47 protein-coding genes, 1 tRNA gene, 1 rRNA gene and 1 pseudogene are annotated in these 57,671 nt (G+C 66.9%); 9 read left to right on the forward strand and 41 right to left on the reverse strand.

Annotation, left to right across the window (positions count from 1 at the left end; translation table 11 throughout):
• The 25 genes and pseudogenes from ACLQ3I_RS11310 to rpmE form a co-directional block, all read right to left on the reverse strand.
• Positions 1-248: ribosomal RNA gene (locus tag ACLQ3I_RS11310) — 16S ribosomal RNA — on the reverse strand; the annotation flags it as partial.
• Positions 249-1,546: 1,298 nt separating this feature from the next.
• Positions 1,547-1,849, reverse strand: a pseudogene (locus ACLQ3I_RS11315) (LuxR C-terminal-related transcriptional regulator); the annotation flags it as partial.
• Positions 1,850-1,964: 115 nt separating this feature from the next.
• Entirely contained in the window at positions 1,965-2,768 is an 804-nt protein-coding gene (locus ACLQ3I_RS11320; RefSeq protein WP_425801981.1) for an energy-coupling factor ABC transporter ATP-binding protein, read from the reverse strand.
• A 56-nt stretch (positions 2,769-2,824) separates the two neighbouring features.
• Positions 2,825-3,601, reverse strand: a complete 777-nt coding sequence (gene cbiQ, locus ACLQ3I_RS11325) for a cobalt ECF transporter T component CbiQ (RefSeq protein WP_425787905.1) — start codon at positions 3,599-3,601, stop codon at positions 2,825-2,827.
• Between the two features lie 5 nt (positions 3,602-3,606).
• A complete protein-coding gene (locus ACLQ3I_RS11330; RefSeq protein ID WP_425787907.1) occupies positions 3,607-4,005 on the reverse strand; it encodes a PDGLE domain-containing protein in 399 nt (132 codons plus the stop codon).
• Positions 4,002-4,736 (reverse strand): energy-coupling factor ABC transporter permease, encoded by a 735-nt coding sequence (locus tag ACLQ3I_RS11335; RefSeq protein ID WP_425801983.1) that lies wholly within the window; start codon positions 4,734-4,736, stop codon positions 4,002-4,004. The genes ACLQ3I_RS11330 and ACLQ3I_RS11335 overlap by 4 nt, the downstream gene beginning before the upstream one ends.
• A gap of 92 nt (positions 4,737-4,828) precedes the next feature.
• Positions 4,829-5,167, reverse strand: coding sequence for an ArsR/SmtB family transcription factor (locus ACLQ3I_RS11340; RefSeq protein ID WP_425790396.1), 339 nt, complete (start codon positions 5,165-5,167; stop codon positions 4,829-4,831).
• Between the two features lie 6 nt (positions 5,168-5,173).
• On the reverse strand, positions 5,174-6,430 hold the full coding sequence (gene murA, locus ACLQ3I_RS11345; RefSeq protein WP_425787911.1) for a UDP-N-acetylglucosamine 1-carboxyvinyltransferase: 1,257 nt from the start codon (positions 6,428-6,430) through the stop codon (positions 5,174-5,176).
• Positions 6,431-6,439: 9 nt separating this feature from the next.
• Positions 6,440-7,087, reverse strand: coding sequence for a cob(I)yrinic acid a,c-diamide adenosyltransferase (locus tag ACLQ3I_RS11350; protein ID WP_425787913.1), 648 nt, complete (start codon positions 7,085-7,087; stop codon positions 6,440-6,442).
• A gap of 52 nt (positions 7,088-7,139) precedes the next feature.
• The gene (locus ACLQ3I_RS11355) at positions 7,140-7,583 is read right to left on the reverse strand and encodes a DUF2550 domain-containing protein (RefSeq protein WP_425787915.1); all 444 of its coding nucleotides are present in this window, start codon (positions 7,581-7,583) and stop codon (positions 7,140-7,142) included.
• 256 nt (positions 7,584-7,839) lie between these two features.
• Positions 7,840-8,220, reverse strand: a complete 381-nt coding sequence (locus ACLQ3I_RS11360; RefSeq protein ID WP_425787917.1) for a F0F1 ATP synthase subunit epsilon — start codon at positions 8,218-8,220, stop codon at positions 7,840-7,842.
• A gap of 9 nt (positions 8,221-8,229) precedes the next feature.
• Positions 8,230-9,678 carry a F0F1 ATP synthase subunit beta gene (gene atpD / locus ACLQ3I_RS11365; RefSeq protein WP_425787919.1) on the reverse strand — a complete coding sequence of 483 codons (1,449 nt, stop codon included), beginning with the start codon at positions 9,676-9,678 and terminating at the stop codon, positions 8,230-8,232.
• A 48-nt stretch (positions 9,679-9,726) separates the two neighbouring features.
• Positions 9,727-10,659, reverse strand: coding sequence for a F0F1 ATP synthase subunit gamma (locus ACLQ3I_RS11370; protein WP_425787921.1), 933 nt, complete (start codon positions 10,657-10,659; stop codon positions 9,727-9,729).
• A gap of 42 nt (positions 10,660-10,701) precedes the next feature.
• Positions 10,702-12,333 (reverse strand): F0F1 ATP synthase subunit alpha, encoded by a 1,632-nt coding sequence (gene atpA / locus ACLQ3I_RS11375; RefSeq protein WP_425787923.1) that lies wholly within the window; start codon positions 12,331-12,333, stop codon positions 10,702-10,704.
• Positions 12,334-12,403: 70 nt separating this feature from the next.
• Positions 12,404-13,753, reverse strand: a complete 1,350-nt coding sequence (locus ACLQ3I_RS11380; RefSeq protein WP_425787925.1) for a F0F1 ATP synthase subunit B/delta — start codon at positions 13,751-13,753, stop codon at positions 12,404-12,406.
• Positions 13,754-14,227, reverse strand: coding sequence for a F0F1 ATP synthase subunit B (locus ACLQ3I_RS11385; RefSeq protein ID WP_425787927.1), 474 nt, complete (start codon positions 14,225-14,227; stop codon positions 13,754-13,756).
• A gap of 49 nt (positions 14,228-14,276) precedes the next feature.
• Positions 14,277-14,534: a F0F1 ATP synthase subunit C gene (locus ACLQ3I_RS11390; protein WP_161059527.1), complete on the reverse strand. Its 258-nt coding sequence runs from the start codon at positions 14,532-14,534 to the stop codon at positions 14,277-14,279.
• An 85-nt stretch (positions 14,535-14,619) separates the two neighbouring features.
• Positions 14,620-15,381, reverse strand: coding sequence for a F0F1 ATP synthase subunit A (gene atpB, locus ACLQ3I_RS11395; protein ID WP_425787929.1), 762 nt, complete (start codon positions 15,379-15,381; stop codon positions 14,620-14,622).
• Positions 15,378-15,791, reverse strand: a complete 414-nt coding sequence (locus ACLQ3I_RS11400) for an ATP synthase subunit I (protein WP_425787931.1) — start codon at positions 15,789-15,791, stop codon at positions 15,378-15,380. The genes atpB and ACLQ3I_RS11400 overlap by 4 nt, the downstream gene beginning before the upstream one ends.
• A gap of 305 nt (positions 15,792-16,096) precedes the next feature.
• Positions 16,097-17,344 (reverse strand): glycosyltransferase family 4 protein, encoded by a 1,248-nt coding sequence (locus ACLQ3I_RS11405; RefSeq protein WP_425790398.1) that lies wholly within the window; start codon positions 17,342-17,344, stop codon positions 16,097-16,099.
• Positions 17,345-17,402: 58 nt separating this feature from the next.
• On the reverse strand, positions 17,403-18,620 hold the full coding sequence (gene glyA, locus ACLQ3I_RS11410) for a serine hydroxymethyltransferase (RefSeq protein WP_425787933.1): 1,218 nt from the start codon (positions 18,618-18,620) through the stop codon (positions 17,403-17,405).
• A 2-nt stretch (positions 18,621-18,622) separates the two neighbouring features.
• Positions 18,623-19,279 carry an L-threonylcarbamoyladenylate synthase gene (locus tag ACLQ3I_RS11415; protein WP_425787935.1) on the reverse strand — a complete coding sequence of 219 codons (657 nt, stop codon included), beginning with the start codon at positions 19,277-19,279 and terminating at the stop codon, positions 18,623-18,625.
• A 47-nt stretch (positions 19,280-19,326) separates the two neighbouring features.
• The gene (prmC, locus tag ACLQ3I_RS11420) at positions 19,327-20,229 is read right to left on the reverse strand and encodes a peptide chain release factor N(5)-glutamine methyltransferase (protein WP_425787937.1); all 903 of its coding nucleotides are present in this window, start codon (positions 20,227-20,229) and stop codon (positions 19,327-19,329) included.
• Between the two features lie 4 nt (positions 20,230-20,233).
• A complete protein-coding gene (gene prfA / locus ACLQ3I_RS11425) occupies positions 20,234-21,310 on the reverse strand; it encodes a peptide chain release factor 1 (RefSeq protein WP_425787939.1) in 1,077 nt (358 codons plus the stop codon).
• Between the two features lie 124 nt (positions 21,311-21,434).
• Positions 21,435-21,662, reverse strand: coding sequence for a 50S ribosomal protein L31 (rpmE, locus tag ACLQ3I_RS11430; RefSeq protein WP_124707574.1), 228 nt, complete (start codon positions 21,660-21,662; stop codon positions 21,435-21,437).
• Between the two features lie 818 nt (positions 21,663-22,480).
• On the opposite strand from rpmE, the gene ACLQ3I_RS11435 reads away from it, so the two are divergent.
• Both ACLQ3I_RS11435 and ACLQ3I_RS11440 read left to right on the forward strand, forming a co-directional pair.
• A complete protein-coding gene (locus ACLQ3I_RS11435; protein ID WP_425802800.1) occupies positions 22,481-24,340 on the forward strand; it encodes a sulfite reductase subunit alpha in 1,860 nt (619 codons plus the stop codon).
• Positions 24,341-24,399: 59 nt separating this feature from the next.
• Positions 24,400-25,428 carry a heme transporter gene (locus ACLQ3I_RS11440; RefSeq protein ID WP_425801985.1) on the forward strand — a complete coding sequence of 343 codons (1,029 nt, stop codon included), beginning with the start codon at positions 24,400-24,402 and terminating at the stop codon, positions 25,426-25,428.
• Between the two features lie 17 nt (positions 25,429-25,445).
• Here ACLQ3I_RS11440 and ACLQ3I_RS11445 read toward each other — a convergent pair whose 3' ends face one another.
• Entirely contained in the window at positions 25,446-25,739 is a 294-nt protein-coding gene (locus tag ACLQ3I_RS11445; RefSeq protein ID WP_425787943.1) for a hypothetical protein, read from the reverse strand.
• Between the two features lie 27 nt (positions 25,740-25,766).
• On the opposite strand from ACLQ3I_RS11445, the gene ACLQ3I_RS11450 reads away from it, so the two are divergent.
• Positions 25,767-26,219 carry a class I SAM-dependent methyltransferase gene (locus ACLQ3I_RS11450; RefSeq protein WP_425787945.1) on the forward strand — a complete coding sequence of 151 codons (453 nt, stop codon included), beginning with the start codon at positions 25,767-25,769 and terminating at the stop codon, positions 26,217-26,219.
• 90 nt (positions 26,220-26,309) lie between these two features.
• On the opposite strand, the gene rho is transcribed toward ACLQ3I_RS11450, so the two are convergent.
• The 13 genes from rho to ACLQ3I_RS11515 all read right to left on the reverse strand — a co-directional run bounded on the left by rho (position 26,310) and on the right by ACLQ3I_RS11515 (position 43,368).
• Positions 26,310-28,388 (reverse strand): transcription termination factor Rho, encoded by a 2,079-nt coding sequence (rho, locus tag ACLQ3I_RS11455; protein ID WP_425801987.1) that lies wholly within the window; start codon positions 28,386-28,388, stop codon positions 26,310-26,312.
• A 356-nt stretch (positions 28,389-28,744) separates the two neighbouring features.
• Entirely contained in the window at positions 28,745-29,776 is a 1,032-nt protein-coding gene (gene thrB / locus ACLQ3I_RS11460) for a homoserine kinase (RefSeq protein ID WP_425801989.1), read from the reverse strand.
• A complete protein-coding gene (gene thrC / locus ACLQ3I_RS11465; RefSeq protein ID WP_425787951.1) occupies positions 29,757-30,836 on the reverse strand; it encodes a threonine synthase in 1,080 nt (359 codons plus the stop codon). The genes thrB and thrC overlap by 20 nt, the downstream gene beginning before the upstream one ends.
• Positions 30,829-32,163 carry a homoserine dehydrogenase gene (locus ACLQ3I_RS11470; protein ID WP_425787953.1) on the reverse strand — a complete coding sequence of 445 codons (1,335 nt, stop codon included), beginning with the start codon at positions 32,161-32,163 and terminating at the stop codon, positions 30,829-30,831. Before ACLQ3I_RS11470 ends, thrC begins: the two co-directional genes overlap by 8 nt.
• A complete protein-coding gene (gene lysA / locus ACLQ3I_RS11475; protein WP_425801991.1) occupies positions 32,160-33,581 on the reverse strand; it encodes a diaminopimelate decarboxylase in 1,422 nt (473 codons plus the stop codon). Before lysA ends, ACLQ3I_RS11470 begins: the two co-directional genes overlap by 4 nt.
• Positions 33,578-35,230 (reverse strand): arginine--tRNA ligase, encoded by a 1,653-nt coding sequence (argS, locus tag ACLQ3I_RS11480; RefSeq protein WP_425787957.1) that lies wholly within the window; start codon positions 35,228-35,230, stop codon positions 33,578-33,580. The genes lysA and argS overlap by 4 nt, the downstream gene beginning before the upstream one ends.
• Before the next feature lie 11 nt (positions 35,231-35,241).
• A complete protein-coding gene (locus tag ACLQ3I_RS11485) occupies positions 35,242-35,682 on the reverse strand; it encodes a hypothetical protein (RefSeq protein ID WP_425801993.1) in 441 nt (146 codons plus the stop codon).
• On the reverse strand, positions 35,667-36,245 hold the full coding sequence (locus ACLQ3I_RS11490; RefSeq protein WP_425801995.1) for a hypothetical protein: 579 nt from the start codon (positions 36,243-36,245) through the stop codon (positions 35,667-35,669). The genes ACLQ3I_RS11485 and ACLQ3I_RS11490 overlap by 16 nt, the downstream gene beginning before the upstream one ends.
• 553 nt (positions 36,246-36,798) lie before the next feature.
• Positions 36,799-36,871 (reverse strand) — tRNA-Arg (locus ACLQ3I_RS11495).
• 55 nt (positions 36,872-36,926) lie between these two features.
• The gene (locus tag ACLQ3I_RS11500; protein WP_425801997.1) at positions 36,927-39,896 is read right to left on the reverse strand and encodes an AAA family ATPase; all 2,970 of its coding nucleotides are present in this window, start codon (positions 39,894-39,896) and stop codon (positions 36,927-36,929) included.
• On the reverse strand, positions 39,893-41,092 hold the full coding sequence (locus ACLQ3I_RS11505; RefSeq protein ID WP_425801999.1) for an exonuclease SbcCD subunit D: 1,200 nt from the start codon (positions 41,090-41,092) through the stop codon (positions 39,893-39,895). The genes ACLQ3I_RS11500 and ACLQ3I_RS11505 overlap by 4 nt, the downstream gene beginning before the upstream one ends.
• Before the next feature lie 114 nt (positions 41,093-41,206).
• A complete protein-coding gene (locus ACLQ3I_RS11510) occupies positions 41,207-42,727 on the reverse strand; it encodes an MFS transporter (protein WP_425787967.1) in 1,521 nt (506 codons plus the stop codon).
• Positions 42,724-43,368: a PadR family transcriptional regulator gene (locus ACLQ3I_RS11515; RefSeq protein WP_425787969.1), complete on the reverse strand. Its 645-nt coding sequence runs from the start codon at positions 43,366-43,368 to the stop codon at positions 42,724-42,726. The genes ACLQ3I_RS11510 and ACLQ3I_RS11515 overlap by 4 nt, the downstream gene beginning before the upstream one ends.
• Positions 43,369-43,467: 99 nt before the next feature.
• Between ACLQ3I_RS11515 and ACLQ3I_RS11520 the strand changes: the two genes are divergently transcribed.
• From ACLQ3I_RS11520 to ACLQ3I_RS11535, 4 genes are all read left to right on the forward strand, one after another.
• On the forward strand, positions 43,468-44,514 hold the full coding sequence (locus ACLQ3I_RS11520; protein ID WP_425802002.1) for a glutathione S-transferase family protein: 1,047 nt from the start codon (positions 43,468-43,470) through the stop codon (positions 44,512-44,514).
• A complete protein-coding gene (locus ACLQ3I_RS11525) occupies positions 44,507-45,283 on the forward strand; it encodes a hypothetical protein (protein WP_425802004.1) in 777 nt (258 codons plus the stop codon). The genes ACLQ3I_RS11520 and ACLQ3I_RS11525 overlap by 8 nt, the downstream gene beginning before the upstream one ends.
• On the forward strand, positions 45,280-49,131 hold the full coding sequence (locus ACLQ3I_RS11530; protein WP_425802006.1) for an ABC transporter ATP-binding protein: 3,852 nt from the start codon (positions 45,280-45,282) through the stop codon (positions 49,129-49,131). Before ACLQ3I_RS11525 ends, ACLQ3I_RS11530 begins: the two co-directional genes overlap by 4 nt.
• A gap of 188 nt (positions 49,132-49,319) precedes the next feature.
• Complete coding sequence (locus tag ACLQ3I_RS11535) at positions 49,320-53,120, forward strand: multifunctional oxoglutarate decarboxylase/oxoglutarate dehydrogenase thiamine pyrophosphate-binding subunit/dihydrolipoyllysine-residue succinyltransferase subunit (RefSeq protein ID WP_425802803.1); 3,801 nt, start codon at positions 49,320-49,322, stop codon at positions 53,118-53,120.
• 199 nt (positions 53,121-53,319) lie between these two features.
• Here ACLQ3I_RS11535 and ACLQ3I_RS11540 read toward each other — a convergent pair whose 3' ends face one another.
• The gene (locus ACLQ3I_RS11540) at positions 53,320-54,213 is read right to left on the reverse strand and encodes an endonuclease domain-containing protein (protein WP_425802009.1); all 894 of its coding nucleotides are present in this window, start codon (positions 54,211-54,213) and stop codon (positions 53,320-53,322) included.
• Between the two features lie 299 nt (positions 54,214-54,512).
• A complete protein-coding gene (locus ACLQ3I_RS11545; protein WP_425802011.1) occupies positions 54,513-55,130 on the reverse strand; it encodes a TetR/AcrR family transcriptional regulator in 618 nt (205 codons plus the stop codon).
• A 113-nt stretch (positions 55,131-55,243) separates the two neighbouring features.
• Here ACLQ3I_RS11545 and ACLQ3I_RS11550 point away from each other — a divergent pair, with 113 nt between their 5' ends.
• A complete protein-coding gene (locus ACLQ3I_RS11550) occupies positions 55,244-56,779 on the forward strand; it encodes a flavin-containing monooxygenase (protein ID WP_425787983.1) in 1,536 nt (511 codons plus the stop codon).
• Positions 56,780-56,812: 33 nt separating this feature from the next.
• A complete protein-coding gene (locus ACLQ3I_RS11555) occupies positions 56,813-57,643 on the forward strand; it encodes an SDR family NAD(P)-dependent oxidoreductase (RefSeq protein ID WP_425787985.1) in 831 nt (276 codons plus the stop codon).
• Positions 57,644-57,671: the final 28 nt, after the last annotated feature.

The following is a 57,671-nucleotide window of genomic DNA, read 5'->3' on the forward strand; positions in this document are numbered from 1 at the left end:
CAACAAGCTGATAGGCCGCGGGCCCATCCCCAACCGCAAAAGCTTTCCACCACACCCCATGCGAAATGTGGTCATATCCGGTATTAGACCCAGTTTCCCAGGCTTATCCCAAAGTTGGGGGCAGATCACCCACGTGTTACTCACCCGTTCGCCACTCGAGTACCCCCGAAGGGGCCTTTCCGTTCGACTTGCATGTGTTAAGCACGCCGCCAGCGTTCGTCCTGAGCCAGGATCAAACTCTCCATGAAAATCATACAAAAAACACCAACACAAAGGCCAGCATCTTTCAACACAATCCCAGTCAGAGAGAAAAACAAACCTGACCAATACAAAAACTAGCAACACCCACCCACACAGGGCAGATGCCACAAAAACAATCCATCTCATATCCAAAATCCAAAGAACTTGGACACACGATGCCAAACAAATGGCATCAGACAATTCATCAACACACTATCGAGTTCTCAAAGAACACACACCCACCGGCACTACCCCCTTGCGGGGCGCTCACCTGCGAGCTTGACGTTCTGTTTGGAATTGTTGTCCGTCTCCGGCGCAACTCTTCCAGCCTACCAGACCCTCTCGGCGTCCCGCAACTCTTGGTCGAAGTTCGATCAGGAGTGTCTGGCAGTCCGATATTTCGTCCGGGGCGCACGAAGCTACCCTGTTCGATTTCTCGGGGCGGTCGGAGCAGAAACCGGTTTCCCTTCCCCGTATTTCCCCTCTCGGGGCTGTCCGGGGCGGCGCCGTGTCGCTCTGACTTGAAGAAAGTTACGCAACTGCGCGGCCAGGGTCAAATCGCCTGCTCAGCTGTTTGCCGTCACGGAATATCCGCTGGTAGCGGCACTTTCGACTGGGACGATTCCACGCCGATCGCCGGTTTGGGACGTTCGTACCCAAGTGTGATCTGCGCCATCGTGCCGTCCGTCGGACAGTCGTTGATCCCTGTTGGTCAGTTCTGGCGGCGGCAAGAGGTTCGCAGCGTCGTGAGGTGTGACCATCTGCGGCATCAACGCACCGATCGCCCGCCGGCCGTTCACCGCACGACCGCCACCGAGGCACGGGCCTGGGGCGCGCTCCCTTGTCGCCGGCGACAAGGGGTCTCGAGGTCGACACAGTCGGGCTGCTCACTCACCATGGCGGCCCGGCGCCGTCGCACACTGTGCTCGGCGCCACGGTGGGCGCTGCCACCGTCTCGCCTTCGACGACTCGTCGGTCGGCGCGATCACCCTCATCCACCTGCTCGAACACCTCGGCGAATCTGCCGTAGTGGCCGCTCTGTCCGAGGCGTTGAGAGTCGCCCGGCGTCGGGTCATGGTCGCGGTCCCGTACGAGGACAGTCCCCGGCGAACATTTCGGACACCTCGTTCGGCTCACCGAGCTCGACCTGCGGCTATGCGACGTTTGGGCCGGATCGTGCCAGCGCACGGCACTCCGAGGACAACGGCGGCTCGCCGACTCTCACACCGCGGTGGACTCTGGCCCGACATCGACGAAAGATTCTGTGTTCGAAGGCTTTTCGCCACAGCTCCGGGTCCCGCTCACCTCAGATCAATCCGCGCTTGGAGACACTGAGCTTCCGGATGAGGTTGCGGATATGGAACTTCACGGTCGATTCGGAGGTGTAGCGCATATGCCCCATGCGCTTGTTCGACAGGCCGTCGGCGAGCAGCCGCAGCACCTCGCGTTCCCTTTCCGCGAGGGCCTCCGGTATCCCGCCGTCGCCTGACACGGTTCGCAGCACGATGGGAGCACGCCTTGGGGCGAATGCGCTGCCGCCACCGGAGACGGCCCGGATCGCACGGACGACCAGATCGTTGTCGATGCCGGTGGTCATCAGAGCGCGCGCGTGAAGCCGAGTTCGAGCGTCTTCAACGTCCGTAGTGGGTCATCGGCGACGTTACGCAGGTCATAGTGCCGATGGACAGGTCTCGACGGCCGAACCGTCCGTTACGACCGCACCGTCACCCGGTTGGCAGGCCGGGGCCCGTCCGATCGGACAGGTGACCCATCAGCCCGACGTCGAAACCCCACGGCAATTCGAGCCGGTGCCGGGCCAGGGTGTCGGCATCGGCGAGGATGTCACGGATCGGGCCGTCGGCGACCACCCGCCCGTCGTCGATGATGACGGCACGATCGCACAGTTGTGCCGCGTAGGGCAGGTCGTGGGTGACCACGAGCATCGTGGTGTCGAGTCCGAGTAGGGTTTCGGCGAGCTCCCGTCGGGCCACCGGATCGAGATTCGCCGACGGCTCGTCGAGTACCAAAACGTCTGGGCGACAAGCGAGTACGGTGGCCAGCGCGCCGCGACGCCGCTGTCCACCGGACAGATGGTGCGGGCTGCGCTCCGCGTGCTCGGTCATCCCGACTGCGGCGAGCGCCTCCGTCACGCGTGCACCGAGTTCTGGGCTGACGACACCGAAGTTGGCCGGCCCGAACGCCACGTCTTCGGCCAGGGTGGGCATGAACAGCTGATCGTCGGGATCCTGGAAGACCAGTCCCACCTGTCGTCTGACCTCACGCATCGTCTTCTTGCCGACCGGGACGCCGTTGATCCGGACCTCTCCCCCGGTCGGCAGCAGCACGCCGTTCAGATGCAGCATCAGAGTGGTCTTGCCCGCGCCGTTGGGCCCGAGCACCGCCACCCGCTCGCCACGGCGGATGGTCAGATCCACCCCGTCGAGGGCAGGTTGTCCATCCGGATACGTGTACCGGACGCCGCGGGCCTCGATCGCGAGGCGGTCTTCCGGTCCGTTCTGTTCTCTCATAGAACCCGTCACCTCGTCGTCACCCCGCGCCTGCGCCATGCTGTGACGTTCATCGATCACCTTGTCGCCCAGGAGATCATCGCGATCAGTACCGCTGCGATCGCCGGCACCGTCACGACTGCCCATTGAACGCGCGTCGCCCGCGGGGCCGTGGCGACTCCGGGCATCTCGGGAACCGAACCCGTGAACCCTCGCGACATCATCGCGAGATGTACACGTTCGCCGCGTTCGTAAGACCTCAGGAACAGTGATCCGACACCCTTCGCCATCGACCCTGCCTGATGCAACATCCGCGGGGAATCCCCACGGGCCAGCCGGGCGACGTGCATGCGACGGACCTCCGCCGACAGCAGATCGGTGTAGCGGAGCATCATCACGATCACCGGGGTGAGCGTGGCCGGCATACCCAGCCGCGTCAGCGCCAGTGGCAACTCTCTCGCCTGAGTGGTCGCGGCGAAGGTCAGCGACGCGGCGACCCCGAGCGAGCCCTTGACGACGATCCCCCACGCCGCGAACAGGCCCGGGACCGACAGCGACAGCCCGGCGACCTCGATCCGTTCTCCCCCTTCGGCGAACGGCAACAGCACCGCCAGGACGACGAACGGTGCCTCGATCACCATGCGCGGCAGGATCCATCCGACCGGGACATGAGCGATCCGCCACACGACGACCAGGATCGCGGCGAATGCCAGATATGGCCAGAACATCTCGCGGGGAGTCGCGACCACGGCGAAGACGAAGACGATCAGGCAGACCAGCTTGACCTCGGTGGGCGCCCGATGGACCGGTGAGTTGCCGCCTCGATACAGCGGATGGGCATGACCGGCGCCCATCGCGATCAGCGTCCGCCGCCGTCGGCGCCCGCGTGGTCGGCGCGAGCCCGTCGTCGGACGGCCAGGAGCCAGAACAGCCCGGTCGCGATCGCGAGGGTGACCACCACCCCGATGACACCGGCGACGCCGTTGGTGGCACCGATTCCGTGCAGGGAGTAGTCGGCCAGGGGTGACGAGGACATCGCATGATCTGTCGCGTGCTGCGCGATGCAGTCGCCGGTGAGTTGCTCGCTACCACCGACCATGACCGTCTCGCATCCACGGAGCGTGGCCGAGTCCAGTCCGTCGGGTGCGGAGCTCGCCGCATACGACACGATGCCGGCGATGATCAGTGCCGCACAGGCGAACATCGCGAGGAAGGTACGTCGGCTGACATGTCGTCGATTGCTGTCGGTGGTGCTCATGCCGGCACTCCGACCGATGCGGAACCGTTCGGCGTCCGCGTTCGGAGCAGGTAGACCAGATCGGGCCGCGCTCGGGCCACCGCCATCACCGTGACAGCGGTGATGAGTCCCTCACCGATACCGATGAGGGCGTGCGTGCCCCACATGTACGCCGCGACCGTTCCCAGTGATTCGGTCGCAGCACCACCCAGCGCGTATTCGACGACGAAACCGGTTGCGGCGGCCACTGTCCCGCACAGTGCCGCCATGAATGCGATCACTCCCAGCCGGCCTGGCGACGGCACGCGCCGCCCGATCAGGCGATAGCCTGCCACCGCGACCAGATAGCCCACGAAAGTGGAGATCAACGTCATGTTCGTGATGTTGGCACCCAGCGCGCTGACGCCGCCGTCGGCGAAGAGCAAAGCCTGCACCACCAAGACGATCGCGATACACAATGCTCCGGTGTAAGGGCCGACCAGGATCGCGGCCAGGGCCCCGCCGAGCAGGTGACCGCTGACCCCCGGCAAGATCGGGAAGTTGATCATCTGCACCGCGAAGATGAACGCCGCGACGAGTCCGGCCATCGGGACGGTCTTCTCGTCGAGATCGGTCTGGGCGCGCCACACGCAGAACGCGAGACCCGCGAAGGCGATGACTCCGAAGAGCGCCGAGACAGGTGCGTTGATGATGCCGTCGCTCATGTGCATGGCGACGGTCGACGTGACCGGCGAAGGTGTCAACGTGGACATGCACGAACCGTAGAACTGCCACGGTCACCTGTCCACTCATTCAGATGTTTAAGTGAACAGACCAACCGATGGGTCAGGTGTCGACCCCAGCTTCACGTGTGGCCGTGGCCTGCACCCATCCAATGCAGCAGTTCGTGGACGGTGTCGTCGTCGAGCCGGTAGCTGACCGATCGGCCCAGGCGGGTCGAACTCACCCAGCCCTGGTGGCGCAATACCCGAAGCGCCTGGGAGACCGCAGTTTCGGTGCGGCCCACGGCAATTGCGAGGTCGCCGACGATGATCCCCGGACGGCGGTGCAGCACGATCAGAATCTCGAGGCGGTGCGGATCCGAGAGCAGATCGAACCGCGTTGACCACTCCGCGATGTCGACGTCGGAGTTCTCCCCGTGCCCACCGCCGCCCGATACCGGGCTCTCCGAGCTCTCGACCACCACGTCTCAGTCCCCGACCCGCTCGATGTCGCCGCCGAGACTGCGAAGATTCTCGACGAACCGCGGGTAACCGCGATCGATGTGCTCGACGTCATGGACCTCGGTCACCCCGTCGGCGACCAGACCGGCCAGCACGAGGCCGGCGCCCGCGCGGATATCCGAACACCACACCGGCGCGCTCGACAACCGTTCGATCCCACGGAGCACCGCGTGGTGCCCGTCGGTCCGTGCATCGGCCCCCAACCGGACCATCTCCTCGACGAAACGGAATCGCGCCTCGAAGACGTTCTCGGTGATCACCGACATCCCCTCGGCGATCGCAGCCATCCCGATTGCCATCGGTTGCAGGTCGGTGGGGAACCCCGGAAACGGCAGCGTGGACACGTTGACCGCGATCGGGCGGCGGTCCTGGCGGACCCGGAAGCCGTCGGCGAACCGGTCGACGTGCGCGCCGGTGTCGCCGAGCTTGTTCAGGACCAGCTGCAGATGCTCGGGCGAGACACCACGCACGGTCACGTCACCGCGCGTCATCGCGGCCGCGATCCCCCACGTCGCACCGACGATGCGATCCCCGACCACGCGGTGAGTGGTCGGATGCAGCCGGTCGACGCCGGTCACGGTCAACGTCGACGTTCCCGCGCCCTCGATGAGCGCGCCCATCTGCTGGAGCATCACGCAGAGGTCGACGATCTCGGGTTCTCGTGCGGCGTTGTCGATGGTGGTCACGCCGTCGGCCAGGACCGCGGCCATCAGGATGTTCTCGGTCGCGCCGACCGACGGGAACTCCAGAGCCACCGGGGCACCGATCAGAGCGTCGGCCTCGGCCACCACACATCCGTGCTCGATCGAGCTGTGCGCACCGAGCGCGCGCAGGCCGGCCTGATGCATGTCGAGCGGGCGGGAGCCGATGGCGTCACCGCCCGGAAGTGCCACGACCGCACGACGGCAGCGCGCCATGAGAGGTCCGAGCACACAGACCGATGCGCGGAATTGTTTCACCGCATCGAAATCCGCGTGGTACTTGGGTTCGGCCGGTGCATCGATTCGCACCGTGTCTCCGTCGATGGTGACTACGGCACCGAGGCCGCGCAAGACATCGGCCATCAGCGGGACGTCGGCGATCTCGGGTGAGTTCGTCAATGTGGTGGTGCCCTCCGCGAGCAGCGCAGCCGCCATCAGCTTCAGCACACTGTTCTTGGCGCCACCCACCGCGACCTCACCGGACAGGCGGCCTCCCCCGGAGACCAGAAAACGATCACTCACGCTGCCACCTTAGCTGTCACGCGCGCCGCCCCCATCCGGCCCGGGACGGCCACCGCGCGCAGGCGGCCGCTGCCGCTCGCCGCCGGGCGACCATTTCACATCACCTTCCCCGTGCGGTGCCCGATTGGCGACCCGCGAGAGGATGAACAACAGGTCCGACAGCCGGTTGAGGTATCTCGCCGGCAACACGCTGGTGGCGTCCGGGTCCGCCTCGACCGCGGCCCAGGCCGATCGTTCGGCACGCCTGGTCACCGTGCGTGCGTGGTGCAGCAGCGCACTCAGTCGGGTGCCGCCCGGCAGGATGAACGAGTCGAGGGTCGGCAGTCCGTCGGCGTAGCCGTCGCACCACGACTCCAGCGCGTCGATGTAATCCTGCTCGATGCGCAGCGGTGGGTACTCGGGATCTGCCACCACCGGGGTGGACAGATCCGCACCGGCGTCGAAGAGATCGTTCTGGACGGTACGCAGTACCTCGACGATGTCGGCCGGCACGTCGCCACCGAGCGCCAACGCCGTCCCGATGACCGCGTTGGCCTCGTCGCAGTCGGCGTAGGCCGCCACCCGGACATCGTTCTTGGACACCCGGGAGAAGTCGCTGAGTCCGGTGGTGCCGTCGTCGCCGGTGCGTGTGTAGATCCGCGTCAGATGTACCGCCATGACCTGAATCTACTGCCCAGTACCAGGCCTGCGGTCGTCGGCCTGACCCCGATCAGGCGCTACGGCGCCGCTGTGACCGGTTCGACTGTCGTGACTCCAGCCATGACTGGAACGCGGTATCGGCACCCGGCGCCATCGCGAGCTCGTAGGCACGACCCGCCTCATCCGCCCCGGGTTCGAGTTCCAGGATCACCATGCCGTGCAGGATCTCGGACTCGGTGCCCTCGGGCCGCCGTCTGCGGATGATCTCGATGGACTGCCGGCCGAGCGTGCGGGTCGGACCGGGGCGCAACGAACTGAGCCGGAAATAGCGGAGATTCTCGTCGCTGTAATGGACCGTGCCGTGGCGCCAGCCCTCGTCGACGTCTGCGGGCAGTTCTCTGAACAGAACCGGGGTTCCGGTCCTGCGCAACTGCCCGAGCCGATACGCGAGCAGGCCGCAGACCACCACGGCGAGCGCCAACAGCACGCCCAGTACCAACGCGATCCACGACACCAGGCGCACACCTCCCGCCAACGGTCGCGCGGGGGCTGATCACGGTGCGCCGAATTCACGTACCGGGATGAGTCGAGGGACTCCGGTGCACGACCGTTCTGTGTCCAGCATGCCAGACCGGATCCGGCGTCTTGTCACGGCAGTTCCACCCGCGCCGGCAATGCCTGCCGCGATCGACGGACCGCGGTCGCGTGCCCCGACACGACGATGGCCGGTCATCGCCCGAAAAGCGATGACCGGCCGTCGATCTGCGAACTTACTTGGCCGCCCGCTCCGCCGCCGCGAGGCGGGAATGCGCACGGTTGTACTCGTCGGTACCGGGCTCCGCGGACTCCAGCGCCGAGCGCTCGGCCGCCGCGTCGATGTCGTCGGCCCACTGCGCCGACTCGGCGAGAATGGTCACCGATTCACCGGTCACCGAGAGAAATCCGCCCTGAACGGCCGCCGACAGGCGCTTGCCACTCTCCTCGGCGATCACCACGAAGCCGCCCGGGACCAGCTGCCCCAGCAGGGGTTCGTGATTCGCCAGCACACCGAGCTCACCCGAGGTGGTCTGGGCGATGACGAAGGTGGCCTCACCCGAGTACAGCTTCTCGTCGGCCGCGACGACCTCGACGTGGAAGGACTTGTCAGCCATGGCGACCCGCTACTTTCCGGCGATCTTGGCGGCGGCGGCCTCCACGTCGTCGAGTCCACCGCAACTGTTGAACGCCTGCTCGGGCAGGTGATCGAACTCACCCTTTGCGACCCGGTCGAACGCCTCGATGGTGTCGGCGAGCGGCACGACCGAGCCCTTCTGGCCGGTGAACTTCTCGGCGACGAGGAAGTTCTGACCCAGGAACTTCTGGATACGACGCGCCCGCTGCACGGTCACCTTGTCCTCTTCGGACAGCTCGTCCATACCGAGGATGGCGATGATGTCCTGGAGCTCCTTGTACTTCTGCAGGATTCGCTTGACCTCGTTGGCGACGCGGAAGTGCTCGTCACCGACGATCGATGCCTCCAGGATGCGCGAGGTCGACGTCAGCGGGTCCACCGCCGGGTAGATACCGAGCTGCGAGATCGGACGCGAGAGCTCGGTGGTCGCATCGAGGTGCGCGAACGTGGTCGCCGGCGCCGGGTCGGTGTAGTCGTCGGCAGGGACGTAGATCGCCTGTAGCGAGGTGATCGATCGTCCCTTGGTCGAGGTGATCCGCTCCTGGAGAACGCCCATCTCGTCGGCCAGGGTCGGCTGGTAGCCCACCGCGGACGGCATCCGGCCGAGGAGGGTCGAGACCTCCGAACCGGCCTGCGTGAACCGGAAGATGTTGTCGATGAACAGCAGCACGTCCTGGTGCTTCACATCGCGGAAGTACTCCGCCATGGTCAGCGCCGAGAGTGCCACGCGCATACGCGTGCCCGGCGGCTCGTCCATCTGACCGAACACCAACGCGGTGTCCTGGAGAACGCCCATCTCCTCCATCTCGAGGTGGAGGTCGGTGCCCTCACGGGTGCGCTCGCCGACGCCGGCGAACACCGACGTGCCGGAGAACTCACGCGCGATACGGGTGATCATCTCCTGGATGAGCACGGTCTTGCCCACGCCCGCGCCGCCGAACAGGCCGATCTTGCCGCCCTTCACGTACGGGGTCAGCAGGTCGATGACCTTGATGCCGGTCTCGAGGATCTCGGTCTTGCCCTCGAGCTCGTCGAAGGCCGGGGGCTTGCGGTGGATGCTCCACTGCTCGCCGTCACGGCCGAGTCCCGGGGTGTCGAGGCAGTCACCGAGGGCGTTGAAGACGTGACCCTTCACGTCGTCGCCGACCGGCACCACGATGGACTTGCCGGTGTCCGACACGGTTGCACCACGCACCAGACCGTCGGTCGGCTGCATGGAGATCGTGCGCACCAAGTTGTCGCCGAGGTGCTGCGCGACCTCGAGGGTCAGGGTCTTGGCCACAGCTTCGAGGGCGATCTCGGCGTGCAGCGCATTGAACAATTCTGGGATCGAGCCCCGGGGGAACTCGACGTCGACGACGGGGCCGATGATGCGGACGACCCGGCCTTCGGCCGAACCCGTCGAGGCATCCGAGGGTGTGGATACTGCTGCAGTCATTGTTGTTGGGTCACTTCCTCTTTGGGTCTATGGGACGCCAGGGTTCGATCAGGTGGCCAGGGCGCTCGAGCCGCCGACGATCTCGCTGATCTCCTGCGTGATCTGCGCCTGCCGGAGCTGGTTGGCCTCGCGGGAGAGCGAGGTCGCCAGTTCGTCGGCGTTGTCGGTGGCCGCCTTCATCGCCGTCCGGCGTGCCGCCGACTCCGATGCGGCGGAATCCAGCAGCGCCGCGTACACGCGGGTGGCGACGTACTTCGGCAGCAGCGCTTCGAGCAACGCCTCGGGCGCCGGTTCGAACGAGTAGTTGCGCGACGACTTGTGGATCTCGGCTTCCATCTCGTCGTCCTCTTCGGACACGACGAGCGGAGCCACCCGGCGCACTTCAGGTGCCTGGGTCAGCATCGAAACGAACCGCGTGTACACGAGATGCAGCTCGTCGATGCCCTCCAGCGTCCCCTCACCGTCGGGACGCTCGACCTGTTCACCGGAACCGGCCTCGAACAGCTCGACCAAGAAGTCGGTCGCCGTGCTCGCGTCGCTGTAGTCCGGAGCCTGAGAGAACCCGGTCCATGAGTCGGTCACCTCGGTACCGCGGAAGGTGAAGTAGCCGACGCCCTTCTGCCCCATGACGAACAGCACAGGCTCCTTGCCCTCGTCGCGTACCAGCGCAATGAGCTCGCGGGTGGCCCGCAGGACGTTGGAGTTGTAGCCGCCGCACATACCGCGGTCGCTGGTGACCACCAGGATCCCGGCGCGCCGCGGGTTCTCGCGCTCGACGAGCAGTGGGTGATCCAGTGAGCCGGCGTTGCTCGCCAGCTCCGACAACACCTCGGTCATCTCATGCGCGTACGGCTTGGCCGCCGCGACACGAGCCTGGGCCTTGGTGATGCGCGAAGTCGCGATCAGCTCCTGCGCCTTGGTGATCTTCCTGGTCGAATTGACCGACCGGATGCGTGAGCGCAGCTCACGAATGCTGGCCATGAGCCCTCACCCCTTCCTCGGCACGACTGTCGGACGACGCGATCACGACTTGCGAACCGTGATCTGCTCGTGCGCGACGTCCTCGGAGTCCATGGCCTTGGCCTCGGCCTCGTTCACCACGCGCTTGCCGTCGTGCGTCAGGTAGCTGTTCTTGAACTTGTTGGTCTCGTCGACCAGAGCCTCGGCCTGGTCGTCGGACAGCACCTTGCCACCGGCGATCGAGTCGTAGACGCCCTTCGCCTCGTGGTGCAGATGACTCAGCAACTGCGTCTCGAAGTTACGGACATCGTCGACCGGAACGGAGTCGTAGTGGCCCTCACCGCAGAGGTAGATCGAGACGATCTCGTCCTCCACGGAGAACGGGCTGTACTGACCCTGCTTCAGCATCTCGACCCAGCGTGCACCGCGCTCGAGCTGCGCCTTGGACGCGTCGTCGAGGTCGGAGGCGAAGGCGGAGAACGCCTCGAGCTCACGGAACTGAGCGAGCTCCAGACGCAGCGAACCGGAGACCTTCTTCAGGCCCTTGGTCTGTGCGGCACCACCGACACGCGACACCGAGGTACCGACGTTGATCGCCGGCCGGACGCCCTTGTTGAAGAGGTCCGACTCGAGGAACACCTGGCCGTCGGTGATCGAGATGACGTTGGTCGGGATGAACGCCGACACGTCGTTGGCCTTGGTCTCGATGATCGGCAGGCCGGTCATCGAGCCACCGCCCAGCTCGTCGGACAGCTTGGCACAACGCTCCAGGAGACGGGAGTGCAAGTAGAAGACGTCACCGGGGTATGCCTCGCGGCCCGGCGGGCGACGAAGCAGCAGCGAGATGGCGCGGTAGGCCTCGGCCTGCTTGGTCAGGTCGTCGAAAACGATGAGGACGTGCTTGCCCTCGTACATCCAATGCTGACCGATGGCCGAGCCGGTGTACGGGGCCAGCCACTTGAAGCCGGCCGAGTCGGACGCGGGAGCCGCGACGATGGTGGTGTACTCCATCGCGCCGGCCTCTTCGAGAGCGGTCTTGACGCCGGCGATGGTCGAACCCTTCTGACCGATCGCTACGTAGATGCAGCGGACCTGCTTGGTCTCGTCGCCCGACTCCCAGTTGGCCTTCTGGTTCAGGATGGCGTCGATGCAGACCGCGGTCTTGCCGGTCTTGCGGTCGCCGATCACCAGCTGACGCTGGCCGCGGCCGATGGCGGTCATGGCATCGATGGCCTTGATGCCGGTCGCGAGTGACTCCTCGACGGGCTGACGCTCGAGCACCGAGGCCGCCTGCAGTTCCAGGACGCGCTCGGCCTCCGACTCGATGTCGCCCAGGCCGTCGATCGGCTTTCCGAGCGGATCGACGACGCGTCCGAGGAACTTGTCACCGACCGGGACCGAGAGCACCTCACCGGTCCGGCTGACCTGCTGGCCCTCCTCCAGTGACTCGTAGTCACCGAGGATGACGCAACCGATCTCGTCCTCGTCCAGGTTCAGGGCCACGCCGAGCACGCCGCCGTCGAACTGGAGCAGCTCGTTGGCCATCGCGCCGGGCAGACCGCTGACGTGCGCGATACCGTCCGATGTGTCGGTGACGATGCCCACCTCGTCACGGGAGGCATCGGCTTCGAACGACGAGACATACTGCTCGATCGCTCCCTTAATCTCGTCTGGTGAGATCGTCAACTCCGCCATGGGTACTCGTCTTTCTTACTCAGTCCGGCTGGTGGTTTGGTAGTTCGCTGGATGTGTTGGTCTGGTCAGATCAGCGCGGCAGACTCTCGGCCGCCTTCGCCAAACGGGTGGCGACGTCGGCCTCGATCACCTCGTCGCCCACACCGATGCGCAGGCCGCCGAGCAGTTCGGGATCGATCTCGGTCTGCACCGAGATCGTCCGGCCGTAGATGCTGCCGAGCACCGACGAGAGTCTCGCCTTCTGTGCATCGGAGAGTTCGGCTGCCGACACCACATGTGCCACCGACTCGCCCCGGCGTGCGGCCGCGAGCTCGGCGAGGTGGTCGACGGCGACGTCGGCCGGCTGCCCGTGCAGCAAGGTGATGGTGTGTGACAGCAGATACCACGTGTGCGCCCCGACCTTCTCGCCCACCAGCGACCGCAGCAGATCCACGCGCTTGTCGGCGTCGTGTGTGTGGTCGGACAGCAGCGATGCCAGCCGTGGGTTCTGTTCCAGCAGCCGCGCCACGCCGAAGAGCTCGTTCTCGACCTTCTCGATCGATCCGTCGCGCTCTGCGGCAGTGAGCACCACCAGCGCGTTCTGGCGCCGCAGCGCCGCGGTGAAGTCTGATGTGGAGGACCACCGCTGCCGGACCGCGGCCGACACGATGTCGACGACGATCGGCGAGACCTTGCCGCCGAACAGTGCCTGTGCGAGCTGCACCTGTCCTTCGGTGTTGTCCTCGTCCTCCGTCAACCGCTTGCGCAGCACCGGATTCGCGTCGATCAGGCCGATGACGTCGGTCAGTTCCACCGACGCCTTGACCAGGGCCTTGCTGTCGAGTGACTCGGACGCGGAATCGAACTCCTTGGCCACCGACCGTGCTGCCTCGCGACTGCTCGCCCGCATGGAGTGGAGCCCGATCAGTTCCGAGCTGTGTGCGACCAGATCCCCTGGTCCGCCCGCCGACATCGATTCGAGTTCGTCGATGACCCGGTCGACGCTGTCGGACTGCGCCTGCGGATCCGACAGATGCGAACGCACGAGCTTTCCGGCGCCGTCGACCGCGGTGAGCCCGAGGTCGATGCGCAGGTCCCGGACGAGGCTGGCGCGATTCAGGGCCACCTGGGCCTTCCCGTGTTCGGTGATCCGCTTGACCTCGGAGTCGGCCTGCGCCTTGAGGTCACCCGAGATCGCCTCGCCATCCCGGACAGCACCCTTGTGCAGTTCCTCGGCCTCGGCCTTGGCCTCGGCGACGGCGCGGTCGTGCGCAGCCTTCGCGTCGGCGACGCGAGTCTTGGCGGCCTCGCTCTCGGAGACGTGTTGCGCGATCGTGTCCTTCTGGGCGTTGACCGCCTTCGACAGCACCGGCCGCAGGTACTTCCAGAACAGGAAGATGATGATCGCGAAACCGATGAGGTTACCGATGACGATATCCACTTAGTTCACCTTCTCCGTCGACTTGGCCGACACGTCGACGCCGAGTACGCGGCCGGCCAACGTCGACGACAGTGCATCGACATCGTCACGGGCGGTCGAAGCCGCCTGGTCCCCCTCGGCCTTCAGTTGTCTCGTGGTGTCGGCGAGAACGGCGTCCGCTTCCTCGGTGGCCCGCCGCTTCGCCTCTGCCAACTGCTCGTTGCCCTTGGCACGAGCCTCGTCCCGAATACCGGTGGCGTCCCCCCGGGCGTCCTTGAGCGCTGCCCGGTACTCGGTGTCCGCATCCTCGTAGCTCGCCGCGGCGGCCCGGTTGTCCTCTGCAGTCTTGGCGATCATGGCGTCGCGATCGTCGAGCACCTTGAGGATCGGTGGCACGACCATCGTCCTGATGACCAGGAACACGATCACGAAGATAAGCAGGCACACGAAAAATGTGCCGTTGGGGAGCAGGAAGTTCTCTGCGGCGAGATTCATGGTTGGGTAGTTCCCTTAAATCCTAGGGCGACCCGGTCGATGACCGAGATCAGGACTGGCCGGAGATCGGGGTGGCGAAGACGAAGAGCGCCATGAACGCCAGGTTGATGAAGTACGCAGCCTCGACCAGACCCACGGTGATGAAGAACGGGGTGAAGAGTCGCCCCTGGGCCTCCGGCTGACGCGCGATACCCGCGATCAACTGGGCACCTGCCAGACCGTCGCCGATACCGGCACCGATCGCGCCGCCGCCCATGATGAGGCCGCCACCGATCAACGCACCCAGACCAATCAGATTGGGATCCATTTAGAACTTTCCTTTCGGGTGAAACTGGCAATCGGGTTGCCAGGTCTTTGGGCCCGGCCGGCGGTGCCGGCCAGGGTCGTACTGGCTAGTGGTGGTCTTCGTCCATCTCCATCGCCTGGCTGAAGTACAAGACCGTCAGGAGGGCGAAGATGAAAGCCTGGATGAGTCCGACGAACAGGTCGAAGGACTTCCAGAGGGCGTTCGGCGCCCACATCACGTAGATCGGCATCAGCGCGATGAGCGCCACCATGATGCCGCCCGCGAACATGTTGCCGAAAAGACGGAGGGAGAGCGAGATCGGCTTGGCGATCTCCTCGATGATGTTGACCGGCGCGATGGCGACCGAGTGACCCTTCACGAGCCGGACCGGGTGGCCGATGATGCCACGACGCTTGACACCCGCAGCGTGGTACCAGACGAACACGAACAGCGCCAAGGCGTACACGAAGTTGACGTCGCTGGCCGGTGGCTTGAGCCACTCGCTCGTGGAACCCCCAGCCGTTCCGTACTGCGCCGGGATGATCGAGAGCCAGTTGGCGATCAGGATGTAGGTGAACAGGGTCACCGCCAGCGGCAGCACGAAGCCGGCGATCTTCATGCCGATCGCGCCCTCGATCTGGCCACGCATCTGGACGGTGATCGTCTCGAAGTACAGCTGCACGTTGTTCGGCTTGTTCGACGTCATCTTGAACCGGACGACGAAGGCAAGCGCGATCACGATGACCGCGGCCACCGCACTGCCGATGACCGTGTCGAGGTTGACGGTCATACCGAGCACATCCACCTCGGTGTGGTGGCCGACCTCGATCGCCGACTCTGACTCGGCCAGGTAAGTCATTGCGGTCATATCTGCTTACGAAGTCCTTTCATCACCGGAATCACCGTGTTGAGCACCAGGATCACCTGGCCGACGGCGAGTCCGAACATCGCGCCCAGCCCGTCGGGCCGGACCAGAATGGCCGCCACCAATGCGAGGACCGTGATGACCCCGAGGCGGAATGCGGAATTGAGGGCGAGCAGCTTCTTCCGGGGATCCTCTGCGGCGGCGACGTTCTCGACCGCACGGATGACCAGTTTCGTGTTGACGAAGACCAGCACCACGCCGGCGAGGAAGAAGGCGGCGAACCACGGATGCCCGAGGATGATCGCCAGTACCGCGACGACGACGGTGACCACCCCCGCGATGATCGCCGGGCGGCGGATGCCGGTGGGCGCCACCGGATAGACGGGGGCGGAGTCCGGGGCAGACGTCGTCATGTGCCTCTCCTCTGCTCATTCCCGTGCGTCGACACGAAGCATCGAGCGTGCGATCGGCGACTCGTGTCACCGGGCGTAAGCTCGCGGTTTTCTGTGACCCTACCAACACCCGTTCCTGCACCCACCGGGGGGTATGCGCCCTTTGGGAGTCCAGCGGCCGTCGATGCGGTGCGTGGCGCGGCCTCCGGTTCCCGGAGGCGCCGCGCTCGCGCCGAGGTCGTGCTACTACAGAGGATAGTACACTGAGTTTTACCATTGCCTTACCAAGGGGTAAGGATGCTCCCCTGGCGGACAGACGCCTGGGATCAGGTCCCGCCCGGAACGGAATCGCGCCGATCGGAGTGGTCGGCGTGACCCCTGGTACGGATCTCTGCGTAGCGCCTCTGCAGGCGGGGCGCCATCGTGACCAGCAGGGCGATGATGAGGCCTGCACCGAACATCGGTGCGACCACCGACATCGGGAAGAGCGTACTGGCCGCCGCGGAGAATGCGAGCACACCCACCCACAAGTAGATGATCAGCGCGACCCGTCGCTGCGAATGCCCGAGTTCCAGCAAGCGGTGGTGCAGGTGCATCTTGTCGGGGGTGTAGAAGCCCACGCCGGCGCGCGTCCGTCGCACCACGGCCATCAGCATGTCCAGCATCGGCACGAAGACGACCGCCGCCACGAGGATCAGGGGCGACAGCAATGTAAAGACGTCGGCGGGCCCATATGCGTTGATCGCGATACGTCCGGACGCGCTCGTCGACGCCGCGGACAGCATCAGGCCGATGAGCATGGCGCCGGAGTCGCCCATGAAGATCCGCGCGGGCGAGAAGTTGTGGGGCAGGAATCCCAGGCAGGCGCCGGCGAGCGCGGTGGAGATGAGTGCCGGCGGGTAATAGCTGACATCGCCGCCCTGGTCGTGGAGCAGGCCGAGGGAGAACATGCAGATCGCCGACGCCGCGATCAGACCGAGGCCGGCGGCCAGCCCGTCCAATCCGTCGACGAAGTTGACCGCGTTGATCGTCGCGACCGTGATCGCCACCGTCAGGAGGCCGGCCTGCAACGGATCGAGGACCACGGTGCCGATGTCGGCGAACGGGACGTAGAGCAGATACCAGCTGACCCCCATGATCACCAGGACCCCCGCCGCGGTCAGCTGTCCGACGAATTTGGTGAGCGCGTCGAGCCCCCACCGGTCGTCGATGACGCCGACCAGCACGATCACCAGTCCCGCGACGATCACCGCGCTCATGTCGCTGGTGTAGGCGAAACCTCGGGTGAGCGCCGGTAGGTTGGCCGCCAGCGCGATCGCGGCCACCATGCCGGCGAACATGCCGAGACCGCCGAGACGGGGCGTCGGGATCACGTGGACGTCGCGTACCCGGGGCACCGCGACCGCCCCGATCCGAATGGCGAAGACACGAACGAGCGAGGTCAGCAGATAGGTGACGGCCGCCGCGGTCAGGCCGACCAGCGCCAACTCCCGAAGCGGGACACCCGCCCCGCCGTTGCCGACCACCGACAGCGCGGTCAGGTGGACACCGGGATCACCGGCACCGAAGGCCAGGCCGGTGACCCCGTCAGCGAGGTCCTTGCCGGCCTGGGGATCGAACACCCGCACAACGCTACCCGCCGAGCTCTCGTTCGATTTCGGCGCGGATACCGGCGTGTTGGTCGCTGCCCACCGGATCCCGCAACCCGCGGATGATCCAGCCGGCGATCATCGACATCGCCTCGACACCGAGACCGCCGAGCACCGCCGTCGGCGTGCCGACACGAATCGCCGAGCCAGAGGTGACCGGTTCACGATCGAACGGCAACACGGCCCGGTCCACCACGATCCCGGCCGAGGCCAGACGCCGCTGCGCCTCGGCCCCGGTGAGTCCGATCGCGGAGACATCGGCCACCGCGAGGTGGATGTCGGTGCCGCCACTCACGATCCGGAGACCGTTGGCGGACAGTTCGTCGCTCAGGCGCTGCGCCGCCGCGACGGCCTCCGCCGCATACGAGGCGAACTCGTCGGTCGCCGACTCCCGCATGCAGACCGCCTTGCCGGCGATCGATCCCATCGACGGTCCGCCCTGGACGAACGGGTGCACCGCCTTCTGCAGCACCGTGGCATGGGCGCCGCGGGCCAGGACCATCCCGCCGCGCGGCCCCTGCAGCACCTTGTGCGTGGACAACGTGACCACGTCGGCATGCGGCACCGGAGACGCCAGCACTCCCCCGGCGACCAGGCCGGCGAGATGCGCGGCGTCGATCCAGAGGATCGACTCGGTCTCGTCGGCGATGGTTCGCAGGGCGGCGAAGTCGATCGAGCGCGAATATGCCGCACCGCCGGCGACGATGATCCGCGGCCGATGGAGCAACGCCAGATCGCGGAGTTCGTCGTAATCGATGCGTTCGTCGGATGGACGTACGCCGTAGTGGATCGACGAGAACCAGCGACCGGAGAAGTTCGCCCGGGATCCGTGGCTCTGGTGCCCGCCCTGGTCGAGGCGCAACGCCAGGACCGGGTCGCCCGGCTGCGCAAACGCGGCGTAGACGGCGAGATTCGCGGCGCTCCCCGACAGCGGCTGGACGTTGACGTACTCGGCGCCGAACAGTTCGGCTGCGCGGTCGATGGCGAGTTGCTCGAGTTCGTCGACGACCTCGCATCCGCCGTGGAAGCGCGCCCCCGGATACCCCTCGGCATATTTCGCGCCGAATTCCGACGCCAGCGCCTCGCGAACCGCCGGACTCGCGGGCGTCTCCGACGCGATCAACTGCACAGTGGTTGCGCGACGACGACTCTCACGCTCGACGAGGTCGGCGATCTGCGGGTCGGAGTGGGCGAACGGCATCGTCAGCGCGCGGCCAGCACGTCGACGTCGAGATCGAGGACCTCGGCGATGGCGTCGATCGACACCGCCCCTTCACGCAGGATTCGTGGCGTCGGGCCTGTCAGATCGACGATCGTGGACGGCTGGGCCTCCGCGGCGGTACCACCGTCGAGGTAGACCGACACCGACTCGCCGAGCTGGTCACGGGCCTCGTCGACGGTGGTCGCGGGTGGCCGTCCCGACACGTTGGCACTCGACACCGCCATCGGCCCGACCTCGCGCAGGAGCTCGATCGCCACCGGATGCAAAGGCATGCGCAGCATCACGGAGCCGTTGGTGTCTCCCAGGTCCCAGGCCAGCGACGGCGCCTGCTCGACCACGAGGCTCAGCCCGCCGGGCCAGAACGCCTCGACCAGGTCACGCGCGGCGGTCGACACCGACAACACCAGGCCGTCGATCGTGTGCCACGAACCCACCAGCACCGGGACAGGCATGTCGCGCCCTCGCCCCTTGGCGGCCAGCAGGGCGGCCACCGCCTCGCTGTCGAACGCCTCGCAACCGATGCCGTAGAGCGTGTCGGTCGGCAGCACCACGAGCCTGCCCGCCTTCGCTGCTCCGACAGCTGCGCGGATACCCGCCGCCCGGCCTTGCGGGTCACTGCAGTCGAATACCGTGCTCACCCGGCCATCCTCCCACGCCCGGCGTCCGGACGGTCGCAGCGGTCCGCTCACACTCGACGTGCGGTGACGAATCTCGGGCGTCCCGCCAGGTCGTCGCGGGCACGCACATCGTCGAAGGCGCCCACCGCATCGACGACGTCGACAACCGCGGCCGAGGTCGTGTCGTCGTGCTCGACACCCACCACACCACCGGGCCGCAACAGTCCGGCGACGATCGGCATCATCGGTCGGATCACCGACATCCCGTCGGCCCCACCGAACACCGCGTCGGCCGGATCGTGGGCCACCTCGGGTGCGACCTGGGCCGCCTGCGGGACATAGGGCGGGTTTGCCACCACGACGTCGACCGACCTCGACGGCAGTGCGGCGCGTATCTGCGCCGCATCGGTCACGTCAGCCGCCACCACCGTGATCCGATCACGCACCTCCGGGGATGCGCTCGCGACGTTGCGCCGCAACCACTCCAGTGCGTTCGGCGACCGCTCGACCGCCCACACCCGAGCGCCCGGCAGCATCGTCGCGATCGCGATCGCCAGGGCACCGCTGCCGCTGCACAGGTCGACGACCGTCACGGTTCGGCCGGCCCGGCCCGCGATCCCGACCGCCCATTCAGCGAGGAACTCCGTCTCCGGACGGGGGACGAAGACGCCGGGGCCGACGGCGAGCTCGGCCGGACCGAACGCGGCGGCCCCGACGATGTGCTGCAACGGGATGCGCATCGCGCGACGGGTCACCAGACCGCGGAACCGATCGCGGGTGTCCTGATCGAGTCCATCGACGACGATCAGCCGACCACGATCGATCCCCAGGACTGCGGCGAGCAACCACTCGGCATCGCCACGCGCGCTGTCGATCCCGGCGTCGCCCAGGATCCGCTCCGCCGTGGCCAACTCGGAGTCCACCCGAGCGAGCGGCGCGGTGCGCGCCGTGTCCGACGGGTCCCTGGTCATCGCGTCATTGCGCTTCGAGGCGGGCTTGCCGATCGGCGGCCACGAGTGCATCGAGGAGCGCATCCATGTCACCGTCGAGCACGGCGTCGAGATTGTTCGCCTTGTAGCCGATTCGGTGATCGGTGATCCGATTCTCCGGGAAATTGTAGGTCCGGATGCGCTCGGAGCGATCGACGGTGCGGATCTGCGCGGCCCGCCCTTCGGCGGCCGCGGCGTCGGCCTCCTCTTCGGCGGCCGACTGCAGGCGCGCCGCGAGTACCTGCATGGCCCTCGCCTTGTTCTGCAGCTGCGAACGTTCGTTCTGACAGGTCACGACGATCCCGGTGGGCAGGTGGGTCAACCGGACCGCGGAGTCCGTCGTGTTGACGCCCTGACCGCCCTTTCCGGACGACCGATAGACGTCGATCCGCAGATCCGACTCGTCGATCTCGACCTGGGCGACCTCCTCCGGTTCCGGATAGATCAGCACACCGGCGGCCGAGGTGTGGATTCTCCCCTGCGATTCGGTGACCGGCACCCGCTGCACTCGATGGACGCCACCCTCGAACTTGAGGCGAGCCCAGACACCTTCGCGCAGTTGCTCTCTCGACTTGATCGAGAGAGTGGCCTCTTTGTACCCGCCGAGGTCGGATTCGGTGACGCCGAGGATCTGCGCCTTGAAACCGCATCGTTCGCAGTATTTGAGATACATGCGGGCGAGATCGGCGGCGAACAAGGCCGATTCCTCACCACCGGCACCGGATTTGATCTCGAGGACGACGTCGTCGCCGTCGTGCGCGTCGCGGGGCGCCAGAAGATCGGTCAATGTCGCGTCGAGTTCGACCACCGTGGCCTCGAGTGCCGGGATCTCGTCGGCAAATGCCGGGTCGTCGGCCGCCAGTTCGCGTGCGGCGGCGAGATCGTCCCGCGCGGCCTCCAGACGACGATGGGTCGCCATGATGGGAGCGAGTTCGGCGAACCGCTTGCCGACCCGACGGGCGGCACCGGGATCGTCGTGCAACGACGGGTCGGCCAGCTGGGCCTCGAGGCCGGCATGTTCGGCGAGGATGTCGTCGATCGCCGACGGGCTCTGCGTGGTCACCTGGTGCTCACCTCTCAGGACATCTCTCGTGTCCGGCATCGCTCACGGCCGAGAGGATTCGGAGAACGAAAAACGACGCCCCACCGGACGCGCTGAGCGCGCCGGCAGGGCGTCGTCGGTCGAGCTACTGTGCGTCGGCCTTCTTGGCACGCTTGCCGTAGCGCTTCTCGAACCGGGCCACGCGGCCGCCGGTGTCGAGAATCTTCTGCTTGCCTGTGTAGAACGGGTGGCACTGCGAGCAGACCTCGACGTTGATACGTCCGTTGTCCGCGGTGCTGCGGGTCTCGAAGGTGTTGCCGCAGCCGCAGACGACCGTGGTCGTCGCGTACTCGGGGTGAATGCCCTGCTTCATCTGGTTGTCCCTTTCTGTGGTCGCCGGGTCACCGTCGGGGATCGACGGTGTGAACCGGAACCGGACTCGACCGCTCAGTATGCCACGCGGCGCGTTCGACCTGGAAATCCGCGGACTTCCGAGGCCGATCGGCTCGCTGACGAACGATCCACCTGAATGAACAGCACTTCACTGGTTTCCATTCCCCTGTTAGGCGTGCCTTACAATAGTAAGGCTTAGCTAAGTTGCAGGCTGACGTTTCCGTCGGCATCGCTTCATCGTCACAGCGAGCCCCGACCCTTCCGACCGGCGCCGTCCACGAGCGGACGGCCCAAGACCTGAGGACCGAATGCGGCCTGATCACCACCCGCGGACCCTCCTGTGGGACCCGAGCGACGAGTACGGGGGTCGACGACCCGCTGGCCCCGATCCACCATCTCGCCGTCCGGGAGTTGCTCGGATGCACGTCTCGGCGCCCGGTCGGCGTTGGGAACGCGGCTCCTGGAGAACTGGGAGACCGAACGTCACCACGTCGCGTACGCGATGCCCCGGGCGTTGGTGGCTACCAGGACGGCGCCGTACCCGAGTACGGCCAGACCGGCAGCGCCGACATGTACCGGTTGCTCAACGCGTTCACCGTGTTCGCGATGGCACGACAGGTGTCGCGCACACGACTGCCCCTGGCCGGCGGCAACCACACACGGGAGCAGGCGGCCTCGAGCGATCGGGCGATCGCCACCGTGGCCCGAAATCTGGTGCTCACCGAGGATTTCGAGTTGGTGTCGCGGACGGCCTGCGCTCTGGTTCCGTACACACCGACACCGCGAAGGTGGGCTGACATGCAACTCCCGTACATCCCCGCAGATGTCCCGTTCACCGGCGACCAGAAGGCCTGGCTCGCGGGCTTCCTCGGCGGTCTCAACACCCGTCTCGCGATGCCGAGCACAGGTACCGCGCCCACCTCGGCCGTCGCGGAGCAGCCCGCATCGTCGGACGGCGGTGTTCCCTCGCAGAACGTCTACGGAAGCCAGACCGGCACCGCCGAGTGGATCTCCGAACAGGTCGAGTCCGTGGCCCGTTCGCATGCTGTCGACCCGGTCCGACGCGATCTCGACGCCCTCGACATCACCGCGTTGTCTGCGGTACGCCGTCTTCTGGTGATCGCCTCCACCTATGGCGTAGGTGGCATGCCCGACAACGCCGAGTTGTTCTGGCGCGCGCTCGCCGCGCCCGATGCACCTCGCCTCGAGGGTATGTACTACGGCGTTCTCGCCCTCGGCGACTCGATCTACGACGGTTTCTGCCAGGCAGGCAAGAACATCGATGCACGGCCGGCCGAGCTCGGCGCCACCCGGGTCGTCGACCGCACCGACTGCGGCGTCGATTTCGAGGCACTGTCCGACGCCTGGGTCACCCACGCCGTGCCGGCGCTTGCATCCGTGGACATCGATGATGCCCCGGCGTCCACCACGCTCACCACCTCTGCCAGTGCCGAGCCCGAAGCATCAGAAGCTCCGCGGGCATCCGACGATCAACCCCGGCCACCTGCGGCAAATGCGCGCGGCACACGCACGAAATCCCCGTGGAATCGCAAGAACCCCTATCCCGCGACCATCGTCGCCAACACGCTGTTGTCCGGTCCGACGTCGGACAAAGAGGTCCGGCATCTGGTCATATCCCTGGGCGACAGCGGAATCGAGTACCAGCCCGGCGACGGGATCAGCATCGCACCGGTCAACGACGCCGATCTGGTCGACCTGATCATCGCCCGGCTCGGGGTGTCACCGGACACGATGATCACCGACCGCAAGGCCGAACGAACGCTGCAGGATGCGCTGAGCCGTCAGTACGAGATCTCGACGCCCTCCAAGTACCTCGTCGACTACGTCGCCCAGCGCAGCCGAGATCCCGAGCTCACCCACCTCACGTCCACCGGTGATCGCGAGGCGCTCGACGCATGGCTCGGCGGCAAGGATGTGCTGGACCTCCTGGACGTGGACCAGACGTTGACCATCAGCCCCGAGGAACTACTCGCCGAACTACGTCCGCTGCAGCACCGCGTGTACTCGATCTCCTCGAGCCCGGTGGCCCATGTCGGCACCGTGCACATCACCATGGCCACGGTGCGTTACCGGTCCGGGGAACGGCAGCGGGGCGGAGTGTGCTCGACCTACCTCGCCGACCGGCGACCCGAGGGCACCCGTGTCGAGGTGTTCATCTCCGCCAACAAATCGTTCCGACTGCCCGCCGACGACACCAGGACGATCATGATCGGGCCCGGTACCGGAATCGCCCCGTTCCGATCATTCCTGCACGAGCGGTCCGCTCGTGGTGCGCGGGGCGCGAATTGGCTGTTCTTCGGTGACCGGAACCGGGTCCGCGACCACCTCTACGCCGACGAAGTCGAGCAGTTCGTGACCGACGGCCTGCTCGATCGGCTCGACCTCGCGTTCTCGCGCGATCAGGAACACAAGGTCTATGTGCAGGACCGCATGCGCGAACAAGGTGCTGACCTGTTCGCCTGGCTGTCCGACGGGGCACATCTTTATGTGTGCGGTGACGCGACACGCATGGCCCACGATGTCGACGCCGCCCTGCACGAGATCGTCGCCGAACACGGCGGCATGTCCGCCGAGGCGGCACAGGACTACGTCGACGACCTCAAGCGAGCCAAACGATATCTGCGCGACGTGTACTGACCACTTCCGACTCGACCCCACACCGAGCCTGGCTCAGGACACGGAAAGGAACGGCAACGATGCCCGAATCACCCCGACCAGAGGACTCCGAGGGAACCGGACGCCCGTCGCGTCCGGCCTGTGGTGAGCCGTGCAGCTGTCCGCGTGCGAATGGGGCATCCAACGACCTCGACACGTTGCTGGCGACTCCCGGCTTCTCGGGCTCCCTACTCGGCTCCGACGTCGCTGGGGTTGCAGCGCAGTTGCCGTCGCTCGAACAGGTCGTCGGGGTCACGGTGGCCGGCCCCGTCCTCATGAACGACGTCGGAATCCATGAGCTGCCGGTGGGTATCGGCGGACCGATCCGGTGCCGACCGTCGCGGATCTCACTGCGTCTCAACCCTGTTCGACTCGGCTCCGCACTGGTCACCGATCCGGCGGCACACGTGCCGCCGACCCTTCGCCTCTTCGACGCGGCCGGAAACACGGCGCACGCAACCTATCTCACCGAGACCTCGGATCGGCTCGCGTTCGAGTCGCTGTCGCTGAACGCCGGTGGTTTCGACAGCACGCCTGCCGCACCTCGTGTCATCGGCGGCACCGCCGAGGCCACCGCATGGCACGAGCAGCTGGCTGGGGACCGCGACACGCCGCCCGCCGACGATCAGATCGCCCAGTTCGACGCAGTGCTCGAAGACGGTGGCACGCTGCGTCTCCGGTCCATGCCGGGACGCCGCGGGGAAGGTTTCGCCCGGGTGGAGTCGCGCCGCGTCGTCGCCGCGTTCGAACACGCCGCACTGCTAGGGATGCCGATGACCATCGCCACCGCCGCACCGGGCTGCCTCCAAATGCGTCACGATCGGCTGGACAGTGCGCGGGAACATCGGGGATCCATGGTGATCGCATCGGGCACCTGCCGCGCGATGATCAACTTCGATCTCGTCACCGAGTGCTGGGTGACCTGGACCGACGGCGTGTGGGGTCGGACCGGCTCCATCGAACTCTACGATCGGCACGCCCGCTGCAGTCTCATCGCGACGCAGACGGGTTCCGTGTCGGCGGAGACCTTCGACGCCTGGAACCAACTGGTGGCCGACGTCGCCTGGTGACCCCGCCCTCCCACGCCTCACCGCCCGGGCGCAGGATCGTCGAGCAGGCGCAGGATTCCATCCGGACTCGCGGCGTGGGCGAGGTTCCCACGAGAACCCGTGTCAGAGTTGATGAACTCGACGAGCACGGCCACCATCACTTCATGACGCAGCCCGGCTATGACGCCCTCGCGACTGAATACGCAGCCACCTTCCCGTCGGCATTCCGGTCCGAGACGGAACGCCACGCCGTCGACTGCTTCGCCGACATGGTGATATCCGATACCGGAGACACGCCGTTCGTGATCGATATCGGTTGTGGGCAGGGTCATACCGCTGCCCACCTCCACTCCCGGGGGATGTCTGTTCTCGGAGTCGATCCGAGTGCGGAGATGCTGAAGTTCGCCCGACGTCAGTACCCGGGTATCCGCTTTCTCGACGACGACGCCCGCTGCGCGTCCGCGCCGGTGGAACAGTGCGCCGCCCTGATCGCGCAGTTCAGTCTCATCCACGTCGAGCCCCGACTCCTACCGGGCATCCTGGCGTCGTGGCACCGACGCGGCGGCCCGGGCACCATTGTCCTGATCGCGATGCAGGGCTCGGACGAAACCGGCATCCACGAATTCGATCACCTCGTCGCGCGGGCGTGGCACTGGCACCCGGACACCTTGTCGAACACGCTCGCCGACACCGGGTTCGAGGAGGTCTTCCGGATGATCCGACGGCCGGACTCGGATCACCGGTTTCCGGAGATCTATCTGATGGCACGCGCTCGATCGAACGACACGACCGCTCCGTCTCACCTGCCGTAGAGACCGAGCGAGCCCATCCCCCGAAGGGTGATGGGCTCGCTGGATGGAGATCTGTGCACGCTCGGCGTGAAACCGTGCCCGCTCGGCGGATCAGTCGTCGTTCATCGCTCCGGGCGCGGTCTTCTGCACCTGCATCAAGAACTCGATGTTGGTCTTCGACTTCTTGAGCTGACTGATGAGCAGATCGATCGCCTGCTGTGAATCGAGCCCGGACAGCACCCGGCGCAACTTGTGCACGATCGCGAATTCCTCGGGCGACAACAGCAATTCGTCCTTGCGGGTACCTGACGGATTCACGTCGACCGCCGGGAACACCCGCCGCTCCGAGATCTTGCGATCGAGCTTGAGCTCGGCGTTGCCGGTGCCCTTGAACTCCTCGAAGATGACAGTGTCACCGGTCGAACCGGTCTCCACCATCGCCGTGGCGATGATGGTCAGCGAACCGCCGTTCTCGATGTTGCGCGCCGCGCCCAGGAAGCGCTTCGGCGGGTAGAGAGCGGTGGAATCGACACCACCGGACAGGATTCGACCCGAGGCAGGCGACGCGTTGTTGTACGCGCGACCCAGCCGGGTGATCGAGTCCAGGAGCACGATGACGTCCCGGCCGTTCTCGACCAGGCGCTTTGCCCGCTCGATCGCCAGCTCGGCAACCGACGTGTGATCTGACGGCGGACGGTCGAAGGTCGAGGCGATGACCTCACCGTTCACCGAACGCGTCATGTCGGTGACCTCTTCCGGACGCTCATCGACCAGGACGACCATCAGGTGACATTCCGGGTTGTTGATGGTGATCGCATTCGCGATGTCCTGCAGGATCGTTGTCTTACCGGCCTTGGGCGGCGACACGATCAGTGCGCGCTGGCCCTTGCCGATCGGCATGATCAGGTCGATCACGCGGGTGTCGAGCCGTTCCGGGGTCGTCTCCAGGCGAAGCCGCTGATTCGGGTAGAGCGGGGTCAGCTTGCCGAACTCGGGGCGCTTCTTGGCGGTCTCGATGTCGGTTCCGTTGACCGTGTCGAGCCGGACCAACGGGTTGAACTTCTGGCGCTGGTTGGCCTGCTCACCCTCGCGGGCCACCTTGACGGCACCGGTGATCGCGTCACCGCGGCGCAACCCGTTCTTGCGCACCATGTTCATCGACACGTACACGTCGTTCGGTCCCGCCAGATACCCGGAGGTCCGGACGAATGCGTAATTGTCGAGGACGTCGAGGATGCCGGCCACGGGCTGCAACACGTCGTCGTCGGAGACCTGGGGTTCACCCGAGCCCGACGAGTCGCGGTCACGTCCACGGCGGCGTTCGCGGAAGCGACGACCTCGCCGGCCGCGACCGCTGCCGTCGTCGTCATCGTCGCGGTTGTTCTGGCGACCGTCGCGGTTCTGGCCGCCACCCTGGTTCTGGTTGTTGCCCTGGTTGTTCTGGCCACCATCGCGATTCTGGTTGTCGCGATTCTGGTTGTCGCGGTTCTGGTTGTCGCGGTTCTGGTTGTCGCGGTTCTGGTTGTCGCGGCCCTGCCCACCGTCGCGGTTCTGGTTGCGATTGCGGTTCTGGTTGCGATTGCGCTGGTCGCCGCCGCCGGTGGAGTCGCCCTGCCGGTCGTTGCCGACCGTCTTCGCGTCGGCCGTGTTGCTGTCGGCGGTCTTGGTGTTGCTGTCGGCGGCTTTTGTGTTGCTGTCGGCAGTCTTGGCGCCGACGTCAGATGCCGCCGAGGCGGCACCGTTGGTGGCCTCCACCTGTTCGTTCTCCGACGACTCGGCGCGCGAACGCCGCCGTGTGCGGGTCGGCGGCTCCGCATCCTTCGCGGAGTCGTTCTTCGGGGCATCTTTCTTCGGCGCATCATTCTTCGGGGCGTCATTCTTCGGGGCGCCGTCACCGGAGGCACCGTCCGACAGAGCCATCTGGCCGTCGGCGCTCTTGGCGGCCGGGGCCGAGCCCGCCTGGCGTTCCTTGATCGCGGCGATCAGGTCGCCCTTACGCATTCCCGACGTCCCCTTGATTCCCAGCTCACCCGCTAGTGCGCGGAGCTCGGTCAGCACCATCGCGGAGAGCCCGGTGCGGGCGCGGGTCGTGGAGCCACTGGCCGATCGCGCCGACGACTGGGCGCCGGAGGCCGGGGCTTCCGTGCTCGACGTTGGGGTCGGTTCAGTGATCAGGTCCGTATCCGTCACGGATATCCTTTCGTTCCCCCGCAGACCGAAGCTGCGAAAGGGGTCATTGCCACCCCGCCTCACTTCAGGCGGGACTTCGTCCTCATCGGAGCGTGTCCGCTCGGGATTCTCCTCCGTGGACGGTCAGAAGAAATATGGTCTGCTGCGTGTGTCCGCTGGTGCTGCTCGACAACTCCTGACAGGAAATCGTGCGACCGGAACCGACCGGAGGGCAAGATAGAGATCGGGAGAGAAGCACGGCAAGACATATCTGCGCGGCTAGACCAGTATATGGTATCTCGTTCGCATGATAGGGGCAACACGCCCTTCCCGCCATTCCGTGTGCGAACCGACGAGAGCCACCACCGTCACACGGATCAGGAACGCCCGTGGGTGACCTCGACGCCACCGGCGATCGCGACGCTCGACGGCACGAAGCCCAATCCGATCGCGACATCGCGATCCTCCGCCGGTACCGGCCCGACACCGAGTACGAGGACGGTGGGCCCGGCACCGGAGACCGTCGCCGCGTGACCGCGTTTACGCAGGGCAGCCACCAATTCCGCGGTCGGCGGCATGGCTTCGGCACGGTAGCCCTGGTGGAGCCGGTCCTCGGTTGCCGCGCACAGGGCCGCGGGATCGTCGGTCAATGCGACCACGGCGAGTGCCGAGCGGCTGACATTGAAGACCGCGTCCCGGCGTGGCACCGCATCGGGCAGCAGACCGCGCGTGTACGACGTCGACGACTCGGTGGCCGGGACGAAGACCGTCGCGGTGATGTCGGGATGCACGGCCAGACGCCGCGCAAGGTAGCGGACGCGGGCCGCGTCGGTCGCCGCCACTCCCCCGACCCGGTCCGACTCCATCCAGGTCACCACCGCCGACCCGAGCACGCTCGCTGCCGCATTGTCGGGATGGCCCTCGAACTCCGAGGACAATTGGACGAGTTCGGCAACGTCGAAAGTGTCACGGATACCGGCCTCGACGAGCAGCCCCGATGCCGCGGCCAGGCCGGACACTGCCGCCGCGGCGGACGAACCGAGTCCACGGGAATGCGGTATCGCATTGACGCATCGCAACTTCAGGCCCGCGGCGGTCACGCCGGCAACCGCGAGTCCCCGCGAGATCGCACGGGCCACCAGATGATTCTCGTCGCGGGGGACGTCCTCGGCCCCCTCGCCACTGACCTCCACCTCGACACCCGCAGACGTGGTCTCCACGATCAGTTCGTCGTAGATCCCGAGGGCGATACCCAGGCAGTCGAAACCGGGTCCGAGGTTGGCGCTGGACGCCGGAACCCGGACTCGAGCCGAAATACCCTCCGGCAGCATCACCTTCGCATCTCCCACCAATGCGTCGTCGGTCATCGCGGTGGCCACACCCGTCGATTCAGCGGACGCCGAGAGCATCCGCCACCGCGACCGGATCCACCGGAATCGCCTCGACCTCGGGCATTCCGGACAGTGCGGTGTCCGGATCCTTCAGACCGTTACCGGTCACCGTACACACGACAGTCGAGCCGGCGGCGATCCACCCGTCTGCCCGGGCCGCGAGCAGACCGGCGACGCTGGCCGCCGATGCCGGTTCGACGAAGACACCTTCCCGACCGGCGATGAGCCGATATGCTTCGAGCAGTTTCTCGTCGGTGGCTGCCCGGAACTGACCGTCGGACTCCTCTTTCGCCGCGACGGCCTGATTCCAGCTCGCCGGGGAGCCGATACGGATCGCGGTGGCGATGGTCTCCGGGTCCTTCACCGGCGCTCCGTTGACGAGGGGCGCGGCACCCGCCGCCTGGACGCCGAGCATCCGCGGTACCGACGAACTGATCCCGTCCCGGTGGTACTCGGTGTAGCCCTTCCAGTACGCGGTGATGTTCCCGGCGTTCCCCACCGGCAGAGCATGCACATCGGGCGCCCGGCCGAGGACGTCGACGATCTCGAACGCGGCGGTCTTCTGACCCTCGATCCGCGACGGGTTCACCGAGTTCACCAGCTCGATCTCGGTGAACTCCGCGGTTGCCTTCCGCGCGAGTTCCAGGCAGTCGTCGAAATTACCCTGCACCTGGATGATCTTGGCGCCGTGCATGACCGCCTGGGCCAGCTTGCCCATCGCGATCTTCCCCTCGGGGATCAGGACCGCGCAGGTGATCCCTGCCCGGGTCGCATACGCGGCAGCCGACGCCGAGGTGTTCCCGGTCGACGCGCACAGCACCGCGGTCTTGCCGTTGTTGACAGCGGTGCTGACCGCCATCGTCATGCCCCGGTCCTTGAACGAACCCGTCGGGTTGAGGCCCTCGACCTTGAGATAGACCTCGCAGCCGGTGACCTCCGAGAGGTGCGGCGCGGCGATCAGCGGCGTGCCACCCTCGAGGAGGGTGACGACCTGCCAGTCGTCGCCGACAGGCAGGCGATCGCGATACGCCTCGATCAATCCGGGCCAGCGCTGATGCACCGGGGTTGCGTTAGTCATCGGTTCCTTCCAATCGCAGGACGCTCGACACCTTGATCACGGCATCCATGTCTTCCAGTGCCGCAACGCATTCCGACTGCGCGCGGTCGGGCGCGCGGTGGGTCACCACGATGAGCCGGGCGTCCTCGCCCGCGCCCTCCTGGCGCACCGCGGCGATGCTGACCGCGCGCTTGGTGAACTCGCCGGCGACCTGGGCGAGCACGCCCGGACGGTCGGCGACCTTCATCGAGATGTAGTAGCGGGTCGGCACGTCGTCGATCGGCGCGACCGGCAGCGACGCGTATGTCGACTCCAACGGGCCGCGTCCCCCGTGCACCTTGTTCCGCGCCGCCATCACCATGTCCCCCAACACCGCCGACGCCGTGGGTGATCCACCGGCGCCCTGCCCGTAGAACATCAACCGCCCGGCGTTCTCCGCTTCGACCACCACCGCATTGAAGGCGCCGTTCACCGTCGCCAACGGATGGCTCAGCGGGATCAGCGCCGGGTAGACACGCGCCGACACCCTCTGGCGCCCATCGGCATCGTGCACCCGCTCACAGATGGACAACAACTTGACGGTGCAGTCGAACTTCTTGGCGGCCACCAGGTCGGCGGCGGTGACCGTGGAGATCCCCTCCCGGAAGACGTCCGCCGCGGTCACCCGGGTGTGGAATGCGATCGACGCGAGGATGGCGGCCTTGGCGGCGGCGTCATATCCCTCCACGTCGGCCGTCGGGTCTGCTTCCGCGTAACCCAGTCGCCCTGCCTCGGCCAGAGTGTCGGCGTAGGCGGCGCCGGTCTCGTCCATCGCCGAGAGGATGAAGTTGGTGGTGCCGTTGACGATTCCGGCCACCCGCTCCACGGTGTCGCCGGCGAGCGACTGCATCAGCGGCCGGACCACCGGGATGGCACCGGCAACAGCGGCCTCGAAGTAGAGATCGACCTTGGCCTCGGCGGCTGCGGTGGCGAGCTCACCGGTGTACTCGGCGAGCAACGCCTTGTTCGCGGTGACCACCGACTTACCACTCTCGAGCGCCGCGCGGATCAGCTCGCGCGCGGGATCGATGCCGCCCATCAGTTCCACCACGATGTCGACGTCGGCGCGGGCCACGAGCGCGGCCGGATCGTCGGTGAGCAACTCCTGGCTGATCTTGCGCGGCCGGGTGAGGTCACGGACCGCGACGCCCCGCAATTCGACGGGCGCACCGACACGGGCCCGGAGGTCGGCGGCATTCTCCGCGAGGATCCGCACCACCTCGGCGCCGACATTTCCCATGCCGAGCACAGCCACGCCGATGGCGCGGGCACCGGTGACGGATGTCGGGTCGCTCGGGGTCTGGTTCATTCGGAAACCTCCAGGCTCAAGATGTCGTCGATCGTCTCGCGTCGCAGCATCAGTCGTGCGGACGAATCCTGCACCGTCACCACCGCCGGCCGCATGGCCATGTTGTATCGACTCGACATCGAATAGCAGTACGCGCCGGTGGCCGCGACCGCGACCAGGTCGCCGGGCGCCAGATCTTCGGGCAGCCAGCAGTCCTTGATCACGATGTCGCCGCTCTCGCAGTGCTTCCCGACCACTCGGCTGACCACTGCGGGCGCCTCGGACACGCGTGAGACCAGCCGAATATCGTACTCGGCCTGATACAGCACGGTCCGGATGTTGTCGCTCATGCCACCATCGACAGACACGTACCGCCGGGACAGGTTCTTGCCGATCGTCACGTCTTTCACGGTGCCCACCCGGTACAGGGTGACCGTGCCGGGGCCGGCGATCGCGCGGCCGGGCTCCACCGCCAGGGTCGGCATCGGGAGCCCGACGGCCGCGGACTCGTGGCGGAGGATCTCCGCCAGCCGCTCGGCGACATCGCCGATGGGCAGCGGGTCGTCTTCGGGCAGGTACGAGATGCCCAGTCCGCCACCGAGGTCCACGATGGAGAGCTGGGCGGTCTTGTCGACGCCGAATTCGGCCACCACATCCTTGAGTAGACCGAGGACACGATGTGCGGCGAGCTCGAACCCGTCCATGTCGAAGATCTGGGAACCGATGTGGCTGTGCAGACCGACCAGTCGCAGGTTGTCGGTCGCGAACACCCGGCGGACCGCATCCATTGCGACGCCGCCGGCGAGCGCGAATCCGAACTTCTGGTCCTCGTGGGCGGTCGAGATGAACTCGTGGGTGTGCGCCTCGACGCCCACGGTGACGCGAACGAGAACATCGGCGACCAGACCTCGTTCACCGGCCAGCCGGTCGAGACGCTCGATCTCGACCATCGAGTCGAGCACGATGTGACCCACGCCGGCATCGAGCGCCATTGCCAATTCGTCGACACTCTTGTTGTTGCCGTGCAACGCGATCCGCTCCGGCGGGAAGCCCGCGCGCAGCGCGACGGTCAGTTCGCCCCCCGAGCACACGTCGAGGGACAGACCCTCCTGGTCGACCCAGCGCGCGATCTCGGAACTCAGAAAGGCCTTCGACGCATAGTGCACGCGACCATAGGGCCCGAATGCCGCGACCATGTCGGCACATCGCGATCGGAAATCCGCCTCGTCCATCACGAACAGCGGGGTCCCATAGGTCTCGGCGAGTTCCTCCACACCGACCCCGGCGAGGTGGACCTCACCCGAGGAATCTCGAACGGCGTTGCGGGGCCATACGTTTGCCGGGATCACAGCGAGCTGGACCGGATCGTTCGGCCGCTCCGCGAGGTGCGGGGCAGCGAGCAGTTCGGCGTGCCGGGGTCCGGCCGGGTGCGCGTTCACATCCGCTCCGGTGCGCTCACGCCGACCAGCTCGAGGCCGTTCGCCAGGACCTGCCGGGTCGCCCCACACAGCGCGAGACGCGCCGCATGGATGTCACCGGCGGGTTCGTCACCCTGCGGAAGGATTCGGCAGCGTGCGTAGAAGCGGTGGTAGGCGCCGGCCAGCGTCTCCAGATATCGGCAGATCCGATGCGGCTCGCGGAGTTCGGCCGCCGTGGCCACCACCTCGTCGAAATCCCCGATGGTACGGATGAGTTCACCCTCGGCCGGATCGTCGAGGAGATCGAGATGATCCTGCGACGGCTCGAGGCGGAGCTCGGCGGCGTTGCGCGACAGCGCCGACAGCCGCGCGTGCGCGTACTGCACGTAGTAGACCGGATTGTCGTTCGACTGCCTGCGCAACAGGTCGAGGTCGATGTCGATGTTCACGTCGACCGACGACCTGATCAGGGCGTACCGGGCGGCATCCACCCCGACGGCGTCGACGAGGTCGTCGAGGGTGATCACGGTGCCCGCCCGCTTGCTCATCCGGACCGGCACGCCCTCGCGGACGAGGTTGACCATCTGGCCGATCAGCACCTCGACGGTCTGCGGGTCATCGCCGAGCGCGGCGGCCGATGCCTTCAACCGGGTGATGTAGCCGTGGTGATCGGCACCCAGCATGTAGATGCAGAGGTTGAACCCGCGGTTGCGCTTGTCGCGGTAGTAGGCGATGTCGCCGGCGATGTAGGCGGCGTTACCGTCGCTCTTGATCACGACGCGATCTTTGTCGTCGCCGAAGTTCGTCGTCCGTAGCCACCAGGCGCCGTCGTTCTCGTAGAGGTTGCCGTTGGCCTTGAGTTCGGCGATGCATTCGTCGACAAGACCCGAGGTGAACATCTTGTTCTCGTGGGTGAAGACGTCGAAGTCGGTGCCGAACTCGTGCAGGCTTTCCTTGATGTGATCGAACATCAGGTCCACCCCGACCGCGCGGAAGGTCTCCAGGGTTTCGTCGTCGGGCCGGTCGAGCACGTCGGGCACCTTTGCCACGACCTGCGCCGCGATCTCGCCGATGTAGTCGCCGGCGTAGCCGTCCTCGGGGGTCGGTTCGCCGGTGGCCGCGGCCCTCAGTGACTGCGCGAATCGGTCGATCTGCGTGCCGTGGTCGTTGAAGTAGTACTCGCGGGTCACCGCAGCACCGCGCGCGGCGAGTACCCGACCGAGGGCGTCACCGACGGCGGCCCAGCGCGTACCGCCGAGGTGAATCGGCCCGGTCGGATTCGCCGAGACGAACTCGAGGTTGATCGTGCGATCATCGAGCTCGGCGCCACGGCCGTAGTCGGCGGCAGCCGCCAGCACGGTCGCGACCACCGAGTTCTGCGCGGCGGCCGCCAGCCAGACGTTGACGAAGCCCGGACCCGCTACCTCGGCCTTCGCGATGCCGTCGGTGGCCGTGAAGGCATCGGCCAGCCAGCCGGCCAGCTCACGTGGGGCGACGCCCAGCTTCTTGCCGAGCTGGAGCGCGATGTTCGTGGCGTAATCGCCATGATCCGCGTGCCGGGGACGCTCGACGACAACGGTGTCGGGCACGATCGTGTCGTCGAGCCCGTGGTCACGGACAACGGTCAGCGTCGCGGCGGCGAGCAGCGCGGCGAGGTCGGCAGGAGTCACGGCTCACCATCCTATTGGCCCGAGCCCAACAGGGGATAATCGCCTCCGCCGGCCGTCACCGGGCGAGCGACCCCACCGGCTCCCCACGCACATTGCTCACCGCCCTCGGGGTGGTCGCGGCGTTGCTGATCGGGATGGCGCTGGGACTGCTGATCGCCGCGATACTGCACAGCGACGACGTGCGGGCCGGGGAGACGCCGTCGGCGGACTCCGCGGCGGTCGGCTTTGCGCAGGACATGGTCCGACATCCTCACCACGCAGAGCAACGAGATCGGGCAGATGCCGTTGTGGCTGACCCGATGGGGCCACCCACCGATCAACCCGAATCCGCCGATGGGGTGGGTGGGCACTGAGATGGCCGCAGGCACCCCGGCGCCGTCGACCTCTGCCGGAACGTGGCGCCGCGCCGCTGCCGACGAACTGACGGTCTCCACCGTCACGTCCGGGACCACCGGGGCAGGCTCAACCCTGCGGACACCAGGAAACAAAGCGCGCCGACGAACGTGCCGGCGCTCGCCACCTCGTCGCTGACCGTCTGCCCTGCGGACGTCACGTAGGCACCCACCGCCGACGCCCCGAAGGCGATGCAGCCCAGCAGGTTGACCTGCGTCGCCCACCAGTCGCGGCGCCGCGGCGCCCAGACGCGGACGGTGTGGGCGAACACGATCACCGCGAGGATGCCGCTCACCAGGAATGCGACCGAACCGGCTGCGTCCGGGGACCACACCCGACGGCGATCTTCGGTGACCGTGGCGGCATGGAGAGCTGCCGCAGTACTCGCATTGAACAGCAGGGCCCCGCCGAATTGTGTTGCCGCGGAGAGCCACTCGGCGCGAAACTGTTTGCCGCCGTCGGGGGTCGAGGTGGTCGCCGCACCGCTGAGCGCATATTGGATCAGTGCCGCACCGGTGAAGAACCAGGCGCCGACGAAGAAACTCAGATTCGCCACCGACGCACCTGCCCACGCCATGAATCCGGGCGTGGCGCCCAGTGCGAAGAGCGCTGACCCGATCATGAACCCCCAACATTGCTTCTCGAGCGTCGCCGACAGAAACCGGGTCGGGCCGTTCGCTGCTACGACATCACCGTTCACCCCTGCATTCTGGTGGATTCGGCGCGCCGATGACGCACGTTGCGGCAGGATCGTCGGCGGACAGCACGAGCACACCGACATCACGAGCACCCCGACACCTGGAGCGCCCCGAGGCAGACCGTCACCCTCGAAACCGACCTCGACGCCGGCGCCGTCTGCTCGGGGATGCTGTTGCAGTCGACCTTCCTGCATGTGTGTCAGGTCTGTTCGGCGTCCCGGCGATGAGTGCCCGAGGGTGTCCGCAGCCGCTACCGAGGCACCATCGAGATCGATACCGGACGTATCACCGGGGTCGCCGGCATGGTCGCCCGTGGGATCTTCCGGCACCACGAACGTCGGTGGCGGGCGTTCGCGCGCACTCTGGCGCCCAGAGCGGACTGAACTCGCACCTTCGCCAGATGCCCAACGGTTTTCAGGTCATACGGGAAATGAGTTCTTCGCGGCTGACGCTCGCACTGCCACAAGGATGTCACGGTGCCCCCGGCAGGATTCGAACCTGCGGCCTTCTGCTCCGGAGGCAGACGCTCTATCCCCTGAGCTACGGGGGCTCAACGGGCGAGGGTTAGCGTAACGCACGCGCGCCACCCGAACCCAATCGGGTCGTCACGACACACCGAGCGCTCCCGACATGCGGATGTGCGAACCGCTCTCTCCGCGTACGACGTGCAGTTGGGCTGGAATTCGCGCCCGGAGTTCGTCGACGTGGCTCACGACACCCACGACACGTCCGCCCGAGCGGAGGTCGTCGAGAACGCCCATCACCAGGTCGAGCGCTTCAGGATCGAGGGCACCGAACCCTTCGTCGATGAAGATCGTGTCGAGCACGTGACCGCCGGATTCCGCGGCGACCACGTCGGCGAGGCCGAGTGCGAGGGCCAGTGAGGCGAAGAACGTCTCACCGCCCGACAAGGTGGTGGTCGCCCTGACCGCTCCGGTGTACTCGTCGCGGACCTCGATGCCGAGCCCACCGCGTCGCCCACGCGGCCCAACGGCATCGGTATGCACGAATTCATATCGGCCCGAGGACATCTGGTGCAGTCGAGCGGACGCGGCCACGAGCACCTCCGTCAGCCGCGCGGCCAGCACGTAGGACCGCAACGACATCCGCCGGGAGTTCTGTCCCCGCCCGCTCACCAACTCGGCGAGGCCTTGGAGCTCATCGTGACGCGCCCGCATCGGAGCGAGCACGTCGGCGGCCGCCCAGAACTGGCTGACGTAGTCGTCCAGATCCCGCAGACGCCGAACCGCCACTGCACGACGACTCGTGGCCTCGTCACGCACCTGCCGGGCAGATGCCAGGTTCGCGGCGAGGGCATCGGTGTCGACCGGTTCGGCGGCCATCGCCGCACGCACCTCCGTGTCGGCGAGGGTCGATTCGGCTGCCGCCCGGATTCGCGACGCCTGCAGCACCATCGCCTCCCACTCGGACAGGCGAGCCTCCGAGGTCAGCGCCGCGGTGGCCTCCGACGGGTCCGCGAAGCCTGCGGCGGCACACTTCTCGGCGAGCCGGTCCAGGGCGTCTGCACGTCGCTGCCGGACTCGGACCAGTTCATTCCGTGCGTCGCGCAGCCGCGCCGCACGACGACACAGTTCCGCCAGTTCGGCACGTCGCTCGGCCACACCGGTGCGCCCGCCGGTCGCTTCCGCGACGTCGGCATCGAGTGCCCCGAGTGTGTCGCGGAGCGCGGTGAGCCGTTCGCGACGCCCGGCCTGCGCGGTGTCGGCATCGCTGCGTTCGACACGTACCGACTCGATGTCGGCCTCGATGGCCTTGAGTGCCGCCGCCAGGGAGGAAGTGCGTTCCGCGGAACGTTCCGCGTCCTCGAGGTCGGCGGTGTTCTGTGCCCGGTGGGCGTCGATCTGATCCCGCATGGCCCCGTCGATGGTGGCATCGAGGTGGGTACGCCGTTCGACGAGTGCCGCACGATCCGACTCCGCGGCCGATCGGGTGTCCGCGGCGCGTTGGGCGGCCTCGACGGCGTCGGCTTCCTGCGCCTCACCGATCGACGTCGCCGAATCGCTCACTGCGGGCAGCGGATGCTCGACCGATCCGCAGACCGCACACGGCGTTCCGTCCACCAGCTGGCCCGCGAGCTCGGCCGCCATCCCTGTCAGCCTCCGTTCCCGGACATCCAGGAGGCGCTCGCGCGCAGTCGTGTATTGCTCACGCGCATCGAGGAGCTGCTGTTCGGCGCGAGCGATCTCCGGCTCGAGCGCCTCGCGATCGGCGACGGCCCGGGCGATGGTGGCCAGGCGATCCCGTTCGGCGTGCAGGTGCGGCAGCTGTGCTCGTGCCGCGACCGCACCGGCAAGCTCGGCGGCAGCCTTCTCTCGGCGCTCCGGCGCCTGCTCGAGAAGCGAGTCCATCTCGGCGAGGCGACGCTCGGTCGCGTCCATCTCGTCCCGGATCCGATCGATGTCGGCAATGAGCTCCGGCCGCCGGGCGAGGCGGGCGGCCAACGGCTCCCAGCGGCCGGACTCGGCGGTCCAACGCTCGATCGCGGCGTCGAGCGAGCCCTCCGCACTGCTCCGACACAGCGGAGCTCCCTCGTCGAGCGCGGCCAGCTCGGCATCGAGGCGGGCACACTCCGATTCGGCGGTTGCCAGCGCGGCTGCGGCGCGGTCCCGGTCCTCGACCACCGACGCAATCGGTGCGGCTCGCCGCCCGGACTCGAGTGCCGCGGTGATCGCGGCCAATTCCGCTCCCCCGTCGGCGAGCTGGACCAATCGCGTCGTGGCCTCGTCACCCCGCCGTCGAGCATCCACCAGCCGTGCACCGTGATCATGGGCGGCCTGTACACGATCGAGCTCGGCCTGCGCCCCGGTCAGCGCGTCGAGACACCCGGTCGCATCCGTACGCGCGGCCGCCAGGCAGTTCTGCGCCCACTCCATGTCGGGATCGGCGACGTCGGCACCGCCGAGAGCGACGATCTGGCCTGCGATACGATCCGCAGCCGCCGTCCGCTCCGCCACTGCACTCGCACTCTGCCGCGCCCGCTCACGCAGCCACTCCTCGAGGTCGCCGAATCGCTCGGTGTCGAACAGCCTCTCCAGCAGGCCTTCTCGATCCTCGGAAGTCGCTCGCAGAAACCTCGCGAACTCGCCCTGCGGCAGCAGCACCACCTGAAAGAACTGGTCGGCGCTCATCCCCAACAGCCGCGTCACCACCTCGCCGATCTCCGGCAGGCGGGTCAGGTCCGGGCCCGAATCGTCCAGCCACACCAACGTGCCCCGCGCATTGACCTTGGTGGTGCCGGTACCGCGTTTCTTGGGCCGGAGATGATCGGGTGACCGGGTGATGCGCAGCCGGCGGCCCCCGATCGTCGCCTCGAGCTCGACCTCGGGAACCTGATCGGCCGACGAGTGATCGGAATGCAAGCGGCGGTTGGTGTCCCGGGCGCCGGGCACCCGGCCGAAGAGCGCGAACGCGACTCCGTCGAGCACCGTCGTCTTGCCCGCGCCGGTCTGCCCGTGCAACAGGAACAGTCCGTCCCCGGCGAGCGATTCGAAGTCGACCACGACCTCGTCGGCGAACGGACCGAATGCCCGCATCCGTAAGTGGTGCAATCTCATGCTGACTCCGCCACACCCGGCTCGACGTCGAAGAGGGTCAGCTCCCCGTCCGATCCGCCATCGGAGTCAGGCTCGCCGACGACCGCACGCACCGCCCGATCGACGAGGGCACATTCCCGCGCGGTGGGGGTGTCGCGCACGTCGGCGACGAAGGCGGCGATGATCTCGGCGTCGGTGCGACCGTGTACCCGCGATCGATAGTCGAGCCCGTCGCCGAGGTGGGGGCGATCCCACTGCACATGCACGGCATGCGGAAATCGTTCCCGCAGTCGACGCATCGCATCGACCGGGCGGACCGCATCGGTCAGGGCCGCTTCGACATAGTGGTCCTCCGCATCGCTCAGCGAGCCGTCGGTGAGGAGCTCGTCGAGAGTGCCCACCAAGGAACTCAGCCCGCGGACGGTCGGGAGTTCTCGGGCGCGCACCCCGGCGACGCCGTTCGCGTCGAGGTCGACGACCCACACCGACTTGTGCTCGGAACGCTCGCCGAACGAGTACGGCAGCAGTGATCCGCTGTACCGGACTGCCTCGCCGAGTTGCTGCGGCGAGTGCAGATGCCCGAGTGCCACATAGTCGACCCCGGAGAAGTTCTCGGCGCCAACGGTTTCCACACCACCGACACTGATGGATCGTTCGGATCCGGAGGCCAGGGCGCCGACCACGAAGGCGTGCGCGGCCACCACCGACCGGGCGGACCGGCCGGCCAGATCTGCACGAACCCGGTCCATCGCCGCTCGGAGCACCTCGGCATGGGTGCGGGCGTCGTCGACACCGAGGTGCCGCCGCGCGGTTTCCGGTTCGAGATATGGGATGCCGTAGATCGCCACCTCACCGAACTCGTCGCCCAGGACGACCGGTTCGCCGATCTCGTCGATCGAGGTCCGCAGGTGCAGCCCGCCCGCCGCCGCGAATCCGGACCCGGCCCCGAGACGGGTCGGCGAATCATGATTGCCCGAGGTGATGACGATCTGAGCGCCCGCCGCCGCGATCTCGGCGAGCCCGCGGTCGTACACCCGTACCGCGTCCGCCGACGGAACGGACCGGTCGTACACGTCTCCGGCGACCACCACGGCATCGGCCGACTCCTCGGCCACGATTCCGGCGAGGTGCGACAGCGCAGCCATCTGGTCGTCGAGCAGCTCGACGCCGTGAAAGGTCCGACCCAGGTGCCAGTCGGAGGTGTGGATGATGCGCATGCGCTCACCCTACGAGCGCCTCCCGACAGACTGTGGGAGGCAAAGCCGCACCCGTGGGCACCGACCTCGCCACTCGGGCGAGGTCGGTGCCCACGGTGATCGTCGATGCGCGGGTCAGGCGGTCGGCACCCCCGTCGCGGCGCCCTCGCCGGCCTGATCCGACGGCACCGGCGGCACGCCGGGCGGGGTCTGATGCTTCGGCTTCACGAAGAACAGCGCGGCGACGACGCCGAACAGGAGCACCACGGCCGGCAGGTAGAGCGACTGGCCCATCGCGGTGGCAAATCCCTCGCGCACCATCTCCGGGAGCTGGCCGCCGGCACTGTGGTGCTCGGTGTCGACGCCCGGCAGCAGCGCGGCGAGCCGGGTCTGCATCAGTGCGCCCACGGCCGCACTGCCCAGCACCGATCCGATCATCCGGGTGGTGTTGTAGACGCCGGCGCCGGCGCCGGCCTGATGCCACGGCAGGTTGCGGGTCGCGGTGGCGGCCAACGGCGCCCAGATGCCCGCCGACGCGATCCCCATCAGGCACATCGGGATGACCAACTGCCACACCGGGGTCGCCGGCCGGGCGATCATGCCGACCCAACCGACGGCGATGGCGTTCAGCAGCAACGAGGTCGCGATGATGGTGCGGGGATGGACGCGGTCGAGGACACGGCCGACGATCGGCGCCAGGACGCCGGTGAGCACTGCCATCGGGACCATCATCACCGCCGAGCGGGTCGGTGACATGCCGCCGACGAGCTGCAGGAAGAACATCGTCGGGATCATCAGTCCGGAGATCGCGAATCCCATCGACGCGATACCGATGTTGGCCAGGGAGAAGTTGCGGTCCCGGAACAACGAGAGCGGCACCAGGGGTTCACCCTTGATCCGCGACTGCCAGTAGACGAAGAGCGCCATCACCAGCACGCCACCGACGATGAGCGTCCAGATCCAGCCGTTCCAGTTGTACTTCTCGCCGTCCTGGATGCCGAACACCAACGCCGACAGACCGATCGCCGACAAGGCAACGCCGATCCAGTCGAATTGGTGGTCGTGGGTCTCGACATCGGGGACGAGCACGTACGCCAGCACCAGGCCGACGATGCCGACCGGGATGTTGACGAAGAAGATCCACTCCCACCCGAGGCTGTCGGTGAGCACTCCGCCCAGCAACGGTCCGACGAGCGTGGCCACGCCGGCCACGGTGCCCCAGACACCCATTGCGGCGCCGCGCTTCTCAGGCGGGAAGATGCGGGTGATCAGGGCCATCGTCTGCGGTGTGATCAACGCGGCGCCGACACCCTGCAGAGCGCGGGCGGCGATCAGTTCGCCGATCGACCCGGACAGCCCGCACCACACGCTGGCGATGGTGAAGACGAGCAGACCGAGCTGGTAAACGCGTTTGGGGCCGAATTTGTCGCCGAGGCGTCCGGTGATCAGCAGGGGCACCGCGTAGGTCAGCAGGTAGGCGCTCGTCACCCAGACGATGCCGTTCACATCGGTGTCCAGCGCGGTCTGGATCTGCGGCTGGGCCACTGCCACAATGGTCATGTCGACCAGGATCATGAAGAAGCCGACGCACAGCGCCAGCAGCGCGGCCCAGGGCCGTGTGGTCACCTGCGCGGCAGGGGTCGGGGTGGAGGTCATTCGTCGTTCGCTTTCTGATGGAGGACGCCCGCGATGACCGAGCTGCCCTGATAGGGGGAACCCGGATCGTCGAGCCATTCGATGCTGGAGTTCTCGAGACGGTCGACAAGGTCCTCGACCCAGTCGATCTGAGCGCGCAAAGTCGCGATGCGGCAACCGATGTCGAGATGGAACATCTCGGGTGTCCCCCGCTCCCGGACGGCGGCGACACCGCCGTCCAACTCGGTCAGCGCCGTACGCATCGCCTCGAGTCGGGTGGTCAGCAGTTCGACCACCCGCGCACGGGGGAGCCCGTGCGCTTCGGAGAGGGCTAGATAGAGCTCGGGGTATTCGACGGGATGGCGGGAGACGATCTCTTCGAGGCTCTCGAACAACACGCGCCGACCGAGATCGGTGATGGCATAAACAGTGCGTTCGGGACGGTTCCCCGCACGCTGGACGTCGTGGACCTCGATGAGTTCCTGGGAGAGGAGCCGATCGACCGTGTGGTACATCGTGCCGGGCCGGAACTTCGCCAGACGATCTTCTCGTCGTTCGACCGTCGTCTGGAACATCTCGTACGGGTGCATCGGCCGTTCCGCGACGAGTCCCAGTACCAGCACCGCCAGTGGCGGCAGGGGTCCGCATGCCTTGGCTCCCACCACACCTCCCGAATTGATCCACTGCAAATATTCCGTGTGGAATATACCGTGCCGGACATCGCATGCCAAGCGTCGGTGTCGATCACTACTGTGGTCACCATGAGCACTGAGAGCGGTGGCGAGCAGGAGCAGGGCGTCTACGTGACCACCGGCCAGGAGTTCGTCCGCGACACCGAATACATCGAGACGCGGATCACCCGAGATGGGCGGGACGGCCACCCCGTCGAGCCCGGGCGTTATCGGCTCGTGGCGGCCCGCGCATGCCCCTGGGCGAACCGGACACTCATCGTCCGACGCCTTCTCGGACTGGAGGACGCGATCTCGCTGGGCCTCTGCGGCCCCACGCACGACGCCGACTCCTGGACCTTCGACCTCGATCCCGGCGGCGTGGACCCGGTGCTCGGCATCCCACGACTCAAGGACGCCTACGAGAAGAGGTTTCCCGGCTATCCCAAGGGCATCACCGTGCCGGCGGTCGTGGACACCCACAGCGGCGCGGTGGTCACCAACGACTTCCCGCAGATGACCATCGACTTCGAGCTCGAATGGGCCGAGCACCATCGCGCGGGTGCGCCGGAGCTGTACCCCGAACATCTCCGCGACGAGATCGACCAGGTGAACCGCGGCGTCTACACCGAGGTCAACAACGGGGTCTACCGATGCGGGTTCGCCGGCAACCAGGACGCCTACGACAAGGCCTACGACCGCTTGTTCACCAAGCTCGACGAACTGTCCGACCGCCTACGCACCCGGCGATACCTGGTGGGCGACACCATCACCGAGGCGGACGTCCGACTGTTCACCACCCTGGCCCGATTCGATCCCGTCTATCACGGCCACTTCAAGTGCAACCGGAGCAAGTTGTCCGAGATGCCGGTGCTCTGGGCCTACGCCCGGGATCTGTTCCAGACACCCGGCTTCGGTGACACCACCGACTTCGCACAGATCAAGCGTCACTACTACGTGGTGCATCGCGACATCAACCCGACCGGCGTCGTCCCCGACGGGCCGGATCTCTCCAATTGGCTGACCCCCCATCATCGGGACGAGCTCGGCGGCCGTCCATTCGGCGACGGCACGCCGCCCGGTCCGCCGAAGCCCGCCGAAATCGTCCCTCCGGAAGGTCGGGTACCCACACATGGCTGACATCAGACGCTCCACCGGAACCGCAGGCCCCCGCCCCGGTCAGCGGCCACCGGGCAAGGCCGTCGAGGTCACCGGCGGTCTGCTCGACCGCGCGCAGCGACTGCAGGGCCCGGCGGTCGCGAAGTACGTACGCAACCTCCGTGCCGCGCATCCCGAGGAATCACCTGCGCAGATCATCACAAGACTCGAGAAGATCTACCTCACCGCGGTCACCGGCTCCGGTGGGGCCGTCGGCGCCACCGCGGCCGTACCCGGCGTGGGCACGATGACTGCGCTCGGTGCGATGACCGGCGAGACCGCGTTCTTCCTCGAGGCCTCGGCATTGCTCGCCCTCTCGATCGCCGAGGTCCACGGAATCCCGGTGCACGATTCGGAGCGCCGGAAGACGCTGGTACTCGCGGTGGCACTGGGCGAAGAAGGTGTGGTCGCGCTGGGACGGCTCGTCGGCACGCAGGGTGGCGCGCTGCGCCGCCTCGGCGGCGCAGCGATCCCCGGCGGGGGTCTGGGCAAGCTCAACAAGACGCTCGTCAACAAGCTGACCAAGAAGTACGCCATCAAACGGGCTCCCCTGGTGTTCGGCAAGCTGATGCCTGCCGGCATCGGCGCGATGATCGGCGGTATCGGCAACCGCGCCCTGGGCAAGCGCGTCATCACCAACTCCCGGGAGGCGTTCGGTCCGCCACCGACAACCTGGGTCATCGACGGCTTGATCGTCGGGGACACGGGCCTCCCGGCGGCTGCCGGTGACCGGCCCGACCTGGATCGGTGACTCCGACGCTTCAGACCGAATCGCGATCGACCCGGCCGGGACCGGAGTCCTCGTCACCCGACCCCTCGACACCGCGTCCATGGATCCGCCGACTGGCCTCCGAGAGCTGGCGGTTCCGGACCCTGGTGATCATCACCTTGGTGGTGACCGTCGTCGCGGTCGCCGTCGACCTGGTGGCGCCGCTCCTCGCCAAGGCCGCCATAGACCATGCCACCGGGGCCGTGCACGACGGTCTCTCCATCCAGGCCATCGTCGCGGCGTTGCTGACCATCGCCGTCGTCCGCTACGCATGCCAGTTCGGCCGCCGGCTGACCGCAGGCCGACTGTCGATCTCCGTGCAGAACGCGCTGCGGCTCCGGCTTCTCGACACACTGCTCCACCTGGACGGCAACGCGCAGAACCAGATCCGCACCGGCCAGATCGTCTCGCGGTCGATCTCTGATCTGCAGATCGTGCAGGGACTGCTCGCGATGGCACCGTTGTCGGCAGGCGCGGCAGTGCAGGTGGTCCTCGCGATCGGAATCATGGCGTATCTGTCGCCCCTGCTCACGTGCGTCGCGCTATTGATCTTCCCGCTGGTCGGATTCGTCGTGTTCCGCACGCGCCGTAGGCTTTTCGCGGCAACATGGTCGGCACAGCAGGCTGCCGCCGATGTGGCGCAACACGTCGAGGAGACCGTGACCGGCGTGCGGGTGGTGAAGGGATTCGGCCAGGAGGAGCGGGCGGTCGACGAGCTCGCCGGCCTCGGCGCACGGCTGTATTCCCTGCGCCTGCGGGCCGGGAAGATCAACGCGCGCTTCACCCCGACGATGTCGGCCATCCCCCAGCTCGGGATGGTCGCGGTGATCGCCGTCGGCGGGTACCTGACGATGCACGGCCACATCACCGCGGGCACGTTCCTGGCCTTCGCGACCTATGTCGCCTCGATGACCGCGCTCGCCCGCCTGCTGACCAACCTGGTGGTCAGCGCCCAGTTGGCCCGGGCCGCCGTCGACCGCGTGTACGACGTGATCGAGCATCCGCACGATCCTGCCGAGTCGAACACCGAGACCCTCCCTGACGGTCCACTCGGACTCCGGCTGCGCGGGGTCGGGTTCTCCTTCGGCGACCGGCCCGTCCTCTCCGACGTGGACCTCACCGTCGCGCCGGGTGAGTGCGTCGCGGTGGTGGGCGGGCCGGGTTCGGGGAAGTCGACGCTCGCCGATCTCGCCGGCCGGTATTACCGGCCCGACTCCGGCGTCGTCGAACTGTTGTCGGCCGACGGCGCCCATCCCGTCGACGATCTCGCACCCGACGCCCTGCACGGCGCGGTGTCGGTGGTGTTCGACGAGCCCTTCCTCTACTCGGACACGATCACCGCCAACATCGCGCTCGGCCCGGGCGAGGCGGCAACGGACGACGGCACGCCCAGCCGTCGTCTTCTCTCGGCCGCCCGACGGGCCGACGCATATGAGTTCGTCGAAGGATTACCGGACGGCTTCGAGACCGTGGTCGGCGAGCGGGGACTCACCCTGTCCGGCGGGCAGCGTCAGCGCGTGGCGTTGGCCCGCGCGCTGTACGCCGACTCCCGGATTCTCGTCCTCGACGACGCCACGTCCGCAGTGGACGCGACCACCGAGTCACAGATCCTGCACGGGTTGCGCGGCGAACGTCGCACGATGCTCCTGTTGGCACATCGCCGGTCCACCCTGGCCCTCGCCGACCGGGTCGCCGTCCTCGAGGCCGGTCGCATCGTGGACGTCGGCACTGTTGCCGAACTCGACGAACGGTGCGATCTGTTCCGCTCGCTGATGGCGTCGGCCGACCCGGAACAGGCCGGCAGGCGCGCCGTCCACCGGCCGCCACCCACACTGGGACTCGATCAGCTGTGGCCCGACGACGCTCCCGAAATCGACGATCCGACGATCCGACGACCGACTGTCACGACCACGGGCCCCGGCGGCGGTGGTGCCCGCGGTGGCGGCGGGATCGGCGGCGCCCTCGGTTCGATGCCGGCGACCCCCGAGGTGCTCGCGGCGGTCGACGCCCTGCCGCCGGCCGACGAGAGCCCCCGGGTGGATGTCGACGCGGCCCGCGCCGAGAGCCGTTCGTTCTCACTGCGCGGGCTGCTGAGCCCGGTGCAGTGGCTGATCGCGGCGGCCATCCTCGCGATCGCGGTGGACACCCTCGTCGGACTGGCATTCCCGTCCCTCGCACGAGCGGTGATCGACGCCGCCACGCACACCGACGAATCCACGCTGTGGCGGGCCACGGCGATCGGCGTGGTGCTGGTCGCCGTGGGCTGGGTCGGGTCGTCGGCGGAAATCGTCTTCGCGACGCGTGCCGGCGAGCGCGTCCTGTTCGGTCTCCGTGTGCGCAGTTACGCCCACCTGCAGCGACTCGGGCTCGACTACTACGAGCGGGAACTGTCCGGCCGGATCATGACGCGGATGACCACCGATGTCGACGCGCTCTCGACATTTCTCCAGACCGGCCTGTCGACGGCCGTCGTCGCGGCCTTCACGCTCGTCGGCGTGTCCGTCGCGCTGGTGATCACCGATCCGCTCCTGGGTGCATTGATGCTCCCCGTCTTTCCGTTCCTGATCGTCGCCACGGTGATCTTCCGGCGCATCTCCTCGGTTGCCTACACACGGTCCCGCGAACTCGTCAGCATCGTGAATGCCGACTTCCAGGAGAACATCGCCGGCATCAAGACCACGCAGACCTACCGCCACACCTCCGCCGCGACGTCCCGATTCACCCGGCGCACCTTCGACTGGGTACACGCCCGGATGGTGTCGCAGAAGGCGATCGCGACCTACTTCCCGTTCATCACGCTGATGTCGGACCTCGCGTCGGCCGTCGCCATCGCCGTCGGTGCCCACCAGATCACCACCGGCTCCCTGTCGGCCGGCACCCTGGTGGCCTTCGTCCTCTACCTGTCCATGCTGTTCGGGCCCGTTCAGCAGCTCTCCCAGGTGTTCGACGGATACCAGCAGGCGGTGGTCGGTCTGCGGCGGATCTCCGACCTGCTCGGCACCCCGAGTTCGCTGATCCGGCGCGACGACGTCGTGACCACCCCCAGCGGCGGCTTCGACGGTCACGCCGTCCTCGACGACGTGAGTTTCCGCTACACCGGCGCGGCCCACGATGCGCTCTCGGAGATCGACCTGACCATCCCGCCCGGGACATCGCTGGCCCTCGTCGGGAAGACCGGCGCCGGGAAGTCGACCATCGTGAAGCTCCTCGCCCGCTACTACGACCCGACCTCGGGAGCGGTCCGGATGGACGGAACCGACATCCGTGATTTTGCTCTCGCCGACTACCGCGGTCGTCTCGGCGTGGTCCCCCAGGAACCGCACCTGTTCACCGGGACGGTCGCGGAGAACATCGCCTACGGCCGGCCGGACGCGGATCGTCGCGCGATCGCCGCGGCCGCCCACTCCGTCGGTGCCGCCGGGATGATCGCGGGGTTACCCGGTCGGATGAATCACCCGATCGGCGAGCGAGGCCAGGGGCTGTCGTCGGGACAGCGGCAGCTGATCGCGCTGGCCCGCGCCGAACTCGTGGAACCCGATCTGCTGCTGCTCGACGAGGCGACCGCCACACTGGACCAGGCCACCGAGGCGCTCGTGCTCGCCGCAGGCGAGGCACTCACGCACCGCCGGACGTCGGTGATCGTCGCGCACCGGCTCGCCACGGCGGCCCGCGCCGACACGATCGCAGTGGTCGATCAGGGCCGGATCGTCGAGCGGGGAACTCATACCGAGCTGCTTGCGTTGGGTCAGAGGTACCGCGCGTTCTGGGATGCTGGTGTCGCTCCCGACGCGGACGGTATCGCCACCGCTGGTGACCAGCAGCTCAGGTGAGTCGGACAGTGAGGTCCACCGCACGTCGTGTATTGCGCACGCGTACCATCGGCAGGTGGTTTGCCGATAGTCTCCACAAGGGACTTTCTCGGTGACAAGCGACCCGACACCAGAGGGAATTGAGGCGAGATACCGCTGTGAGCAGTTCGATTTCAGATTTCGGACAAAATACGTGGCTGGTCGAGGAAATGTACCAGCAGTACAAGAAGGACCCCACGTCAGTTGACCCGAGCTGGCACGAGTTCCTCGCCAACTACGACCCGAGCGTGAACGGCGACGCCGAGACGAGCGCGACCGCCGGCGGCAACGGCGATTCCACCGCCCGCGACAGCGGTACCGCGACGCCTGGTGGCAGTGCCCCCGCCGCGGCCACCTCACCGAAGGCCGCGGCGCCCGCGACCACCACGAAGACCTCGAGCTCGCAGAGCAAGCAGGTGACGCTCGACCAGCAACCTACTGCCAGCACTCCGGCCCGTAAGTCCGGACCCGCACGGGAATCGACCGCGACCAAGGCCGCGTCCGGCCAGAGCACCGCCAGCCGCGACGGCTCGTCCCGGTCCCACAACCGGGCCAAGAGCCCGGTGGGCGCGTCCGCGTCGACGCCATCGGAAGACGAGAACAAGGTCCTGCGCGGCCCCGCGGCCGCGATCGCCAAGAACATGGCCGCCTCGCTCAACGTGCCGACCGCCACGAGCGTGCGCGCCATCCCGGCGAAGCTGATGATCGACAACCGCATCGTCATCAACAACCACCTCGCCCGTACCCGCGGCGGCAAGATCAGCTTCACCCACATCCTCGGCTACGCGATCGTCCAGGCGATCAAGGCGTTCCCGAACATGAACCGCCACTTCGCCGAGGTCGAAGGCAAACCCAACGTCGTCACCCCGGCCCACACCAACCTCGGTCTGGCCATCGATCTGGTCGGCAAGGACGGTAACCGCACACTGGTGGTCGCGGCCATCAAGGGTTGCGAGACAATGGGTTTCGCCGAGTTCTACAGCGCCTACCAGGATATCGTGCGCCGTGCGCGTGACGGCAAGCTCACCGGCGACGATTTCGCGGGCGTGACCGTCTCGCTGACCAACCCCGGGACGATCGGCACGGTCCACTCGGTGCCGCGCCTGATGAAGGGCCAGGGCGCGATCATCGGCGCAGGCGCGATGGAGTACCCCGCCGAGTTCCAGGGCGCCAGCGACGAGCAGATCGCCGAACTCGGTGTCGGCAAGCTGATGACGCTGACGTCGACCTACGACCACCGGATCATCCAGGGTGCGGAGTCGGGCGACTTCCTGCGGACCATCCACGAACTACTCCTCGACGATGCGTTCTACGACGAGATCTTCACCGCGTTCCACATCCCGTACGAGCCGGTCCGGTGGCGTCGCGACATCCCTGCGGGGCTCGTCGACAAGAGCACCCGGGTGCTGGAAATCATTGCCGCATACCGCAGTCGCGGGCATCTGATGGCCGACATCGATCCGCTGATGCTCGACAGTGACGCGCGAGCGAGCCATCCCGACCTCAACGTGCTCACCTACGGCCTGACCCTCTGGGATCTCGATCGCTCCTTCACCGTCGGCGGATTCCACGGCCAGGAGAAGATGAAGCTGCGCGACGTGTTGTCGATCTTGCGCGACGCGTATTGCCGACATGTCGGCGTCGAATACACCCACATCCTCGAGCCCGAGCAGCAGCGCTGGGTGCAGGAGCGCGTCGAGGTCAAGCACGTCAAGCCGCCGGTCGCCGAGCAGAAATACATTCTGTCCAAGCTCAATGCGGCCGAGGCGTTCGAGACCTTCCTGCAGACCAAGTACGTCGGGCAGAAACGCTTCTCGCTCGAAGGCGCCGAAGCGGTCATCCCGATGATGGATGCGGTGATCGATCAGGGCGCCGAGCACAGCCTCGAAGAGGTCGTCGTCGGCATGCCCCACCGCGGTCGCCTGAATGTCCTCGCCAACATCGTCGGCAAGCCCTATTCCAAGATCTTCACCGAGTTCGAGGGCAACCTGAACCCGTCGCAGGCACACGGTTCCGGCGACGTGAAGTACCACCTCGGCGCCGAGGGCAAGTACTACCAGATGTTCGGCGACAACGAGATCAACGTGTCGCTGACCGCCAACCCGAGCCACCTCGAGGCCGTCGACCCGGTTCTGGAAGGCCTCGTCCGCGCCAAGCAAGACCTCCTCGGCGACGACGACTCGTTCCCGATTCTGCCGCTGATGCTGCACGGTGACGCGGCCTTCGCCGGCCAGGGCGTGGTCGCCGAGACGCTGAACATGGCGATGCTCCCCGGCTACCGCACCGGCGGCACCATCCACATCGTGGTGAACAACCAGGTCGGATTCACCACCGCCCCGGAGCATTCCCGATCGACCGAGTACTGCACCGACGTCGCGAAGATGATCGGCGCGCCGATCTTCCACGTCAACGGCGACGATCCCGAGGCGTGCGTGTGGGTCGGGAAGATGGCCGTCGACTACCGGCAGGCCTTCGGCAAGGACGTCGTGATCGACCTCGTCTGCTTCCGTCGTCGCGGCCACAACGAGGGTGACGACCCGTCGATGACGCAGCCGGCCATGTACGAGGTGATCGACACCAAGCGCGGCGTCCGCAAGAGCTACACCGAGGCCCTGATCGGCCGTGGTGACATCTCGACCAAGGAGGCCGAGGATGCGCTGCGTGACTACCAGGGCCAGCTGGAGCGGGTGTTCAACGAGGTCAAGGAGCTCGAGAAGTATCACGCCGAGCCGAGTCCGTCGATCTTGGCCGACCAGACGCTGCCGACCAAGCTGGTGACGGCGGTCGACAAGGAGGTGCTCGCGAGCATCGGCGACGCGTTCCTCAATGTGCCCGAAGGCTTCACGCCGCACCCGCGGGTGAAGCCGGTGCTCGAGCGTCGCCATGAGATGTCGCGCCACGGCGGTGTCGACTGGGCCTTCGCCGAGCTCCTGGCATTCGGCTCGCTCGTCCTCGAGGGGCGCACCGTCCGCCTGTCCGGGCAGGACTCACGCCGCGGCACGTTCACCCAGCGCCACTCGGTGCTCATCGATCGTGACAGCGGCACCGAGTACACCCCGCTCAATCACCTCAAACCGGTGAACGGCGAGGACAGTGAGGACAACGGCGGCCGATTCATGGCGTACGACTCTCCGCTGTCGGAGTTCGCGGTGGTCGGCTTCGAGTACGGCTACTCGGTCGGCAACCCCGACGCGCTGGTGATGTGGGAGGCGCAGTTCGGCGACTTCGTCAACGGCGCCCAGTCCATCATCGACGAGTTCATCTCGTCCGGTGAGGCGAAGTGGGGACAGCTGTCCGACGTCGTGCTGCTGCTCCCCCACGGTCACGAGGGCCAGGGTCCCGACCACACCTCCGGTCGTATCGAGCGCTTCCTGCAGCTGTGCGCCGAAGGTTCGATGACCGTTGCGCTGCCGTCGACCCCGGCGAGCTACTTCCACCTCCTGCGCCGACACGTCCTCGACGGCATCAGCCGCCCACTGGTGGTGTTCACGCCGAAGTCGATGCTGCGCAACAAGCGAGCGGTCAGCCCGATCGAGGAGTTCACCGACGACAAGTTCCGCTCGGTCATCGACGACCCGAAGTTCATCTCGGGCGACGGCGATCGCGACAAGGTCAAGCGTGTCCTGCTGGTGAGCGGCAAGCTCTACTACGAGATCGCCGCACGCCGCGACAAGGAAGAGCGTGACGACATCGCGGTGGTCCGCATCGAGCAGCTCTACCCGGTGCCGCATCGTCGTCTCCGCAACACTCTCGAGCAGTACGGCAATGCCGACGACTTCGTGTGGGTGCAGGAGGAGCCGGCCAACCAGGGTCCGTGGCCGTTCCTCGGTCTGTGGCTGCCCGAGATGCTGCCCGACCTGCTCAAAGGTCTGCGCCGCGCCTCACGTCGCCCGATGTCGGCGCCGTCGTCGGGGTCGAGCAAGGTGCACGCCGTCGAGCAGCAGGAGATCCTCGACGAGGCGTTCGGCTGATCTGACATCTCGAGTGTGGCGGGTGCCCAGGCACCCGCCACACTTGTCTGTGTCGGCCCTCCCGCCCATGCCCGCCGACAGCAACCGAAATCTCGTCGACAGCAACGTCCTGGCCGCCGACAGCAACGTCGGTTCCGCCGACAGCAACGTCCTGGCCGCCGACAGCAACAGGCTTTGCGCCGACAGCAACCCACGCACCTCAGAAATACCCACCACGGGAGCGCAGGGCTCGCTCGATCTCCATCACCACTCCCCACGGATCGGTCCGGAGACGGTCGGCGTCGATGCGGATGATGATCCAGCCGAGTTCGCGGAGTCGCGCATCGCGAGCCCCGTCCCGCGCCCGCTGCGCCGGCGACGTGTGGAAATCCGCACCGTCGAACTCGATCGCGATCATCGGCCCGACGTACCCGAGGTCGATACGGGCGAAGATCTGCCCGTCGTCGTCGGCGACCTCGATCTGAAGTTCCGGGGTGGGTAATTCCGATCGATGCATCAGCAGACGCACCCAACTCTCGGGCGGCGACTCCGCATCGCCGTCCACCAGCGGAATCAACTCGCGCAGCTGCCGGACCCCTCGGTGCCCGGCGAACCGTTCGGCGTGACGTCGCACCTCGTCGGGCCCGAAGCCCGTGGCCCGCGCAAGATCGTCGAGGTGACCGAGCGCACGCCATGGTGGACCCACCCGCCCCAGGTCGAAAGCCGTACGGACCACCGACGTCACGGCAATTCCATCGATCTCGACGACGTCGTCGGGGGTGAGTCCGGTCCGTCGCGCCACCGTGCGTCCGCGCCCGGGCCGGTTTCCCGCGTCGGGACCACGAAGGAGCTCGATGGTGAAATCGCCGTCGTGCCAGAGACCCCCGTGCATGATCTTCGCCGCGATCCCCCCGACGACCACGTCGTCGGGGGCGCAACGAGCCGTCACGGCAATCCGCTCTCGCGGCGGGAGAATCGCCGTCCGCTCGACATACAGATTCCCGTGCAACCGGGTGAAGGCGGCGTCGAACACCTCGCCCGTCATGTCGGAGCGCTCGAGTGCCTCCTTCCGTCGGATGGCGCGTCTGTCGGATTCCGGAGTGGGTTTCATCATCATTGGACGCGCCGGGCAGGGGAAGGGACCCGCGCAGTTCGTCGGCCTGTGGACAGACCGTCGTCGCGCCGGTCACCGTCCGGTGTCTGTGGATGCTCTCGACCCGATCCCAGTTGCTCTCGCGTAGGATCTCGGTTGCTGTCGGCACGATCTCGGTTGCTGTCGGCACGATCTCGGTTGCTGTCGGCACGATCTCGGTTGCTGTCGACGGGATCTCGGTTGCTGCCGGCACGATCTCGGTTGCTGTCGACGCGAAACAGGTTGCTGTCGGCGGGATTTCGGTTGCTGTCGGCGGGGAGTCAGTCCTGCGGGACGACGCCGGCGAGAGCCGGAAGCGCGGCGCTGATCAAGGCCAGCAGCTGATCACGATCGATCACCGGATCGGTGAGCCACCTGATCGTGGTGTCCTCGACGAACGAGATCCAGCCTTGCACGGTCATCTCGACGACCGGCGTCACCGCGATACCCAGCGCGGGCGCGTGGTCGAGAACGCGGGCCGCCATGACGGCGCGCGTCTGGTCGAATACCTCACGCATCGCCGGATCGGCGCTCGACGACCCGCGCATGAAGGCCATATACGCCTCGCGATTGTCGGTGACGTAGTCGATGAACGCCGACATCGAGGCCGAGAGCATCAGGAGTGGATCACCGAACCCCGGATCGGGCTCGGTGCGTTCGAGCATCTCGTCTGCCTGCGCCCGGGCGATGGAGACGTGGAAGTCCTGCTTCGACTCGAAGTAGTGGAACAGCAGGGCCCGTGACACCCCCGCGGCCTCTGCGATCGCGTCGATCGACACCTGCTCGAGCGGGCGGTCACGCACCATGTCGAGTCCGAGCTCGACAAGCTGGTCGCGCCGGGCTTCCGGACTCATCCGCGTACGCTTGGCCGCCGGCACAGAACCCGAGGTCACCGCCATGGTCTGAATGTCCTCTCGTTCGCCGTCGATGCTGGTAGGTCCACCGTAGGCCTTTATTGATCAAGATTCAATAAGCTATTGACGGCTGTTCAGTAGACCTTTATGGTGGGACCATGACAATGATCGATGTACAGATCGCCATCATCGGAGCGGGGTTCTCCGGCCTGGGCGCAGCCATCAAGCTCAAGCAGAACGGCTTCGACGACTTCATGGTCATCGACCGCGGTTCGGATTTCGGCGGCACCTGGCGCGACAACACCTATCCGGGCGCGGCCTGCGACGTGCCATCGCACCTCTACTCGTATTCCTTCGCCCACAATCCGGAGTGGTCACGCTCGTACTCCCATCAGCCGGAGATCCATCGCTACATCAACGATGTCGCCGACCGCCACGCCGTGCGCTCCCACACCCGCTTCCAGACCGAGGTGGAACACGCCGAGTGGCACGAGGACGAGCGTCGCTGGATCCTCGACGTGCTGCGCGACGGACAGCGCGAACAGGTTCGCGCGCAGATCATGATCGGTGCGATCGGCCCTCTCTGTGAGCCCAACCTCCCCGACATCGACGGCTTCGACGGGTTCCAGGGCACGATCGTGCACTCGGCCCGCTGGGACGACGACGTCGACTTCACCGGCAAGCGTGTCGCGGTGATCGGCACGGGCGCCTCGGCCATCCAGTTGGTCCCCGAACTCGCCAAGGTCGCCGGCCGGCTCGACGTCTACCAGCGCACCGCACCCTGGATCGTGCCGCGCACCGAACGCGCCTACTCGGCAACCGAGAAGTGGGCCTTCGCCAAGGTTCCCGGGTACCAGTCGGCCGTCCGCGGCGCGATCTATGCGATGAACGAGGTCACCGCATTCGGTCTCACCTATTCGCCCAGGTCGCTCAAGCCGGTGGAACTGGTGTGCCGCGCCAACATCGCCCGATCGATCCGCGACCCGGAACTCCGGACGAAGGCGACCCCGACGTTCCAGGTCGGCTGCAAGCGCATCCTGCGCTCCAACGAGTGGTATCCCGCCATCGCGCGTCCCAACGTCGACCTCGTCACCGACGGCATCGCCTCGATCACCGAAAACGGGATCGCCGATAAGAACGGCACCGTTCGAGAGGTCGACGTGATCGTGGTGGCCACCGGTTTCCACGTCACCGACTCCCCCGTCTTCGACAAGATCGTCGGCGCCGCCGGGCGCAGCCTTGCCAATGTGTGGGACGAGATCGGCATGCAGGGCTACAAGGGCGCATTCGTCAACGGCTTCCCGAACATGATGCTGATGGTCGGACCGTCGACGGGCCTCGGCCACACCTCGATGGTGTACATGATCGAATCCCAGTTGAACTACCTCGTCGACTATCTGAAGACGGTTCGCGCACAGGGCATCACGCGCACCGACGTCACATTGGCGGCCCAGCAGCGCTACAACGCGGAGGTCCAGCACGATCTGCGCAACAGCGTGTGGGTCAACGGCGGATGCGCGTCGTGGTACAAGGACCACCACGGCAACATCACCACGCTGTGGCCGGGATTCACCTTCAACTTCCGTCGTATCACCCGGCAGTTCGACATCGCCGCCTACGATGTGGAACGCCGTGGGGCGCGCCCGCTCCCGGCCGAATCCGCCGACACACAGCCGTCACCGGCCAACGCCTGACCGCCGCAACCCACACCGAACCGAGGAGTACACATGAAGGACTTTCGCGACAAGGTCGTCGTCGTCACCGGCGCGGGATCGGGCATGGGCCGTGACCTGGCGGTCAAGCTCGCACGCAAGGGCGCCAAGCTCGCCATCTCGGACATGAACCCCGACGGCCTGGCGGGCACCGAGAAACTGGTCGCCGAGACCGGTGCGCCGGTCCACGCCCAGATCCTGAACGTCGCCGAGCGTGAGGCCGTTCTCGACTACGCGGAAACCGTCGTGGCGCACTACGGCAAGGTCAACGTGATCTTCAACAATGCCGGGATCGCACATCACGGCGAGATCGAGCGGACCGAGTTCAAGGACATCGAGCGCGTCATGGACGTCGACTACTGGGGTGTGGTGAACGGCACCAAGGCGTTCCTGCCACACATCATCGCGTCCGGCGACGGCCACATCGTCAACACGTCGTCGCTGTTCGGTCTGCTCTCCGAACCCGGCCAGGCCGCGTACAACTCGGCGAAGTTCGCCGTTCGCGGCTTCACCGAGTCGCTCAACCAGGAGATGATCCTGGCCAAGTACCCGGTCAAGGTCACGTGCGTGCACCCCGGTGGCATCAAGACGGCGATCGCGCGCAACGCCACCTCATCCGGCGACCACGATCAGAAGAAGTCCGCGGAATTCTTCGACCGCTATCTCGCCCGGATGACCTCCGAGGATGCCGCCGACGTGATCATCAACGGTGTGCAGAAGAACCGGGCCAGGGTATTGGTGGGCGCGGACGCGAAACTCCTCGACCTCTGGGTGCGTCTCGTCGCGTCCGGCTACCAGGGCATCACGGCACGGGTCACGGGATGGGCACTCAGCAAGGCGAAGTGATCGTCGCGCGTCCGCGGGTGGCCGGCCG

Source organism: Gordonia sp. DT101 (assembly GCF_049844895.1).
Classification (GTDB): domain Bacteria; phylum Actinomycetota; class Actinomycetes; order Mycobacteriales; family Mycobacteriaceae; genus Gordonia.

Bases quoted from the DNA above. Each gene is read 5' to 3' on its own strand.
- ACLQ3I_RS11320 (WP_425801981.1), bottom strand. From the start codon at position 2,768: ATGAGAGAACAGAACGGACCGGAAGACCGCCTCGCGATCGAGGCCCGC.
- cbiQ (WP_425787905.1), bottom strand. From the start codon at position 3,601: ATGGGCGCCGGTCATGCCCATCCGCTGTATCGAGGCGGCAACTCACCG.
- ACLQ3I_RS11330 (WP_425787907.1), bottom strand. From the start codon at position 4,005: ATGAGCACCACCGACAGCAATCGACGACATGTCAGCCGACGTACCTTC.
- ACLQ3I_RS11335 (WP_425801983.1), bottom strand. From the start codon at position 4,736: ATGTCCACGTTGACACCTTCGCCGGTCACGTCGACCGTCGCCATGCAC.
- ACLQ3I_RS11350 (WP_425787913.1), bottom strand. From the start codon at position 7,087: ATGGCGGTACATCTGACGCGGATCTACACACGCACCGGCGACGACGGC.
- ACLQ3I_RS11360 (WP_425787917.1), bottom strand. From the start codon at position 8,220: ATGGCTGACAAGTCCTTCCACGTCGAGGTCGTCGCGGCCGACGAGAAG.
- atpD (WP_425787919.1), bottom strand. From the start codon at position 9,678: ATGACTGCAGCAGTATCCACACCCTCGGATGCCTCGACGGGTTCGGCC.
- ACLQ3I_RS11370 (WP_425787921.1), bottom strand. From the start codon at position 10,659: ATGGCCAGCATTCGTGAGCTGCGCTCACGCATCCGGTCGGTCAATTCG.
- atpA (WP_425787923.1), bottom strand. From the start codon at position 12,333: ATGGCGGAGTTGACGATCTCACCAGACGAGATTAAGGGAGCGATCGAG.
- ACLQ3I_RS11385 (WP_425787927.1), bottom strand. From the start codon at position 14,227: ATGAATCTCGCCGCAGAGAACTTCCTGCTCCCCAACGGCACATTTTTC.
- ACLQ3I_RS11390 (WP_161059527.1), bottom strand. From the start codon at position 14,534: ATGGATCCCAATCTGATTGGTCTGGGTGCGTTGATCGGTGGCGGCCTC.
- atpB (WP_425787929.1), bottom strand. From the start codon at position 15,381: ATGACCGCAATGACTTACCTGGCCGAGTCAGAGTCGGCGATCGAGGTC.
- ACLQ3I_RS11400 (WP_425787931.1), bottom strand. From the start codon at position 15,791: ATGACGACGTCTGCCCCGGACTCCGCCCCCGTCTATCCGGTGGCGCCC.
- glyA (WP_425787933.1), bottom strand. From the start codon at position 18,620: ATGCCGTTCGCCCACTCCGACCCGCAGATCGCCGACCTCGTCGAGCGT.
- prmC (WP_425787937.1), bottom strand. From the start codon at position 20,229: ATGACCAGGGACCCGTCGGACACGGCGCGCACCGCGCCGCTCGCTCGG.
- rpmE (WP_124707574.1), bottom strand. From the start codon at position 21,662: ATGAAGCAGGGCATTCACCCCGAGTACGCGACGACCACGGTCGTCTGC.
- ACLQ3I_RS11435 (WP_425802800.1), top strand. From the start codon at position 22,481: ATGCAACTCCCGTACATCCCCGCAGATGTCCCGTTCACCGGCGACCAG.
- ACLQ3I_RS11440 (WP_425801985.1), top strand. From the start codon at position 24,400: ATGCCCGAATCACCCCGACCAGAGGACTCCGAGGGAACCGGACGCCCG.
- ACLQ3I_RS11445 (WP_425787943.1), bottom strand. From the start codon at position 25,739: ATGACCCTGCCCACAACCGATATCGATCACGAACGGCGTGTCTCCGGT.
- ACLQ3I_RS11450 (WP_425787945.1), top strand. From the start codon at position 25,767: ATGTCTGTTCTCGGAGTCGATCCGAGTGCGGAGATGCTGAAGTTCGCC.
- thrB (WP_425801989.1), bottom strand. From the start codon at position 29,776: ATGCTCTCGGCGTCCGCTGAATCGACGGGTGTGGCCACCGCGATGACC.
- thrC (WP_425787951.1), bottom strand. From the start codon at position 30,836: ATGACTAACGCAACCCCGGTGCATCAGCGCTGGCCCGGATTGATCGAG.
- ACLQ3I_RS11470 (WP_425787953.1), bottom strand. From the start codon at position 32,163: ATGAACCAGACCCCGAGCGACCCGACATCCGTCACCGGTGCCCGCGCC.
- ACLQ3I_RS11490 (WP_425801995.1), bottom strand. From the start codon at position 36,245: ATGATCGGGTCAGCGCTCTTCGCACTGGGCGCCACGCCCGGATTCATG.
- ACLQ3I_RS11500 (WP_425801997.1), bottom strand. From the start codon at position 39,896: ATGAGATTGCACCACTTACGGATGCGGGCATTCGGTCCGTTCGCCGAC.
- ACLQ3I_RS11505 (WP_425801999.1), bottom strand. From the start codon at position 41,092: ATGCGCATCATCCACACCTCCGACTGGCACCTGGGTCGGACCTTTCAC.
- ACLQ3I_RS11510 (WP_425787967.1), bottom strand. From the start codon at position 42,727: ATGACCTCCACCCCGACCCCTGCCGCGCAGGTGACCACACGGCCCTGG.
- ACLQ3I_RS11520 (WP_425802002.1), top strand. From the start codon at position 43,468: ATGAGCACTGAGAGCGGTGGCGAGCAGGAGCAGGGCGTCTACGTGACC.
- ACLQ3I_RS11525 (WP_425802004.1), top strand. From the start codon at position 44,507: ATGGCTGACATCAGACGCTCCACCGGAACCGCAGGCCCCCGCCCCGGT.
- ACLQ3I_RS11535 (WP_425802803.1), top strand. From the start codon at position 49,320: ATGTACCAGCAGTACAAGAAGGACCCCACGTCAGTTGACCCGAGCTGG.
- ACLQ3I_RS11540 (WP_425802009.1), bottom strand. From the start codon at position 54,213: ATGATGAAACCCACTCCGGAATCCGACAGACGCGCCATCCGACGGAAG.
- ACLQ3I_RS11545 (WP_425802011.1), bottom strand. From the start codon at position 55,130: ATGGCGGTGACCTCGGGTTCTGTGCCGGCGGCCAAGCGTACGCGGATG.
- ACLQ3I_RS11550 (WP_425787983.1), top strand. From the start codon at position 55,244: ATGACAATGATCGATGTACAGATCGCCATCATCGGAGCGGGGTTCTCC.
- ACLQ3I_RS11555 (WP_425787985.1), top strand. From the start codon at position 56,813: ATGAAGGACTTTCGCGACAAGGTCGTCGTCGTCACCGGCGCGGGATCG.